General features: G+C 43.3%; 46 protein-coding genes and 1 tRNA gene (2 of these 47 cut by a window edge). 18 read left to right on the top strand and 29 right to left on the bottom strand.

What is annotated here, in order from left to right:
* On the bottom strand, positions 1-1082 hold the 5' portion of the coding sequence (gene gdhA, locus OXI21_RS08055) for an NADP-specific glutamate dehydrogenase (RefSeq protein WP_279619054.1). 274 nt of this gene lie to the left of the window's left edge; only the first 1082 of its 1356 coding nucleotides appear in the window; it begins with the start codon at positions 1080-1082; its stop codon lies off the left edge, out of view.
* A gap of 434 nt (positions 1083-1516) precedes the next feature.
* Between gdhA and OXI21_RS08050 the strand changes: the two genes are divergently transcribed.
* The 6 genes from OXI21_RS08050 (at position 1517) to OXI21_RS08025 (ending at position 7255) form a co-directional block, all read left to right on the top strand.
* The gene (locus tag OXI21_RS08050; protein ID WP_279619053.1) at positions 1517-1834 is read left to right on the top strand and encodes a hypothetical protein; all 318 of its coding nucleotides are present in this window, start codon (positions 1517-1519) and stop codon (positions 1832-1834) included.
* A 432-nt stretch (positions 1835-2266) separates the two neighbouring features.
* Complete coding sequence (locus OXI21_RS08045) at positions 2267-3367, top strand: ATP-binding cassette domain-containing protein (protein ID WP_279619052.1); 1101 nt, start codon at positions 2267-2269, stop codon at positions 3365-3367.
* Positions 3364-4029, top strand: a complete 666-nt coding sequence (locus OXI21_RS08040; RefSeq protein WP_279619051.1) for an ABC transporter permease — start codon at positions 3364-3366, stop codon at positions 4027-4029. The genes OXI21_RS08045 and OXI21_RS08040 overlap by 4 nt, the downstream gene beginning before the upstream one ends.
* 204 nt (positions 4030-4233) lie before the next feature.
* Positions 4234-5433, top strand: coding sequence for an acyl-CoA dehydrogenase (locus tag OXI21_RS08035; RefSeq protein WP_279619050.1), 1200 nt, complete (start codon positions 4234-4236; stop codon positions 5431-5433).
* Positions 5423-6391 carry a MetQ/NlpA family ABC transporter substrate-binding protein gene (locus tag OXI21_RS08030; RefSeq protein WP_279619049.1) on the top strand — a complete coding sequence of 323 codons (969 nt, stop codon included), beginning with the start codon at positions 5423-5425 and terminating at the stop codon, positions 6389-6391. Before OXI21_RS08035 ends, OXI21_RS08030 begins: the two co-directional genes overlap by 11 nt.
* Before the next feature lie 15 nt (positions 6392-6406).
* Positions 6407-7255, top strand: a complete 849-nt coding sequence (locus OXI21_RS08025) for a MetQ/NlpA family ABC transporter substrate-binding protein (RefSeq protein WP_279619048.1) — start codon at positions 6407-6409, stop codon at positions 7253-7255.
* Positions 7256-7366: 111 nt separating this feature from the next.
* On the opposite strand, the gene OXI21_RS08020 is transcribed toward OXI21_RS08025, so the two are convergent.
* Both OXI21_RS08020 and OXI21_RS08015 read right to left on the bottom strand, forming a co-directional pair.
* Positions 7367-7762, bottom strand: a complete 396-nt coding sequence (locus OXI21_RS08020; RefSeq protein ID WP_279619047.1) for a hypothetical protein — start codon at positions 7760-7762, stop codon at positions 7367-7369.
* A gap of 251 nt (positions 7763-8013) precedes the next feature.
* Complete coding sequence (locus tag OXI21_RS08015) at positions 8014-8352, bottom strand: carboxymuconolactone decarboxylase family protein (RefSeq protein ID WP_279619046.1); 339 nt, start codon at positions 8350-8352, stop codon at positions 8014-8016.
* A 335-nt stretch (positions 8353-8687) separates the two neighbouring features.
* Here OXI21_RS08015 and dnaE point away from each other — a divergent pair, with 335 nt between their 5' ends.
* The 4 genes from dnaE (at position 8688) to OXI21_RS07995 (ending at position 17176) form a co-directional block, all read left to right on the top strand.
* Positions 8688-12233, top strand: a complete 3546-nt coding sequence (dnaE, locus tag OXI21_RS08010) for a DNA polymerase III subunit alpha (RefSeq protein WP_279619045.1) — start codon at positions 8688-8690, stop codon at positions 12231-12233.
* A 56-nt stretch (positions 12234-12289) separates the two neighbouring features.
* Positions 12290-13861, top strand: coding sequence for a sulfatase-like hydrolase/transferase (locus tag OXI21_RS08005; RefSeq protein ID WP_279619044.1), 1572 nt, complete (start codon positions 12290-12292; stop codon positions 13859-13861).
* Positions 13862-14065: 204 nt separating this feature from the next.
* The gene (locus OXI21_RS08000) at positions 14066-15259 is read left to right on the top strand and encodes an MFS transporter (RefSeq protein ID WP_279619043.1); all 1194 of its coding nucleotides are present in this window, start codon (positions 14066-14068) and stop codon (positions 15257-15259) included.
* 117 nt (positions 15260-15376) lie between these two features.
* Positions 15377-17176 carry a hypothetical protein gene (locus OXI21_RS07995; RefSeq protein WP_279619042.1) on the top strand — a complete coding sequence of 600 codons (1800 nt, stop codon included), beginning with the start codon at positions 15377-15379 and terminating at the stop codon, positions 17174-17176.
* A 54-nt stretch (positions 17177-17230) separates the two neighbouring features.
* Here OXI21_RS07995 and OXI21_RS07990 read toward each other — a convergent pair whose 3' ends face one another.
* Positions 17231-17827, bottom strand: coding sequence for a YiiX/YebB-like N1pC/P60 family cysteine hydrolase (locus tag OXI21_RS07990; protein ID WP_279619041.1), 597 nt, complete (start codon positions 17825-17827; stop codon positions 17231-17233).
* A gap of 85 nt (positions 17828-17912) precedes the next feature.
* A complete protein-coding gene (locus OXI21_RS07985) occupies positions 17913-18314 on the bottom strand; it encodes a DUF4878 domain-containing protein (RefSeq protein ID WP_279619040.1) in 402 nt (133 codons plus the stop codon).
* Positions 18315-18714: 400 nt separating this feature from the next.
* Here OXI21_RS07985 and OXI21_RS07980 point away from each other — a divergent pair, with 400 nt between their 5' ends.
* Entirely contained in the window at positions 18715-20175 is a 1461-nt protein-coding gene (locus OXI21_RS07980) for a carbon starvation CstA family protein (protein ID WP_279619039.1), read from the top strand.
* 249 nt (positions 20176-20424) lie between these two features.
* On the opposite strand, the gene OXI21_RS07975 is transcribed toward OXI21_RS07980, so the two are convergent.
* The 4 genes from OXI21_RS07975 to OXI21_RS07960 all read right to left on the bottom strand — a co-directional run bounded on the left by OXI21_RS07975 (position 20425) and on the right by OXI21_RS07960 (position 25980).
* Positions 20425-21936: a succinate CoA transferase gene (locus tag OXI21_RS07975; RefSeq protein WP_279619038.1), complete on the bottom strand. Its 1512-nt coding sequence runs from the start codon at positions 21934-21936 to the stop codon at positions 20425-20427.
* A 449-nt stretch (positions 21937-22385) separates the two neighbouring features.
* Positions 22386-23894, bottom strand: coding sequence for a succinate CoA transferase (locus OXI21_RS07970; RefSeq protein WP_279619037.1), 1509 nt, complete (start codon positions 23892-23894; stop codon positions 22386-22388).
* Positions 23895-23963: 69 nt separating this feature from the next.
* Positions 23964-25193 (bottom strand): 3-deoxy-D-manno-octulosonic acid transferase, encoded by a 1230-nt coding sequence (locus OXI21_RS07965; protein ID WP_279619036.1) that lies wholly within the window; start codon positions 25191-25193, stop codon positions 23964-23966.
* A gap of 22 nt (positions 25194-25215) precedes the next feature.
* Positions 25216-25980 (bottom strand): outer membrane protein assembly factor BamD, encoded by a 765-nt coding sequence (locus OXI21_RS07960; RefSeq protein WP_279619035.1) that lies wholly within the window; start codon positions 25978-25980, stop codon positions 25216-25218.
* 53 nt (positions 25981-26033) lie between these two features.
* On the opposite strand from OXI21_RS07960, the gene OXI21_RS07955 reads away from it, so the two are divergent.
* Both OXI21_RS07955 and pgeF read left to right on the top strand, forming a co-directional pair.
* Positions 26034-27032 (top strand): RluA family pseudouridine synthase, encoded by a 999-nt coding sequence (locus tag OXI21_RS07955; RefSeq protein ID WP_279619034.1) that lies wholly within the window; start codon positions 26034-26036, stop codon positions 27030-27032.
* Positions 27013-27834 (top strand): peptidoglycan editing factor PgeF, encoded by an 822-nt coding sequence (gene pgeF / locus OXI21_RS07950; RefSeq protein WP_279619033.1) that lies wholly within the window; start codon positions 27013-27015, stop codon positions 27832-27834. Before OXI21_RS07955 ends, pgeF begins: the two co-directional genes overlap by 20 nt.
* A 35-nt stretch (positions 27835-27869) precedes the next feature.
* Here the strand turns inward: pgeF and nadA are convergent, their stop codons facing one another.
* On the bottom strand, positions 27870-28898 hold the full coding sequence (nadA, locus tag OXI21_RS07945; protein WP_279619032.1) for a quinolinate synthase NadA: 1029 nt from the start codon (positions 28896-28898) through the stop codon (positions 27870-27872).
* A 293-nt stretch (positions 28899-29191) separates the two neighbouring features.
* On the opposite strand from nadA, the gene miaB reads away from it, so the two are divergent.
* From miaB to OXI21_RS07925, 4 genes are all read left to right on the top strand, one after another.
* Positions 29192-30529, top strand: coding sequence for a tRNA (N6-isopentenyl adenosine(37)-C2)-methylthiotransferase MiaB (miaB, locus tag OXI21_RS07940; RefSeq protein ID WP_279619031.1), 1338 nt, complete (start codon positions 29192-29194; stop codon positions 30527-30529).
* A gap of 25 nt (positions 30530-30554) precedes the next feature.
* Positions 30555-32042, top strand: a complete 1488-nt coding sequence (locus OXI21_RS07935; protein WP_279619030.1) for a leucyl aminopeptidase — start codon at positions 30555-30557, stop codon at positions 32040-32042.
* Between the two features lie 50 nt (positions 32043-32092).
* Complete coding sequence (gene gap, locus OXI21_RS07930) at positions 32093-33088, top strand: type I glyceraldehyde-3-phosphate dehydrogenase (RefSeq protein ID WP_279619029.1); 996 nt, start codon at positions 32093-32095, stop codon at positions 33086-33088.
* Positions 33089-33466: 378 nt separating this feature from the next.
* Positions 33467-34483, top strand: a complete 1017-nt coding sequence (locus tag OXI21_RS07925) for a hypothetical protein (protein WP_279619028.1) — start codon at positions 33467-33469, stop codon at positions 34481-34483.
* Positions 34484-34530: 47 nt separating this feature from the next.
* Here the strand turns inward: OXI21_RS07925 and OXI21_RS07920 are convergent, their stop codons facing one another.
* The 16 genes from OXI21_RS07920 to OXI21_RS07845 form a co-directional block, all read right to left on the bottom strand.
* Positions 34531-35313 (bottom strand): SprT family zinc-dependent metalloprotease, encoded by a 783-nt coding sequence (locus OXI21_RS07920; protein ID WP_279619027.1) that lies wholly within the window; start codon positions 35311-35313, stop codon positions 34531-34533.
* The gene (locus OXI21_RS07915; protein ID WP_279619026.1) at positions 35313-38612 is read right to left on the bottom strand and encodes an HsdR family type I site-specific deoxyribonuclease; all 3300 of its coding nucleotides are present in this window, start codon (positions 38610-38612) and stop codon (positions 35313-35315) included. Before OXI21_RS07915 ends, OXI21_RS07920 begins: the two co-directional genes overlap by 1 nt.
* 33 nt (positions 38613-38645) lie before the next feature.
* On the bottom strand, positions 38646-40433 hold the full coding sequence (locus OXI21_RS07910; protein WP_279619025.1) for a hypothetical protein: 1788 nt from the start codon (positions 40431-40433) through the stop codon (positions 38646-38648).
* Between the two features lie 4 nt (positions 40434-40437).
* Complete coding sequence (locus OXI21_RS07905) at positions 40438-41034, bottom strand: hypothetical protein (protein ID WP_279619024.1); 597 nt, start codon at positions 41032-41034, stop codon at positions 40438-40440.
* A gap of 43 nt (positions 41035-41077) precedes the next feature.
* The gene (locus OXI21_RS07900) at positions 41078-41956 is read right to left on the bottom strand and encodes a nucleotidyltransferase (protein WP_279619023.1); all 879 of its coding nucleotides are present in this window, start codon (positions 41954-41956) and stop codon (positions 41078-41080) included.
* A 37-nt stretch (positions 41957-41993) separates the two neighbouring features.
* Complete coding sequence (locus OXI21_RS07895; RefSeq protein ID WP_279619022.1) at positions 41994-43133, bottom strand: restriction endonuclease subunit S; 1140 nt, start codon at positions 43131-43133, stop codon at positions 41994-41996.
* Positions 43133-44713, bottom strand: coding sequence for a type I restriction-modification system subunit M (locus OXI21_RS07890; protein WP_279619021.1), 1581 nt, complete (start codon positions 44711-44713; stop codon positions 43133-43135). The genes OXI21_RS07895 and OXI21_RS07890 overlap by 1 nt, the downstream gene beginning before the upstream one ends.
* Before the next feature lie 9 nt (positions 44714-44722).
* Entirely contained in the window at positions 44723-45301 is a 579-nt protein-coding gene (locus OXI21_RS07885) for a restriction endonuclease subunit S (RefSeq protein ID WP_279619020.1), read from the bottom strand.
* Between the two features lie 292 nt (positions 45302-45593).
* Complete coding sequence (locus OXI21_RS07880) at positions 45594-46334, bottom strand: hypothetical protein (RefSeq protein WP_279619019.1); 741 nt, start codon at positions 46332-46334, stop codon at positions 45594-45596.
* Positions 46335-46551: 217 nt separating this feature from the next.
* Complete coding sequence (locus OXI21_RS07875) at positions 46552-47061, bottom strand: hypothetical protein (protein WP_279619018.1); 510 nt, start codon at positions 47059-47061, stop codon at positions 46552-46554.
* Between the two features lie 299 nt (positions 47062-47360).
* Positions 47361-48170, bottom strand: coding sequence for a hypothetical protein (locus OXI21_RS07870; RefSeq protein ID WP_279619017.1), 810 nt, complete (start codon positions 48168-48170; stop codon positions 47361-47363).
* 175 nt (positions 48171-48345) lie between these two features.
* The gene (locus OXI21_RS07865; RefSeq protein WP_279619016.1) at positions 48346-49317 is read right to left on the bottom strand and encodes a hypothetical protein; all 972 of its coding nucleotides are present in this window, start codon (positions 49315-49317) and stop codon (positions 48346-48348) included.
* Positions 49318-49468: 151 nt separating this feature from the next.
* Positions 49469-50230, bottom strand: coding sequence for a hypothetical protein (locus OXI21_RS07860; protein ID WP_279619015.1), 762 nt, complete (start codon positions 50228-50230; stop codon positions 49469-49471).
* Between the two features lie 506 nt (positions 50231-50736).
* The gene (locus OXI21_RS07855) at positions 50737-51261 is read right to left on the bottom strand and encodes a hypothetical protein (RefSeq protein ID WP_279619014.1); all 525 of its coding nucleotides are present in this window, start codon (positions 51259-51261) and stop codon (positions 50737-50739) included.
* Between the two features lie 75 nt (positions 51262-51336).
* Positions 51337-51804 carry a hypothetical protein gene (locus OXI21_RS07850; protein WP_279619013.1) on the bottom strand — a complete coding sequence of 156 codons (468 nt, stop codon included), beginning with the start codon at positions 51802-51804 and terminating at the stop codon, positions 51337-51339.
* A 597-nt stretch (positions 51805-52401) separates the two neighbouring features.
* Positions 52402-52486: transfer RNA gene (locus tag OXI21_RS07845), tRNA-Leu, on the bottom strand.
* A gap of 140 nt (positions 52487-52626) precedes the next feature.
* Here OXI21_RS07845 and OXI21_RS07840 point away from each other — a divergent pair.
* Entirely contained in the window at positions 52627-53484 is an 858-nt protein-coding gene (locus tag OXI21_RS07840) for a DUF2145 domain-containing protein (RefSeq protein ID WP_279619012.1), read from the top strand.
* 42 nt (positions 53485-53526) lie between these two features.
* Here the strand turns inward: OXI21_RS07840 and aceK are convergent, their stop codons facing one another.
* The 3 genes from aceK to aceB all read right to left on the bottom strand — a co-directional run.
* Complete coding sequence (gene aceK / locus OXI21_RS07835; RefSeq protein ID WP_279619011.1) at positions 53527-55260, bottom strand: bifunctional isocitrate dehydrogenase kinase/phosphatase; 1734 nt, start codon at positions 55258-55260, stop codon at positions 53527-53529.
* A gap of 145 nt (positions 55261-55405) precedes the next feature.
* The gene (aceA, locus tag OXI21_RS07830) at positions 55406-56722 is read right to left on the bottom strand and encodes an isocitrate lyase (RefSeq protein ID WP_279619010.1); all 1317 of its coding nucleotides are present in this window, start codon (positions 56720-56722) and stop codon (positions 55406-55408) included.
* A gap of 121 nt (positions 56723-56843) precedes the next feature.
* On the bottom strand, positions 56844-57671 hold the 3' portion of the coding sequence (gene aceB, locus OXI21_RS07825) for a malate synthase A (protein WP_279619009.1). It continues 735 nt past the right edge of the window; 828 of the gene's 1563 nt are visible here — the last part of the coding sequence; its start codon lies beyond the right edge, outside the window; the stop codon is at positions 56844-56846.

The raw sequence follows: 57671 nt of genomic DNA, 5'->3' as shown, positions 1-57671 counted from the left end.
TCTAAAAAGGCATTGGTCGCGTCGATCGTTGTGGGCATATTTGCCCCTTCCGCCACCACTTTAACGCCATTACGAATGAGCACAAATGCATCGGCCATGCGGAGTTCATTTTGGATCGCGCACGGAAGTGCAATATCCACTGGTACGCTCCACGGTTTTTTCCCTTCATGATAGGTAAGTCCAAACTCTTCAGCATAATCTTGAAGGCGTTTCCCCTCTTTGGTCATCATCTCGATAAAACGCTCTGCTTTATGTTCATCAAAACCCGCTTCATCATAGATCATGCCGCCTGAATCGGACGCCGTCACCACTTTCGCGCCCATGTCAACGGCCTTTTTAATGGTATATTGCGCCACATTCCCCGCGCCTGAGACTGAAACTCGCATTCCCTCAAGCGTTTGGTTTCGCCGTTCGAGCATCGCTTTAACAAAATAGATCAGCCCATAGCCGGTCGATTCCGGACGAATAAGACTTCCGCCAAAGGAGGTATTTTTCCCGGTAAATACGCAAGAAAAATCGTTAGTGAGCTTTTTCATCATGCCCACCATATAACCCACTTCTCGCTCGCCAACACCAACATCGCCGGCGGGAATATCGGTGCTACTGCCTAAATGGCGATGGAGTTCTACCATTAATGATTGGCAAAACCGCATAATTTCGCCACGGCTTTTTCCTTTCGGATTAAAGTCCGATCCGCCCTTTCCACCGCCCATTGGAAGCGTTGTAAGTGCATTTTTAAAGGTCTGCTCAAAACCAAGAAATTTTAAAATAGAGATATTGACCGTCGGGTGAAAACGCATGCCCCCTTTATAGGGCCCAATCGCGGAGTTAAACTGCACCCGCCAAGCGCGGTTGACCTGCACTTTGCCATTATCATCGAGCCAGGTGACGCGAAACTGGATCATGCGCTCAGGCTCGGTGATACGCGATAATAATTCATAATCCTTATAATAGGGATTTGCCTCCAAAAAGCCCCAAATTGAGGTGAAAAACTCACGCACTGATTGCGTAAATTCAGGCTGATGGGGATCGCGGTTTTGGATTGCCTCCATAAACTCATTCACGTTTGCATAATGAACCATTGTTTTTCCTCGATGATAATTATTATGAGTATTCGTTTTTTTGACCTAACTTCAATATAACACTGCTTTTTGTTGAAATATACGCTTAATTTTGATTTTTTCTGCGAAATTCCCTACCAAATCACTACATTATTGCTTCACCGATTAAAATCGGCTTAAAAGTGAAACCGATAGGGAAAATATAGGCTATACTATTCTAACTAGTACGAAATCAGTACTAATTCATAAGCTCTCTCCGAGCGGGCAGACCTTTTAGCTCAATGGGTCTGCTTTTTTATTGCCTGATGATTCCCTAGCCATTCCATAACGTTAACATCCACTCGATTTTTATCAAAAATTCGGTCATTACCCGCTGATTTAAGAGCATAGCCCCTTCATTTCTTATATACTAAATAGGCATTCTCGCCGATTATCACAATGAAGGGGGGCACACGATGATGAACCACAAGCAGATGACACTTCTTATCTTGATAGGGATTTTCCTCTATTGTTCGCTCCTTGGCTCACCGCTTTTAGGGCTTGTGGTCGATCTAATCATTGTGATTACCCTACTTCTGCTAGGACTTTATGACACTCTTCTTCGTCAATTTTTCTTTTTAAATACTGAAGAGCGCCTCATCGCGAAACTGATGCTCCCGCCAATTATCCTGCTGATTATCGCGCTCTATGTCGACATTAGTCGAATGGATTTTAATCCCGAAACGCCCCACGAGCCGACGACGATTGAAGAGACGCGCCCATTAAATCGCTGATCAATATCCACCTTGATGGCAATGCCTTCAAGGTTTTTTTATGCCAGCAATAAACATACAAAAAAGCGTTCTCTTTTTCCTATCTCGTCGATAATTCACTGATTCAGTTCATTAAAATATATAACTATAAAATGAATCGTTAGTAGTTTGTTATTGATTCATTTACAAAAAATCGTAATTAAAAAATTATCGATTTAACGTTGCCTTTTCAAAAAAGGTGTGCTTTATTGATCAAGGTCAGTCCAATTTGAATTCCACACTTTGTGCAATTCTGGACAAAAATATTTAACCTAATTTAGGCAAAATGCTTACCGGAGATTACTATGAACCGTTCAATCATGATGATGTGTTGTTGTTCGATGTGCTGCTGCGCAATGAATTCTTATACCCAAACTATTCCTGATAATCCGCCTTATATAAGAGACATACCCGATGATTGAATTTAGAAATGTAACGAAACAATACGTCAAAAACAACACAACCACCACCGCACTTCACCCCATTAACCTCACCATCTCAAAAGGTGATATCTTCGGCGTTATCGGCTACAGTGGCGCAGGAAAAAGCACACTCATCCGCCTAGTTAACGCACTTGAAACGCCAACCTCTGGCGATGTGATCATCGATGGTCACGCACTCAATGACTACTCCCCGAAACAACTTCGTGATGCTAAAAAACGCATCGGCATGATTTTTCAGCATTTTAATCTGCTTGAATCAAAAACCGTTGCGGAAAATATCGCGATTCCTCTTCGCTTAGGCCATAAGCAATTTTCCAATCAAGAGATCGATGCGAAAGTGACCGAGTTATTAGAGTTTGTCGAGATTCCTGATAAAAAGAACGCCTACCCGCGAGAACTCTCCGGTGGGCAAAAACAGCGTGTCGGCATTGCCCGGGCGCTCGTTAACAATCCCCATATTCTGCTTTGTGATGAAGCCACCTCCGCCCTTGACCCGCAAACGACGCTGGCGATTTTGGACCTTCTCAAAAAGATCAATCGCGAACAAGGTATTACCATCATGATGGTTACCCACCAGATGGAAGTGGTCGAATATCTCTGTAATCGCATTGCCGTCATGGAGAAAGGCCATATCGTTGAAACGGGCCCGACGCTCGAGATTTTCCAAAATCCGCAAGCCCCCATTACCCGCAAATTTATCAATACGGTGATTGAAGAGGAGATTCCCCTTCGCGTGCTTGCCAATCTTGAGGACGATCTGCCCAATCATATCTATCGCTTTGAGTTCTTAGGTAATTCAGCGCATACGCCTGTTATCAATGAGCTGATGCTTCAAGGAAAAGTCATCGTTAATATCCTTTTTGCCAATATGATCGAGATCGATGGATCGGTGATCGGGGGCATGTTTGTCCAGCTTAAAGGCAATAACGACGATATTGAAGAAGGCATTCGCTTTTTAGAAGAGCGTGGCGTTCGCGTCACTTTAAGCCGATTAAACGCCGAGACCATTCATCACCATCAAAATCAGGATCAGAATCAACAACTAAATCAACACGGGGAGACCATCGCATGAACAGCTTTTTCAAAACACAAGTTACTCTGGAACAATTTATTCAAGCCGGCGAAGAGACCTTTATCATGGTTGCCGTCGCCCTCACACTTGGCGCGTTACTTGGATCACTCATCGGGATTACGCTTGTTTTAACTCGCCCCGATGGCATTAAACCCAATCGCACGCTGTATGGGCTACTCAATCCAGTGGTGAACCTCGTGCGCTCACTCCCCTTTATTATTTTACTCGTCGCGATCATTCCCTTTACCCGCTTTGTGGTAGGTACCTCGATCGGAACTAGCGCTGCCATTGTGCCATTAACCATCTATATTGCACCCTTTATCGGACGACTCGTTGAGAGCTCGCTATTAGAAGTGGACGATGGAATTATTGAAGCGGCCGATTCGATGGGAGCGACCACCTTTGAGATTGTCTGGCGCTTTATCTTACCGGAAGCGAAAGCCTCGCTAATTTTAAACTTCACCACCGCAACGATCGGCCTTATTGGCGCAACCGCGATGGCTGGAGCGGTGGGCGCTGGCGGCATTGGCGATTTGGCGCTCAACTACGGCTATCAACGCTTTGATGGTGCGGCGATGCTCTACACCGTGATTGCCCTTGTGATCTTAGTGCAAGGCATTCAATCACTCGGAAATCTCTGGGCCCGCCGAGTCAGAGCATAAATCTAAAGCCTTCAACTCACCTGATTTTCCGACCTTCCGACTTTACCTATTTATCGATTAACGGATCACTCCATTAGGGGGCATCTGTGGCTCTATTCGTCTTAAAATCCCTAGTAAGCGAAAAAAAGCGCAGATTTCCCCCTTCTTTTAATCTCTCATTGCATATTAATTACACCAAAAAACATCACAACTAAAGGATCTAGTATGAGTTTATTACACCTCTCTACCCCTCATGAACGCTTAGCGCTTCTTCGTAAAACAGCGCGCCCCTTTCGCGATCGCGCAGCAGAGCACGATGAGGAAAACAGCTTCCCTTTTAATAATATTGCCGACCTACGCGCCATCGATTATCCGGCGATTGTCCTTCCAAAAACCCATGGCGGGCTCGATATTTCGCTCGTTGAACTGCTAAAAATGCAACAAACCTTAGCGGAGATGGATGGCTCAACCGCCCTTGCGATCGGCTGGCATATGGGCATCACGCAAAATTTAGGCCAAACAGATGAGTGGTCGCCCGAGCTTTTTAAAGAATTTGCAAGCGATGTGCAAACAAATGGGGCGCTCATTAATAATGCTGCCTCAGAACCTGCAACAGGTAGCCCAACCCGCGGTGGTAAACCTGAAACCACCGCAACGAAAACCGAAACCGGCTGGATAATTAATGGGCGAAAAACCTTTACCACACTCTCACCCGTGCTGAATTATTTTGTGGTGAGTGCCTCCATTACCGGGAGCGATCGGGTAGCAAACTTCTTAGTCAAACGTGAGTACTCCGGCCTATCCATTGATGAGACGTGGAATTCCGTTGCTATGCGCGCAACCGGCAGTCACGATCTTGTGCTCGATCACGTTTCGCTTCCTGAAAATGCTTATCTCTACGATCTTGAGCCGGGTAACAAATCCCCCCGTGGCTGGCTACTGCATATTCCGGCGGTCTATCACGGCATCAGCATTGCTGCCTTTGATTATGCGCTCAATTTTGCCAATACCTACGCGCCCAACAGCATTGCAAGTGGCACCATTGCCCAATTCCCAGCGGTGCAACAAAAGCTCGGTGCGATACGCCTTAAAATATTGCAAAACGATCATTTTCTCTATGGCGTTGCCCGTAACTGGGACGAAAGTGACCAAGAAACACGAGCGTCGTTAGGCGATGAGCTTGCGGCAGTCAAAGTTGCTGTAGTAGAAAATGCCCTTGAAATTGTCGATCTTGCGATGCGTCTTGTGGGCGCCCGTTCCCTTCAAGCGAATAATCCCTTACAGCGCTACTATCGTGACGTTCGCGCAGGACTTCATAATCCGCCGATGGAAGATGCCGTTCTCATTAGTCTTGCAAAATCCGCACTCAATTCACATCGTGATAACAAACTTAACTACCCTAAAGGAGATCACTATGTTATCTAATGCTATGACCCGTCCAACCGGACCGATCGACCCCGATGCCACGCCCTCTCGAATGTGGCACTTTTTCCACCCGCTGATGATTCCCCTTCTTGGCGCCGGATTAATGCTATTAACGAGTTGCGGCAATAGTGAAGAATCTCCCCAACAGAACACAACACCGAGCACTCTTCCCCAGAGCACCATCACCGTCGGTTTTGGGCCTTCCACCTATATCAATCAATTTGAAAATGGCGTAAAACCGATCTTGGAAGCGCAAGGATATCGTGTTGAGACGAAAACCTTCTCGCAAAACTCGATGATTCCCGCCGCGCTAAAAGAGGGTGCAATCGATGCCTCGGTCCATATTAGTACCGCCAATATGATCGAGATGAATCGCCGCCTTGATGCTGATATGATCGTCTGGGCCGACACGCCAAGCGCACCGCAATCGCTCCGTTCTTTAAAGCACCAAACCCTTGATGCAATTCAAGATGGGATGAGCGTTGGCCTCCCGAATGACCCGGTGAACCTTGAGCGGGCTGTGCGCATTTTAGAAGATCTCGATTGGGTTGAAATTCCGCCAGATTTAGAGATTGCCACCTTTCACATCAATTCCGTCACCCCGAAAAAGTATGCGCTTAAACTCGTGTTAATGGATTCCGCCCAATTGCCCCGCGCGCTCGCCGACCTTGATTTTGCCATTATTAATGGAAATTATGTGGCCAATCAAGGGGATAAAATTAGTGATGGCCTTGTGATTGAAGATTCCCCGCCCGAACACCTTGTGAAAGTGGCGATTCGCGCCGTCAATCAAGATAAACCGTGGGCACATGATCTAAAAGCGGCCTATGAATCGGACGCATTTGAAGCCTATATTCGCTCCGATGAGCTCTTTGATGGGTTTATCTACCCGAAAGCATGGCAGAAAGAGTCTAACCAAACTGACAGATCCAATCAATCCAATCCAGATAATCTATAAAACAAGGAGGTTTATATGATGCCCTTAATTCATTCAATGTTAAAACGACCACTTCTTATCGCACTTACGCTCTTATCGATGTTATTTTTGAGTAGCTGTGGCGATAAAGGCGATACTGATGCGGCAAAAACCATCACCATTGGTTTTGGCCCGTCCACCTATGTGGATCAATTTGAGAAGGGGATTCGCCCGATTCTCGAAGCGAAGGGATTTAAGGTGAAAGTACGCGTGGTGTCGCAAAATAACCAGCTTAATCCGTCGATGAAGGAGGGCACCATTGATGCCACCGTCTTCCAGAGTCGCGCCTATATGGAGAGTATCAACCCCATTTTAAAAATGAATATGGTAAAGCTCGCCGATACGGCCAGCGCGCCCCAATCGCTCCGCTCAACGCGCCATTCGTCTCTTGATGTGGTGAAAGATGGAATGACGGTGACAATTCCAAATGATCCCGTTAATGGTGAACGCGCCGCTCGCCTGCTGGAATCCCTTGGCTGGATTACCATTGATGAAAATGCCGAGATTGCTACATTCAGTGCAAAATCGATTCTGCCGGGGAATTATACGCTCTCGATTTTAGAGATCGATCCGGCGCAGAGTTTACGAACGTTAGACGATGTGGACTTTGCCATTGTTAATGGGAATTATATCGCTAATGCGGGCTTAAAAATGAGCGATGGATTGGCACTTGAGGCAACGCCTGAAGAACATGTGGTGATTGTCTCAATCCGCGGTGAGGACCTTGATACCGAATGGGCGAAGGCGCTGAAAGAGGCCTACGAATCTGATGAGTTTCGTGATTATATTCATTCCGAGCCTCTTTACGATGGCTTTATAATACCGAAAGCATGGAATCAGGATTAATCGATACAATCTAATCCATAAATCACTCATGAATGAGAACAATCCCTCCAACTTGACCATCACCTTGGAGGGAGTTCTTTGATGAACGATTCCTCTCTTACGCGCTTAACACTACTTCACCACGGAAATTAAGAGCGCAATGATGGAGATCGCAACCGCCACGAGTGACGCAGAGAGAATAAAGAGCTCTTTACGAAAGCCCACCCGAAGATCGGCCACAATCGCGGAAAGATAGGGATAATTGACACAAAGCGAACCATTCATCTCTAAAAAGAGCGATACCCCCGGTCCGCGCTCCCGTTTAATGCTATATTTTTCTTCCAAATAGTAGAGAAAGCGTGCGTAGATGAGATCAGGATCGAGATGAAAATGCGTCGCCGTTTTCGTTAAATCGATCGGGACATACATTTTAGTCGGACGCGATTTAGTATCAAAGTCGCGAAATGGGGCTTCATATTCACGATAAAGGTAATTAAAAAGGGCTAAATCAGTCGGCAACTTGGTCATAGACTCCTCTCTTTTATGATCGCTCGTTTATTATTATATTAATGCACTTACGCTATCATAATCGAACTTAGGGGCCTCTGTCCAAGCCTTTTGATTTGCCCTTGTTTGATGCGATTTTTAATGCCATTATCCACCGAGGATTTACCCCGAAAAACGCAGAAAAGACCCAACCTACGAGATTGGGTCAAAGTACTAAAAGATTTAGCAATCGAAAAGATGTTACTGCATTTTCTAATGTGGATTACATTAAATTATGCACTGAGCTGTTTTGCGATCTCAATGGCTTTACCACCATAAGTAACCGCAGGGCCTCCGCCCATTAGAACCGCAACGTCGACCACTTCCGCGATCTCTTCAAGCGTTGCGCCCATCGCTAAAAGCGATTCTACGTGCGCGACAATGCATCCTTCACACTGTTTACTGATAGCAATGCCAAGCGCAATTAATTCTTTCGTTTTTTTCTCTAGTGCGCCGTCTTTCACCGCCGCCATATGAAGGCCATACATCGCTTTACCGACTTCTTGGCACTCATTCATTAAAAATCTACGTTCTTCTTTTACCTGCTTTGCTAATGCTTTATAGTCAGCCATTGCTGTTACTCCTAATTCGTTATTCAAATTATGGTCTTCGATATATCTCTTTGATTAGATCACAATCAAGGAATGTGAGAGTAGTATAGCAGGTGTTTTATATTTATCAAACGATATTATATAAATTTATATATCAATTAAAACGCACCATCTAATGCGAGCGGTCAAGGATTCACTCCATCCTTGTAATCGCCTGATTTTCCTTCTAAACGAGACTTAATCATCCACGAAGTCGATTAAAGAATGCCCGCTTTCCCTCCCTGTAAATCCCCCTTTTGTGATACAATTTCATCTTTTATTCCATCCCTTATTTACCCAATTGTAACGGCGCGTCTATGAGCTTTGTTCATCTAAATTTACATACTGAATTTTCCATTTCTGACGGGATTATCCGGATTAAACCTCTCTTTGCTCGGCTTAAAGAACAAGGGGCAACGGCGGTGGCACTCACCGATTTAGGCAATGAATTTGGCGCAATCAAGTTTTATAAAGAGGCGCTTAAAAATGGCATTAAGCCGATCTTTGGAGCCGATGCACTGCTTGTTACCGAAGAAGATGATCGGGTTGGAAAAATTACACTTCTTGCGCAAAATCACGATGGTTATCTCAATCTTGCCGAGATTTTAAGTAAAGGCTACCGCGAAGGACAAATTCGAGGCGTTCCGCACATTAAGCCTGAGTGGTTAAATGAGTATCACGAAGGACTGATTGTGATTTTATCGAAAGAGAGTCACCTTGGGCATGCCCTCTTAAATCTCTCGGAAGAAGCGGCGTTTCACACCCTTCAAGGGCTCTTTAAGCCCTTTAGCGATAATCGCCTCTATATTGGTGTCAAACGAACCAACTCAGAAGATGATGAACGTTTTATTCAAGCGGCAATTCCCTTTGCAAAAGCGCAAAATCTCCCGTTAGTGGCGCATAATGAAGTGCGTTTTATGGAGTCATCAGACTTTGAGGCTCATGAGGTGCGCTCCTGCATTCAATCGGGCCATGTATTGAGCGATCCGAATCGCCCTAAAAACTACACTAAAGAGCAATATTTACGTTCTCCCGAGGAGATGGAGGCGCTCTTTGCCGATCTTCCCGAAGCGCTTAAAAACTCCGTCGAGATCTCAAAACGCTGTAACGTAAAACTTACCCTAGGCGTGCCGCAATTGCCGAACTTCCCCATTCCTGAGGGAATGACGATGGATGAGTATTTCCGCCATAAATCGGAAGTAGGCCTTGAGGAGCGCATCGGTAAAGAGACGCGCGACAGCCATAAAAAATATTGGGAACGGCTCGATACGGAGCTCAACGTCATTATTAATATGGGCTTTCCCGGCTACTTCCTGATCGTTGCAGACTTTATTCAATGGGCCAAAGATAACGCCATCCCCGTCGGGCCCGGACGAGGTTCGGGAGCGGGCTCTCTTGTGGCGTGGGCACTAAAAATTACCGATCTTGACCCACTACCCTATGACCTTCTCTTTGAGCGCTTTTTAAACCCCGAACGGGTCTCGATGCCGGACTTTGACGTAGACTTTTGTATGGAAGGTCGTGACCGCGTTATTGAATATGTGGCCAATACCTATGGGCGCGAGGCGGTTTCGCAGATTGCAACCCACGGGACGATGGCGGCAAAAGCGGTGGTTCGGGATGTTGGGCGCGCGCTTGGCCATCCTTATGGATTTGTGGATAATATCGCAAAACTGATCCCTTTTGAGCTTGGCATTACTCTTGAAAAAGCGATGATGCAAGAGCCTGAACTCCACGATCTCTATCACCAAGATGAAGAGGTTAAAATCCTCATCGATTTTGCAAAGCAGCTCGAAGGCTTAACCAAATCGGTCGGACGGCACGCCGGCGGTGTTGTGATCGCCCCAACCAAACTCACCGACTTTTCCCCCCTCTATTGCGAGGAAGGATCCGCCGCGCTTGTAACGCAATATGATAAAGATGATATTGAATCGGCGGGCCTCGTTAAATTTGACTTCTTAGGGCTGCGAACGCTCACCATTATCGATTGGGCGCTCAAAAATATCGAATATAACCGCGATAAAACCATCGATATTCAAGCCATTCCGCTCGATGATAAACCCACCTTTGATCTTCTAAAAGCGTGCCAAACCACCGCCGTCTTCCAGCTTGAATCCCGCGGGATGAAGGACCTGCTTCGCCGCATGCAGCCCGATACGTTTGAGGACATTGTCGCACTTGTGGCACTTTTCCGTCCTGGCCCGCTTGAATCGGGCATGGTTGAGGACTTTATCAACCGAAAACACGGGCTTGCCGATGTGGATTATCCTTTTGATGAACTTGAGCCGGTGCTGAAACCAACCTACGGGGTGATTGTTTACCAAGAACAGGTTATGCAGATCTCGCAAATCATCGGGAATTATAGCCTCGGTGGCGCGGACTTGCTGCGTCGTGCTATGGGTAAAAAGCTCCCTGAAGAGATGGAGAAACAGCGCATTCTCTTTATGAAAGGGGCCGATGAGCTTGGCTTTGATAAAGAAAAAGCGGGACACCTTTTTGATCTGATGGAAAAATTCGCCGGCTACGGATTTAACAAATCTCACTCCGCCGCCTACGCCCTGCTTTCCTATCAAACGGCCTATTTAAAACATCATTATCCTGCGGAATTTATGGCCGCCGTACTCTCCTCTGACCTCGATCACACCGATAAAGTGGTGATCTTTATTGAAGAGTGTATGGCGATGGAGATTCCGATTCGTCGCCCGAATGTCAATGAGTCCTACTATCAATTTACCGTCAATCGTCAAAATGAGATTATCTATGGTTTAGGGGCGCTTAAAGGTTACGGGAAAGCGGCCGCGGAGCAATTAACCGCAGAGCGCGATAAAAATGGGCCTTACCAAGATCTATTTGATTTTTGCCGCCGCATCGATCTCTCAAGAACCAATAAACGCGCCATTGAGATCTTAATTCGCGCCGGTGCCCTTGATTGCTTTGATGAATCTCTCGAAACGGTGCTCGATCGCGCCGCCTATCGTGCGCAACTTTTTGAAACGCTGCCGGAGGCACTTAAACTTGCCGATCAACATCATAAAAACCTCGCCAGTGGCCAAGATGATCTCTTTGGACTTTTTGATGCAGGCCCTGCCGAAGCGGTGCAACATGAGTTGCAACCCGCGACGCCGCTAAGTGAATTTGAGCTCTTGCAGATGGAAAAAGCGACGCTCGGATTTTTCTTAACCGCGCACCCGATCGATCAATATCAAACGGAGATCGACCAAATCATCACCAACTCCATCAGCGCCATTATGAATATGCCGGAGCCCACCTACAAACGCTATAACAATAACGATGATTCGAGCATCACCGCGGGGCTGATTACCGATCTGCGCACCACTTATAGCAAGGCGGGCAACAAGATGACCTTTGTCACCCTGGACGATCGCTTTAATCGCATGGAGATTCGCCTGTTTGACGAGATGATTGAGCGCTTTGCCGGCAATCTTAAAGTCGATGAAATTCTCTTTTTACGCGGGGGCCTTGTGTGGGATGATTATAATAATCGCATGAGCATCCGCCCGGTTTCGCTGCATACACTCGATATGATGCGCTATGAACGAGCCCAATTTCTCTCGATTAAAAATCTAGTGCCGATCGATCTTGATCTTGTCAAACGCCTGATGGCAACTCTACCCACAGAGGTACCCGAACAGCGTCTAATCCGCCGAAGCCCCACCGGAGAAGAGGTCTGGTCGCCGGTTCCCCGTGGCGTCCCCATGATTATGCGGTACGAAACAGACTTTGGCTCCTGCATCATTCAATTGAGCGAAACACAATTTTTCTACCCAGAAGATGAAACGTTCGAGGCGCTGAAACTTGAGTTCCACAATGTTTTACAATTTAAATTGCAATATCAGATGTAACCGCTCAAGGATCATCACGAAAATGCTCAATGAAGGTATAAAACGGCTAACTGATTATGGATCAATTTTTTAATATCTACACCACGCTACTGGTTCCGCTTGGAACTGCACTCATTATTTTAACGGCGGTGCGCACTCAACACACCCCAAAATGGGTGCTTCGCCTTGCCTCCTTGGTACCGGCGATTTTACTTATTCTGTTTCTCATTAGTTACCTGCTCTTTTTCTTTGTGGGCGGTGGCATCAATGAGATGATTCTCTATCATTTAGCGATGGGTTTTGGCGAGATTAATCGCTTAAATGATTTCTATCCGCTGATGATTTTTAGTGGCGGTTTAATCGGTGGTGCCCTGTTGAGTTACTGGGTTACCCTTCGTTTTATTTTGCCGTATACACCGAAAAAAACTTATTCCCCTTGGCTTTTATTAGGACTCATTCCGACGCTGATATTTCACCCCCTTTCGATGAATCTTCGCACCGTGGGGACACTCTATTATAGCCAGCCAAGTGATGCCGAGATTGCCCAGTTTGATGCCTATGACAAACGTCCACAAAAGGCGGAATATCTCCTTCCTGAAGGCGCCAAAAAGAAAAATATTATCTATCTGTTTTTAGAAGGCGTTGAGCGCCAATTTTATGCCAACGATGAATATTTCCCTGAGCTTATGCCCAATTTAAAACGCATTGCCGATAATCATCTTGAATTTACCAATATTAAACAGCTCAATATCACCTCCAATACGATTACCGGAACCGTCGCCTCTCAGTGCGCCATTCCACTTATCAACCGTAACACCGGCCACGAGCGCAATAAACGGAATACTTTTCTCCCCAACGGGATTTGCATGGGCGATATGCTAAAAGAGAATGGTTATCACAACCTCTTTTTAACAGGATATCTGCAAACATTTACCAATAAAGGGATTTTCTATACGCAACATGGTTTCTCCCCCGAGGAGATTTATGATTATCCCCGCATGAATGCGCTTCACAATCATCAATATGTGCTCGATAGTTGGAATGGTGGAATGCACGATTATGATCTGTTTGCCTTTATGAAGGAAAAAGTCGATGAATTGAGCCAACAAGAGGCGCCCTATTTTATGGTCATCAATACCCTTGATACACACTTTGAAGATGGACATGTCGATGCGCTTCGCTGTCAAGACGTTCATTATGATCGCTATAAATATGTGATGCCACGCGTTTTACACTGTTTAGATGGCATTATTGAGGATTTTTATCAATATCTTAAACACCATGAAAGCGCAGATGATACCCTACTGGTCATCGCCTCCGACCACCTCTTTCCAGCCGGAAAAATCACCTCAGTGCTGCTCAACATTCCCAATCGTACTAATACCTTTATTGTGGTTGATTTTGAAAAAATGGATAATCGCACCATCGATAAGCCCGGCCTTGCGTTTGATGAAGGCGTTACTATATTAAACTACGCTGGATTTCCGCTTGAAGCGCAACATTTTGGGCGTAATCTATTAAATGAAGATAATGAGAGTATCTATACCGACTTTAATTCAGTAACCGAACTTGATCATACATTAAGCCGATGGGGACGCCTCTTCTCTCGCTTTTGGCTCCCCAAGCAAGACGATGCATCTCATAAATAGATACATTTTCACTCTATTGACACACAAACCACGTTTCGGCGTGGTTTTTAAATTCCATATCGAAAAGAATCGCTTACCCTCGATAAGGTGCTAAAATCCCAATTTAACCTGCTAAAAATCAAGCTAAGATACTTGATTTTTTGTAAAGTTGTAATATGGTGATAGATAGAAATATCTCATTATATAAGAATAAAAATCACCACCATGCCAACGCCCTATACTCTCAAAGACCCCGAGTTCTGGAAGATCTCGATCAGTCTTGGTCTCGCCTCCATTTTTATCTTTGCATTTCTTTACCCGCTTCAACCAATTTTACCGGTGCTTGCGCGCGAATTTGAGGTCTCAATCACCGTTGTAAGCCTCACGATGTCGTTTAGTATTATCGGACTCATTATTGGGCTAAATGTCCTTGGCATGTTGACCGATCGCTATGGTAGGCGTTCATTTGTGCTCGGTTCCCTGTTCCTATCGGTCATCACTTTTTTACTCATCCCGATGACCCACTCCTTTACTTTAATTATCATTTTGCGCTTTATCCAAGGCTTTGCGGTGGCAGCGCTTCCTGCATCCGCCCTTGCCTATATGGGTGAAGAGATCGCCAAACGCGACCTAAAAATTGCGGTATCGATCTATATCGCAGCAAACGCCTTTGGTGGCATGCTTGGGCGGATTGCAACGGGAATAATTACCGATCATTATTCTTGGCAAACGGCCTTTTTTATTTTGGGAACGGCAGGCGCCGTGGTGTCACTGCTCATTACGTTTATTCTGCCAAAATCTCGCTTTTTCCGCGCAACGCAGGGCTCATTTAAAGAGAATCTAAAAGGCTTTGCCTTCCATCTAAAAAATAACACCTTACTGCGCTATTTTGGCATCGGATTTATGATTCAGATGACCTACTCTGCCGTCTGGACCTATCTGCCCTTTTATCTTGAAGGGTCTCCCTTTTATCTCTCGGTTGCAGCGATTGGATCGCTCTATTTAGCGCTTATTTGCGGTGTTCCAAGCGCGCCGATTGCAGGCTTTCTTGCCAATCGCATTCAGTTAAAAATCATTCTCTTTTTCGCCCTTGGGATATTAGCCTTTGGTACGCTACTCACCGGCATTCCCAGCATTTGGATTGTGATGATCGGCCTTTGTTTTGTCAGTTTTGGAATGATCGCCGCTCACTCACTTGCGGCTGCGCTTGTAAACGAACACGCCACCGAATTTCGCGGAACGGCATCGAGCCTCTATTTTGTCGCCTACTACATTGGCGCTGCTGTCGGAAGTACGCTCTTCGCGCCCATTTGGGAAAGTCTGTCATGGGGAGGCATTGTCCTTATTTCAGGTGCTCTCCCACTTCTTTATATTGGTTTTTTAGCGCTTTTCCCGAGCAAATCGGACCGCGCACCGTAATAATTTACGCTTCTTTAATCTTTTTAACCGCTCAATTTGATAGCATGGACTCTTTTTAACCCCACCAATTGATCTTATATCGATTGGTATTATCGCTGTGTTAAGGAGTCCTCATCTATGGTGATCTCTCTCGCTCGTCTTAAGGCGCGTTTACAAAGTCCCATTTTATGCCTCTTGTTTTTATCACTTATCGCATCTTTTTCATCGGTTTACGCCAATGATGGGGTAACTCAAGCCGATGCAAATCTGGCTGAGACTACGCAAAAACCCACTGAAAAGGTGGCAGAGCCCAATTGTTGCGATGCGTTTGAAGAGACTGAAGCGACAATTTTAGAGTTAAATTCGCGCATTAAAGAGCTCCAAAAAGAGCTAAAATCCGCCACAACTGAAGAGAGTGAAAGTGCTATTTCACAGCGAATTGAGCATCTAGAACTCCAACTAACCGAGGCTCGCCGCGCCTTTGAACGGCTCTCTCTTGGCGGCATCGATCCCGCTCACTTTGCGCTCAGCACCGTCTCTGATGACGATAGTTATGATTGGCAAAATGAGTTACTTCAAATCGTGCAGCCGGTATTTGCCGAAGTGCAGCGCATGACGAAAACGACGCGTGAACGGGATAAATTAACGCGCAATCTCACAACGCTTAATGAAAAAATTGCTGAGCTCGAAAAAGGGCTGCAATATCTTGAGACCGTTCCCGCCGATAAATTGAGTAAAACGGCGCAAAATCGCATCACGGAACTCGGGAAAAATTGGGCCAGCTACCACCGCGATCTAAAACGCCAACAAGAGACCTATACAACGAGTCTCAATGCGCTCGAAGATGACTACACCTTTTGGGAAAAATTAAAAATTGGCGCGTGGGAGTTTTTAACTGGTCGTGGCCTCATTCTATTTACCGCGTTTTCCACCTTTTTTGGGATTTTATATCTTTTAACGAAATCAATGGATCTGCTCATTGCGCGTCGTGAACGGAATGGGTATACCCGTAAAGTCAATCTCAAATGGCGTTTACTGCTTCTTGCCTATCGTCTATTTGCCGTTATTTTATCGCTATTTGCTTTTTTAGTGGTACTCCATTCGATGGGCGATATGGTGCTATTTGGCCTTGCGATCTTAATTTTGATGGCGATTCTATTTGGCTTTCGTAACTATGTGCCCCGCTATTTCTCAGAGCTTCGCCTCTTTTTAAACTTAGGGGCAGCCCGCCAAGGAGAGCGCGTTATTTATCGTGGTATTCCGTGGAAAGTGGAAAAAATTAATCTCTATAGCGCCTATTTAGTCAACCCACTTTTAGATAATGGCCGCATTCGTTTGATGCTACCAGAGCTTGCAACCCTTACCTCACGCCCCGTTGAAATGGATGAGATCTGGTTCCCCTCTCGCGTTGGTGAGAGCTTTATGATGTCCGATGGCACCTTTGTGGAAGTGCTACGCCAAACACCAGAAGCAGTCTATTTGGAATCCTTTAATAGCCATATTATCTACCCAACCGCGGATTTTATTGCCGCCAAACCGAAAAATCTCTCGCTTGGTTACTATACCGTCGTTGATTTTGGGCTCGCGTATCAGCACTTTTCAATCCCTGTCGATGTGGTCTTTGAAAAAATCCATACCGCTGTGGAGACTTTTTTACAGGGTACCGATATTCATGATCAATACAATTCAATTAGTGTGGAATTTCGTAAAATTAATGAAGGGGTTTCGCTGGTTTATACCATCATTATTTCGATGAAAGGCTCGGCAGCGGGTTATTATTATCAGGTGGGACGTTTAGTGCAAGAGGCATGTTTACGCTGCGCGCAGCAAGAAGGATGGTCAATGCCCTTTAGTCATGTGTCGCTCAAATCGCCGGAAGAAAATCTCTTCAAACCCCATGACAATGTCACGATTATGCCCAAAAACAATCCGGCGTAAAGTGTTGGTAATGAATGATCTGGTGACTTAGTTGATTTGGTCATTTAGCGATCACTAATGATCCTCTAAATCGGTGTAGCGCCCTTGGTAAATGAGTTCAATTTTTTTAGAGCCGCGCAATTGGCTTGGAAAAAGATAATCACCGCTTACCATCGGCGCTCGAATGGAGGAAAATTCCACCTCTAAATCAAGATCTGCCGCCTGGTAGGCATCATAAATGAGGCGCGTGCAATAGGTTCCTTGAGCCACATTATAATGAAATGGTACGCCTTGCTGAAGCCGTGCAAATTGTGTGGCACTTTGGGCGATCACACCTTCATTTTTAACACGATAAATCGCAAAATGATCACTCCGCTCTTTTGCTAAAAAGAACTCAATGGAATCGATCACAACGCCGGAAAACCCATCACCAATCTCATCGGGCGTTGCATGAATCACCTTCCAAGCCCCATCCTCATAAGTCACCATGCCCACGTGGCTATAAAGATCATTATCAAGGGAGCGCACCACATCGCTCACAAACTCCGTCCCTTCTCTGAAAATAAAATCGCCCTCTTCTAAAAGATCATAAAAAGGCGCACTGACCGCTTTTCCTAACGGCGTTAATAATATTATTAAAGAGATAAAAATAGAGGCGAGAAGACGTTTCATAGATTTTTTCTGGTGTTTGAGAATTTTAGGACAAAAGAAAAGGGAGCATTCTCCCTCTCTTTAAATATCGGTTACTCAGCGATGATTATTGCGAAATTTTCCATTTACCATTCACTTTTTTAAGGCTGATCATATCAACGATATCGTCACCACCGCTCGCATCTTTTGCCGTTACGCGCACTTTTGCCATGGTTTTATCGTCGTTATATTCCGCTTCGCCAAAAGTCATCGCTTTTACGCCGCCTTGTTTTTTGAATTCATTCGCCATCTCTGTTGCCATCATCTCAAATTTTGGCTTGATCATGTTAAGCTCTTCTTGCGATACATCGGACATATCCATTAGATCAAACATGCCATCGATATTGCCTTTTTCAATTTGAGTGAAGTAATCTTTCGCCACTTTAACCGGCTTATCATCAGCGCCACACGCCATTACTGTAAATGCCACCGTGAAAATCATCATAAAACGTGCAAACATACGAACCATAATCTATCCTTTGTTTAATAATCATTAATTTAATGCGTCATCATAGCGTATGAAATATAAAATTAATACCGTAGAACATAAAATCATATGACGTATGTTATTTATCCGCCAAATAAAACAACTAATTAGAAAATCAGTGAGATATTAATGACCAAACTTTACTCAAAACGGTTGATAATCTTCTTAAAATACCCTTAAGTCTTTACCCTTCTTTGCATTTTATCTGCATAATCATCCATGATTATCTCAGCGATGACCTATAACAAAAATGCATAATAGATATACTATTTATCTGCCGTTAAATCATCATACACCTTTGCTATAGTGAAATTAACGCGCCAATTATCGGGCGCAATGTGTGATTCTAACAATAAAAATTCTCATGCAATTGGAGGCCTTAATGATTACCTTTCTTGGCGGTATCGTTTTATTAATTGTTGGCTATTTTACTTATGGTAAATATGTCGAACGAGTGTTTGGGGTAAAGGAAAAGCGCCCAACGCCCGCATTTGTCAATAGTGATGGCGTGGACTATGTCCCGATGAATACGCGTAAAAATGCGTTAATTCAGCTACTAAATATCGCCGGTGTCGGCCCTATTTTTGGCCCAATTATGGGGGCGCTCTATGGTCCTGTTGCCTTTTTATGGATTGTCTTTGGAGCCATTTTCGCGGGCGCAGTGCATGATTATTTAACCGGTATGATCTCCATCCGGAATCGTGGTGCCCATATTCCCGAGCTTGCCGAGCGCTTCTTTGGCTCCTTTATGAAACATATCGTCAATGCGTTTTCGCTTCTGCTTTTAGTCCTTGTGGGGACGGTATTTGTGTCAGCCCCGGCAGATCTTCTTTACAATTTAATGAGCGGTAAAGTGGCGCTCGTAATTTTAGTCTCGGTGATTTTCGCGTACTACGTTTTAGCGACACTGCTCCCGATTGATAAAATTATCGGCCGATTCTATCCGTTCTTTGGGATTTTATTGGTATTAAGCGCCCTTGGCGTAGGCATTGGTCTTATTGTAAAAGGCGCGCCAATTCCTGAATTAACCTTAGAAAATATGCATCCTGGTGGCGTTGCCATCTTCCCACTTCTCTTTTTAACCATTTCATGCGGGGCGCTTTCAGGTTTCCACGCCACTCAATCGCCGATTATTTCACGCACTACCGAATCTGAAGGCGAGGGGCGAAAAATTTTCTACGGCATGATGATTGCTGAAGGGGTTATCGCGATGATTTGGGCGGCGGCGGGCATGAGTCTTTTCCACGGCCAAGAGTTAAATGATATTTTAGCCAACGGCGGGCCTGCGGTGGTTGTGAGTAAAGTGGCGACCACGATGCTTGGCGCTGTCGGCGGCACGATTGCGATTTTAGGTGTGATCATTCTCCCCATCACCTCCGGCGATACCGCCTTTAGAAGTGCGCGCATGATTGTGGCAGATTATTTTAAAATCCCCCAGAAAAAAATGACAAGTCGCCTCTGGATTGCGCTTCCAATGTTTGCGATTTCAGCGGTGTTATTGCAGATCGACTTCACTCTTTTATGGCGCTATTTCTCATGGGCAAACCAATCAACCGCGGTAATTGCCCTCTTTATTGGCGCGATGTACCTCTATATTGATCGCCGTAATTACTGGATTGCGCTCCTTCCGGGGACATTTATGTTGATGGCGGTGACTACCTATATTCTCAATATGCCGATCGGCTTTGGATTGCCGGCGGATATTTCTCAAATCCTAGCAGCGGTGATTACTGCAGTTTTAGTGGTGCTATTTTTCTATGCAGCACGTCGTGCGCGCAATCAAAATACGCCACTGGAAGAAGATATCTCTAATTTCCAACTTGCACAGCCCGTTATCCGCTAATGGGCCTCATAAACACCTGCAATGAAACCGTTGCAACCAAGGAGGCGTGCAGATAAGAACAATAACAATGCACACGAACAATTAGAGCGTAATCTCCGGAGTTACGCTCTTTTTTTGCCTTCGTTTTTTGTCTTATTATCTCTTTATGTAAAACGCAAACATAAAAAAGCTGAAGCGAGGATTTCTCTGCTTCAGCTTAATCTAATACGTCTAACTCTATTTAATCTGGATCGATTAATCGACCATCCATTAATCGAGTAACATCGTGCCTTTTTGGGCAAGATTCACGTGCCATGAGAAGGCTTTCTCTAACACGTGAGGCGTATTACCACTACGGGTCGCTTTCGCTTCCTCATAGTAATCACGGGCTTGTTGCTTAAAGGTTGGATGCATACAGTTTTCGATAATTTTCTCAGCCGCTTCTCGTGGGCAGAGACCGCGAATGTCCGCATACCCTTGCTCGGTGACGATTACATCAACATCGTGATTAGTATGGTCAACGTGGGTCACGAAAGGAACAATCGTTGAGATCGCGCCATTTTTTGCCGTCGATTGCGTAACAAAAATGGTGATGCGCGCGTTACGAGCAAAGTCACCCGAGCCACCAATTCCGTTCATCATATGGGTACCGCTGACATGCGTTGAGTTGACGTTTCCGTAGATATCCACTTCAAGCGCTGTATTAAAGGCAATTACCCCAAGACGGCGGATAATTTCTGGATTGTTGGTGATCTCTTGCGGTCTAAACATAATGCTGTTTTGATATTTCGCAAGATCATTAGCAAGCGTTGCAACGCGGCGCTCAGAAAGAGATAGCGCAGTAGCCACCGCAAATTTCACAACACCTGCGTCAATCAGGTCAAAAATCCCATCTTGCAATACTTCAGAGGCGACAACCAAATCTTTAAATTTCGATTTCGTCATGCCACTTAATACTGCATTGGCCACCGACCCAACGCCTGATTGTAATGGCGCTAAGCTCTCCGTTAAGCGGCCATCTTCTACCTCTTTTTCTAAAAATGAGAGGAGATTATCGGCAATCGCTTGGGTCTCTTCATTGGGCTCGAAAAGTGGTGATGGAATATCGGGTTCTTCTGAGAGAATAATCCCTTTAATCTTATCGGGGCTCACGCGAATACCCTTCTCACCGATATGTTTATTGCTGATATCGTAAATTGGAATCGCCTGGCGCTCCGAGCCTTGATCTGGCATCACCATAATATCGTGAACACCTTCATACTCTTTTGGTGCACTCGTGTTTAATTCCACAATCACATAGTCCGCTTTTTCTACATAAATCGGCGAGTTCCCCACCGATCCTGTGGGAATAATCAGCCCATCTTCAGTGATCGCCGCCGCTTCAATAATCGCGTAATCGATCTTACCGAGCGTCCCTTGACGAACAGTTTCTGCGGTATATGAAAGATGTTGGTCAATGTATTTAATTTCGCCTGAATTGATTTTTTTACGCAGGCTCGGGTTTGCTTGATATGGAAGACGCAGATTAATAATGCCCGCTTCCGCCATCACCCCATCGGCCGTTGGTCCAAGCGATGCACCAGTAAAAATATTGACTTTAAATTTATCGCCGTCTGCACGTTTTGCAAGTGCTTGTGGGAATACTTTGGGCTCACCATAGAGCGTAAATCCACTCATCCCGAGCGTCATGCCATTTTCAATCCAAGAAGCGGCCTCTTCTGCGGATACAATTTTTTTAGCCAGCTCTGGATGACGAATTCGGTTATTAAGATCAGTACTCATTATTATCTCCTCTAATGATACAACTATTTTTAATAGTCTTTGTTTATGATTATTGTTATTAATCGCGCGCTCTCAATTTTGCCGAGAGGAGCGCTTATTAAAGCCGATCATACTGAAAATAGATTCAATGTAAATCGCCGATTCAAAGGATTGCGAGTGCGTTTATCGATCACTAATCGATGCGCTTAGCCTTCATTTTATTTCTTTTTCTTAATTTAAATCAAGGCTTAATCGCTCTCAAATGAACCGTTGAATTATCCCACTATATAATTAAATACGCTTAAAAAGCAATCTTTTTTCTGCTTCCTGTTTCTCTCTTGTTTGCCTCCAAAGGGCGCTTTTTTAAAATTCTCTATTTTAATGGCGCATAAAAAAAGGAGACCGATCGGCCTCCTCTCTGATTTCTACAATTGTCTACAATCTAGTGTGATTTCCTAGCATCAAGACGCTTAGTCTAATAGCATCGTACCTTTTTCTTTAAGGTTTAAGTGCCATGAGAACGCTTTTTCTAATACGTGAGGTGTGTTGCCCCCGCGTGCTTTCGCTTCTTCAAAGTAGTCGCGAGCTTGCTTTTTAAACTTCGGATGCATACAGTTTTCGATGATCACTTCCGCCGCTTCCACAGGGCAAAGACCGCGAATATCTGCATAGCCTTGCTCAGTAACAATCACATCCACGTCATGATTGGTATGGTCAACGTGCGTTACAAAGGGAACGATCGCTGAAATCGCGCCATCTTTTGCCGTGGATTGCGTGACGAAAATGGTGATACGAGCGTTACGAGCAAAGTCGCCCGAACCGCCGATACCGTTCATCATATGCGTGCCGCTTACATGCGTTGAGTTGACGTTTCCGTAGATGTCCACTTCAAGCGCGGTATTGAATGAGATCACCCCTAAACGGCGGATTACCTCTGGGTGGTTACTCACTTCTTGTGGGCGGAAAATGATCTTATCTTGATAGCGTTTTAAGTCTTCTGCTAAGCTCTCAACACGGCGTTTTGAGAGAGATAATGCCGTTGCTGCTGCAAATTTAACTACGCCTGCGTCAATAAGGTCGAAAATACCATCTTGAAGCACTTCAGAAGCCACCACGATATCTTTAAATTTCGATTTCGCCATGCCACTTAATACCGCATTAGCAACCGATCCAACGCCCGATTGAAGCGGTGCCAAGCTCTCAGTTAAGCGTCCTTCTTCCACTTCACGCTCAAAGAACGAGAGAAGATTATCCGCAATCGCTTGGGTCTCTTCATTCGGTTCAAAAAGCGGTGATGGAATGTCGGGCTCTTCTGAAATTACGATACCGCGCACTTTAGCCGGATCTACTTTGATCCCTTTCGTGCCGATGCGTTTACCGATCTCATAGACCGGAATTTCTTGACGCGTATTTTCACCTTGCGGGCCCGGTACGTAGATATCGTGAATGCCTTCGTACTCTTTTGGCGCCGTTAAGTTCAATTCAATAATTACGTGTTCGGCCATATCAACATAGATAGGCGAGTTACCGACCGATCCTGTTGGGATAATTTCACCCTCTTCAGTGATCGCTGTCGCTTCAATTACGGCATAATCGATCTTGCCAAGGCTGCCTTGGCGAAGCGCTTCTGCGGTATATGAAAGATGTTGGTCGATATATTTGATTTCACCATCGTTAATTTTTTTACGTAAAACGCGGTTACTTTGATAGGGGAGTCTAAGATTTAAGATATCCGCTTCGGCCATAGACTGGTCCGCCGCTGGGCCAAGCGATGCGCCGGTAAAGAGGTTTACTTTAAATGTCTCTTTCTTGCCTCTTTCTGAGAGCGCTTGTGGGAATACTTTTGGCTCACCAAACAGTGTGAAACCACTCATCCCTAAGGTCATGCCATCTTCAATCCATGATGCAGCTTCTTCCGCTGAGACCACTTTTTCCACAAAGTCTTTGTGGCGAATTCTACTACTTAAATCAGTACTCATATTTCCTCCTCCAAGGATTTAGACTAATGCCGATTAAGTGTGGACAATTCGCGTCGAATCGCCCTTTACCTAATCTATAAAAGGTTCGATTACATGTAAAATGGTGTCGCTCGCGCCTTGATTTTCCATCATAGTGCGATGCGCATTTTGCCCCAATATTTCTCTCTTTTTGGGGTGTTCAATCAGCTCTTTAATGACGTTTGCGAGCTCCGGATAGTCGCAGGATACAATGGCATTATTCGCCTTAAAAAGCTCAAAGATTTCACTATTTTCATGCATGAAAGGACCGACAATTATGGGCTTGCCAAAATAGGCCGGTTCTAAGATATTATGCCCACCAATGGGCACAAAACTACCTGCCACAGTAGTAATATCCGATATCGCATAAAAGGTCAATAGCTCACCGATGGTGTCAATCAGCCAAAGATCGGTATCGGTATGAAATTCATTTAATGCCGTTTCAGAGCGTTTTAGATAACGTAAATCGGCATTTTTAATTAGGTTTTCAACCTCTTTAAAGCGCTCGGGATGACGAGGCGCAAGGAGCAATTTTAGCTCCGGAAATTGCGCTTTTAATTGACAAAACGCCGTTAAAATTCCCGCCTCTTCCCCCTCGTGAGTACTCGCCACAATCCAAAAAAGCGCAGAGCCCTTAATCGAGGTTAAAGTTTTCACCGCCTCCATCGCTTTACCCGGCACGCGCATCTCATACTTAATATTGCCCATTTTTTGGGCAGACTTTACCCCAAGTGCTTTAAAACGCGCCACATCGTCATCGGTTTGCGCTAGAACATATGTCTGACTTAAGAGCGAGCCAATGGTTTTAGGAATTTTTTGATAACGATAAAAGGAGCGATCCGAGAGGCACGCGCTAATAATAAAAAGTGGGATATTGAGGACTTTTGCTTGATGGAACAGATTGGGCCAAATCTCCGTCTCCATGATTAAGATCACCCTAGGGGCGACTTTTTTCAAAAATCGGCGCGTCATCGCACCGCCATCAAGCGGTAAAAAGGTATGGAGAACCCGGTCCCCAAAACTCTCTTTAATTTGGCGACTACCCGTTAAGGTTGTGGCGGTAAAGAGGATTTTTTTATCAGGATAGGTTTCAAGTAGGCGGTGAACAAAAGGCGTTACCGCTCGCACTTCCCCAAGGGAGACGGCGTGGATCAAAATATCGGCCTTGGGAATCTCACCAAGGGCAAAACGTGCCTTAAAAGAGTGACGCCCAAGCGGTGAGCGCCAATCTTTATAGAAGCGGTAGAGTGCAATGGGCGGCAGTAATAGCCACCACAGCACGCGATAGATCCAAAAAATCACATTAATTAAACTCAGCTAAACGAGAATCTTGCGGGAAGTTATGGCGCAATAATGCAAGGCGATTTTCCGCTAAATCCGTCAATCCAAGCTCACGATAAGATTTAACTTGAAGATAGAGTGCATCGGAAAGTGACGGCGTTTGGTCATAATGATCGAGCACATATTGCGCACGATTAGCCGCGCCGACATAGGCTTTACGCTTGAAATAGAACTCAGCGATGTGCATTTCGGATTCGGCGAGGGTGTTACGCAGATAGACCACACGTTTTGCTGAATCAGCTGCATAGACGCTATCGGGATAATGCTCTAGAATATGTAAAAATGAATTAAGAGAATCGGTCATCTGCTGCTGATCAATTTTAGAGCGATCTGGCGGCATCAATTTATCTAAGATAGAACGTGCACGGTCAAAGTTGATTAAACCTTGCATGTACCACGCATAAGCGATATCCGGATGATTGGGATAAAGCTTCATAAAATCATCAATTTCGCGCAGTGCCTCATCAAAGTTACGATCGTGATAGAGCGCATAAATTTTATTAAACTTCGCTTGCTCGGCTAAAGAACTATGAGGAAAACGAGCTTCAACTGCGTTAAAATGATCCACCGACGATTTATAGTTACCGCTTTTTACTTCACGATCCCCTTCTTCGAGCAGTTGAACCGCTGACATTCGTTTAATACGATCTTCTCGCGGTGTAGAACAGCTTGATAGGCCGACAATAACCAGCGTGGAGACAAAAAGTCTTAGAAATTTCTTATTCATTTTATTAATATGGTTCCTAAATTTAATCAGCAACGAAATTATACCCAAAAGTTATGAAACGTTCAGAAACATTTACCACAGTTTTAACCGAGGCCCATGCGGGCTCGCGAATTGATCTCGTATTATCGCAAGTTTTCCCTGAGATTTCACGCAATCAAATTCAAAATCTTATCAAAGCGAAGAAAGTTTTGATGAATGGCAAAGTTCCCAAGCCCCGCGACATTGTCGAAGGCGGTGAAGAGGTAAGCCTTGAGATCGAGATCGATGAAGGTGTTTCGGCGCCAGAACCGCAAGCGATTGCCCTTGATATCTTATATGAAGATGACGATCTTTTAATCGTTAATAAGTCTGCGGGCATGGTGGTTCATCCTGGTGCCGGAAACCCCAATAACACCCTGATGAATGCCCTGCTCTATCACTATCCGCCACTGAAAGATCTTGAGCGCGCGGGCATTGTCCACCGCCTTGATAAAGAGACCTCCGGCGCATTAGTGATTGCCAAAAATGAAGAGACCGCGGAAGCGTTACAAAAGCAATTTGCCGAACGTACCGTCACCCGCGTCTATCAAGCATTACTTGTGGGCGAACTTATCTCGGGCCGTACCGTCGATGCGTTTATCGGGCGCAATCCCTATAATCGCAAAAAAATGATGATTACCGAATACGATGAAGAGCTTGAAGAGAATCCTGGTAAAGAGGCGATTACGCACATTCGCGTGCTTGAACGTTTCCGTGAGCACACCTTAGTGGAATGCCACTTAGAGACCGGTCGCACCCATCAGATTCGCGTGCATATGCAACATATCAATCTTCCCATTGTGGGCGATCCAGATTACGGTAGCCGTCTTAAAATCCCAAGAAAATTTACCCATCATGCGGAAAATGTTTTACGCGGATTTAGACGCCAAGCGCTCCACGCCTATCAGGTTGGATTTAGCCACCCAAAAACCGGTGAAGACGTGCTTGCAACCGCACCACTGCCCAAAGATATGACGACGCTAATCGACGCCATTCGTGAGGATCATGAACTCTATGTCAAAGATCATTTCTAAACAAGGCCTGATTGATGTCTCAGGGATGACGCTATTAACGCCGACTTGGCCCGAGATTCCAAACGTTCGCGCTTATACGACAACCCGCATTGGGGGCGTAAGTGAAGCGCCGTTTGATCGGCTTAATTTAGGCCTCTCAAGCGGGGACAATCGCGCTCATGTGCTGGAAAATAGATCCCGGCTCTTTGATGCGCTCGAGGTGCCGGACACGGTTTTTTATCTCAATCAGATTCATTCCAACATTGCCGTGCGCATTGATGAAAGACTGATTGGTGTCGGTGCTGATGCCTCGATTACCGCAAAGCCTCGTGAGGTTTCCTACATCCTTACCGCCGATTGCTTGCCCATTTTAGTGGCGCATCGTGAAGGAAAAGAGGTGGCGGGAATTCACGCCGGCTGGAAGAGTTTGCTTACCAATATGATCGAAGAGACGCTCGCTCTCGCTCAATTTCCGCTCGATGAGTATTACATCTGGCTTGGGCCGGCAATTTCGCAAAAAGCATTTGAGATTGGCCAAGAGGTGCGCATGAGTCTTGAGCTTCGCGAACGTCAACTGGGGATTTCATCTCAACACTCAGATCATCAGGCGATATTTAGCCCCTCTCCTTCTGAGGTGGAAGGCCGTGTCTTTGCCGATATCTATCAGCTTGCTAAAAATCGTCTCACCCATCTTGGGATTCCAAACGAGCATATTTTTGGCGGTGATTTTTGTACCTACAGCGACCGAGAACTCTTCCATTCTTATCGCCGTGATGGCAATCAATCAGGGCGCATGGCAAGCCTGATCTGGATTGAACCGTAACCTGCCATCACCTAAAACGCGGGGATTTATCCCCCTTAAGAGCGAAAACTGAGCATCCGATCAATGCCGATTTTCGCTTTTTTACGAATGGCTTCCGGCACCTCAATCTGATTCTCGCCAGTTTTAAGGACATGCAGAATCTTCTCAAGATGATTCATCGCCATCCATGGACACGCCCCACAGCTCCGGCAACTGACATCATGGCTTGCCGTTGGCGCGATATGGAAGGTTTTCCCCGGTACCGCTTCTTGCATTTTATGGAAAATCCCCCGATCGGTTGCTACAATAAACTCTGTTGCGGACGAGGCTTTTGCTGCGCGAATCAATTGTGACGTTGAACCCACCACATCCGCTTCAGCAATGACATCCATCGGCGATTCTGGGTGAACGAGCACCGACGCCTTCGGATAACGCGCCTTATATTTAATGAGCTCACCGGCTTTAAATTCATCATGCACAATGCAGCTCCCCTCCCAAATCACCATATCCGCACCCGTCTCTTTCTCGATATAGCGCCCGAGATGCTGATCCGGTCCCCAGAGGATTTTTTCACCTTGCTGATGAAGCGCCCGCACAATCTCAAGCCCAACGGCCGATGTCACCACCCAATCCGCCCGCGCTTTCACCTCGGCACTGGTATTGGCGTAAACCACAACCGTACGATCGGGATGCTGATCGCAAAACGCACTAAACTCATCAATCGGGCAACTTAAATCAAGGGAACACGCCGCCGCTAAATCCGGCAATAACACCCGTTTGTCAGGGCTTAAAATCTTCGCCGTCTCTCCCATAAATTTAACTCCCGCTACGACTAACGTATCAGCCTCCGTATCTCGTCCAAAGCGTGCCATCTCAAGCGAGTCCGCCACGCATCCGCCCGTTGTTTCTGCCAATGTTTGGATTAACGGATCGGTATAATAATGCGCCACAATCGTCGCATTGTTAGCGGTGAGCTCTTCGGCAATTGCCTCCGTTAAGCGTTCGATGTCGGCACCCGTTAAATCGCCATGCACGGCGTGTCCTTCGGGCAGTGAAATTCGCTCTTTATTTATTCCCGGATTCATTCCTCACTCCTTTCATTTATGGTTGTTTTATTATTTTTTTTATTAATACTCAATTTGAGCATATCCTGTTTACAGAAAGATTCAACTTAAAAACCCTCAATAATTTTACTAATCGGTCATTCTTTCATGGCATATCGTTGAGATAATTTAATAAACGAACGCTTTTTGTGATTTTTTGTAAGGATTCTGCCCTTTTCTAATCGATGGAAAATTAACCTGAATTCACTCTTGAAATAAGCTAAAATAGCCCCATAATTACGATTCACCGATAACGACTTATTAATAAAAAATATATGACCCACTCGGCACAAAAGAAATTTTATATCCAAACCCAAGGTTGCCAAATGAATGAGTATGACTCAAAGAAAATGGCCGACAGCTTGAATGTCTTTTGCAACCTTGAGCGAACCGAAAATATTAACGAAGCAGACGTTTTAATCTTAAATACCTGCTCGATCCGCGAAAAAGCGCAAGAAAAAGTCTTCTCTGAACTTGGGCGCTGGCGCAAACTGAAAGAAGAAAATCCTGAACTGATTATCGGCGTTGGCGGCTGTGTTGCGAGCCAAGAAGGCGAAGCAGTTAAAAAACGCGCGCCTTACGTTGATGTGATTTTTGGACCACAAACCCTGCATCGCCTGCCTAAAATGGTGATGGATGTCTGGAAAGGCAACGGGACTCAAGTGGACGTATCATTCCCCGAAATTGAGAAATTTGACCATCTTCCCAAACCTCGCGCAGAAGGCGTTACCGCATTTGTATCGATCATGGAGGGCTGTAATAAATATTGCTCATTCTGTATCGTGCCGTATACGCGCGGTGAAGAGATTTCACGCCCCTTTATCGATGTGATCGGTGAAATTGCCATTTTAGCAGAACAAGGCGTGCGTGAAGTCACGATGCTTGGCCAAAACGTCAACGATTATCGCGGTGAAATGCCCGATGGAAAAATTGGCGACCTTGCGCTTTTAATCGAATATGTGGCGCAAATTGAGGGGATCGAACGAATCCGTTATACCACCTCTCACCCGCTAGCGTTTTCGGACCGTTTAATTGAAGCCTATGCGCGTGTTCCAAAATTGGTCTCGCATCTTCATCTTCCGGTGCAATCGGGTTCTGATCGCATCTTAATGATGATGAAACGCAATCACACAGCGGCTGAATATATCGAAAAAATTCGTAAACTGCGTGAAATCCGCCCTGAAATCTCCATCTCAACGGATCTTATCGTCGGTTTTCCAGGCGAAACAGCAGAGGAATTTGAAGAGACAATGAAACTTGTGGAAGAGATCGGCTATGATCACTCCTTTAGTTTTATCTACTCGCCCCGCCCAGGCACGCCTGCGTCAAACCTTCCCGATGATGTTCCCATGGAAGAGAAAAAAGAGCGCCTAGCACGTCTACAAAAACGTCTATCTGAACAGGCGAGCGCCATTTCACAAAATATGGTGGGCACAACCCAACGTATTTTAGTGGATCGCCCATCTAAAAACGATCCGCGCGAACTTGCGGGACGTACTGAAAATAACCGAGTTGTGAACTTCCAAGGCCCACAAGAATTGATCGGACAATTTTGTGATGTTGTCATCACCGAAGCGTTCCCCAATTCACTGCGTGGCCGTCTCGTTCTTTAATATATAACGAAAAATAGAGGAAATTATGAGTAACAATCAAATCAATTTTGCCCTCTCAACGGATGCCCTAGCGACACACGAAACTGATGTGTTAGTGGTGGGAATTTGTGAAGAGGCGCTCTCAAATGAAGCAAAAATTCTCGATAAAGCCATGAATGGCCAGATCGAGGCGCTAAAGGATGCGGGCGATATTACAGGTAAGGTCGGATCTCTGCTTCCTCTATTTAATGTCGAGGGCATTAAGGCTAAACGCCTGCTCCTTGTTGGATTTGGGAAAGAGGAAAAACTCAATCTTAAAAACCTTAAAAAAGGCGTCACGGCGGCGACTAATTGGGTAAAAGGCACGAAAGCGGAAAGCGTTACCTTCGCGCTTCTTGATCGCTGTGTTGAAAAAGAGACCTCGCTCCCTGCATTAATGCAAGCGGTGGGCTCTGCACTCTATATCTATGATGAATGCAAAAGTGAAAAAGCGCCAGAGCGTGCTCTTAAAACCGTTCATATCTTAGAAAAAGAGAACAATGATCGTTTAGAAAACGCGTTTAACTACGGTAAAGCGCTCGTTAGCGGTATGAACTTCACCAAGGATTTAGGCAATGCCCCCGGGAATGTGATTTATCCGACGACGCTTGCAGAACGCGCGCAAAAATTGGCTGAAGAATTCCCCTTAATCACGGTCAAAGTGCTTGATCAGGCGGAGATGGAAAAACTTGGCATGGGATCGCTGTTAGGTGTTGCTCAAGGCAGTGACGAACCCCCCAGATTGATCGTTTTAGAATATAACAACGAAGGGAAAGAAAAACCCGTTGCGCTTGTGGGTAAAGGGGTCACCTTCGACTCAGGCGGTATCTCGCTTAAACCGGGCGCTGCCATGGATGAGATGAAGTTTGATATGTGTGGCGCAGCCTCAGTACTCGGAACATTCCGCGCTGTGGCTGAACTTGGCATGAAACTCAATGTGGTAGGCGTAATCCCCGCGGTTGAAAATATGCCATCGGGCAAAGCGTGTAAACCGGGCGATGTGTTAACGAGCATGTCAGGGATCACCATTGAAAACTTAAATACCGATGCGGAAGGTCGCCTCATTTTATGTGACGCACTTACCTACGCAACACAATATGAGCCCGAAGCGATCGTCGATATCGCCACCTTAACCGGCGCAATTATTGTAGCGCTTGGCTATGACGTATCCGGCCTATTTTCAAACAACGACGCGCTTGCGGAAAGCCTCAAAGAGAGCGCTTTTAAAGCGGACGATCAAGTATGGCAATTCCCTATTTGGGAAGATACTTTCCAAGATATGCTTGAATCCAACTTTGCCGATATTGCAAACATTAGCCCAGGTCGTGGTGCGGGATCAATCACCGCTGCATGCTTCCTTGAGCGCTTTGTAAAAGAGATTCCATGGGCACATTTAGACGTAGCAGGAACCGCGTGGACTACCGGTAAAGAGAAAGGGGCTTCTGCGCGCCCTGTTCCGCTACTCCTCAATTTCTTAAAGAAATATGAAGCGTAATCAGCGTTTCATTTCTATTTTTATCGAAACTCTCAAAAAGGAGATATCAGATGACAATTCGTGTGGGTATTAATGGTTTTGGTCGTATCGGTCGCTTCGTATTCCGTGCGGCATGTGAGCGTAACGACATCGAAGTTGTGGGCATTAACGACTTAATCGACGTTGAATATATGGCGTATATGCTTAAATATGACTCAACACACGGCCGTTTCAACGGTACTGTTGAGATCAAAGATGGCCAGCTCGTGGTAAACGGTAAAACAATCCGCGTTACCTCAGAAAGAGATCCTGCTGATCTTAAATGGGGCGACATCAACGTAGACGTAGTTGTTGAAGGAACAGGCCTCTTTTTAACCGACGAAAAAGCGCGTAAACACATCGAAGCGGGTGCGAAAAAAGTGGTCATGACTGGCCCTTCAAAAGACGCAACTCCAATGTTTGTAATGGGCGTAAACGAAAAAACCTATAAAGGCGAAGATATCGTTTCAAACGCATCATGTACCACAAACTGCTTAGCGCCTATCGCAAAAGTATTAAATGATACGTGGGGCATTGAATCAGGTCTTATGACCACGGTTCACGCAACCACAGCAACACAAAAAACCGTTGACGGTCCTTCAATGAAAGACTGGCGCGGTGGCCGTGGTGCATCACAAAACATCATCCCATCATCAACGGGTGCGGCGAAAGCAGTGGGCGTTGTTATCCCTGAGTTAAACGGTAAATTAACCGGTATGTCATTCCGCGTTCCAACCCCGAACGTATCCGTCGTTGACTTAACCGTAAACCTTAAAAACCCCGCAACCTACGCTGAAATCTGTGCAAAAATGAAAGAGATGTCTGAAGGCGAACTCAAAGGTATCCTTGGATACACTGAAGATGCCGTTGTTTCAACTGACTTCTTAGGCGAAACATGCACCTCAGTATTTGACGCAGACGCAGGGATCGCATTAACCGATAACTTCGTAAAAGTGGTTTCTTGGTACGATAACGAAATCGGCTACTCAAATAAAGTACTTGATTTAGTTGAGCATATCTCTAAATAAGCCCGAATAATCGATTAATCCGTTTATAAATCAAAACCCGTAAGTGATTAACCTCATTTACGGGTTTTTTATCGCCCGGATCCGCCCCGCTTGGTTTAAAAGTGAGCGAATCGGCGTTATCACTCATTACACTCATCAAAAGAGGGCGAGATGATTGGCGCCGACATCGCCTAGTTTGAGAGCCTTGAGGGCATTGCGCGAAAAACCGATACCTACTCTCAGAAAAAATATTATGTAGCCGATGGTTGCGAGGTCACGATGAGCTGTGAAGGATTTTAGCGATCTTGATCAAACAATGCTCAGTTGCTCCACTCGAGTCTGACGAAATCTGAAATCGCCTACTATAATATTCCAACCAAAGGACTTGGAGTTTAGATTATGTTGCGCGTTTCAGATCTTTTAAAACAGCTTGAAACTATCCCCGATGACCAGTACACGGAACGGATTCCTCTGCTCATCACATTGATCAATTTAAGCGATATTCATGATTATCGTGAAATCAGCATTTACGCCCGCGAATTGCTACTCGACGCCTATTCTCAAACGCAACAATACAAAAAGATGATCCGCATTTTTTCGTGGCTCATCAACGAGTGGGAAGTTCATCCAAAGCTTGTCGATGAGGCGTATCTTTTAGCGCAAACCCAATGGATTCACTCGCTACTACCGGATTATTTAGAGCCGTCTATTCATGATTTAAATGCGCTTTCGCAAAAATTACGTCAAGTGGTTCGCCGATACCATGCCCCGCTCCTTGAGTATTATCAGACCCAAATTTATCACGCGTTAAGCCTCTATCGTTACGATGTAGCGCTTAAATATTTAAAGCGGTGGCGTGCTTATAATAAAAAAGTGACGATCCCCTGCCCAATCTGTTACTGCCGGCACGAAATCGCCTTTTGCATGGCACTGAATCGCTTAAAGGAGGCTAAACAGGCCGAACATCTACTTCATCAATACGATCCTAGCATCTGCATGCACTCATCGATCTATAGTTCAGCCGATCTCATGCTATTAAATCAAAAACTCGGGCTCTTTGATCTTGCAGAGACCTATTATCAGGAGCTCAAACAGCAAGCCGAATTTCTTCATCAATACCCCACAGCGCTCGGGCAAATGCTTGAATATCTCGTCAAAATCAAACGCGAGGAGGAAGCTCGCGCGCTTTTTGATGCCAATCGTCGCCCCTTTACCGACGAGGTGCCCGACCGTGTGAAATTCCTCTACTACGCCCGCGCCTCCGGCATTAATATGGCGTTAAAGGATAAGGTCTACCACGTCGCCCAAACCCTCGCCGATCGGTTTGATCAGCGCAACCGCAACCACGGCGCAACGCTCTATCTCGAAACTCTCTATCTGCCTAATGAGCTTAAATCGATGGAGGGGACGGAGTAGGCTAACACCACGTGCTAAGAGTGTAGCAAGGCTGTGACAAGAGCTCATCACTCTTGAAACTTCACCCCATTGAGATATTTATAGGCATTATTGTCGAGGCGCTGTTTAACCTCGCGCCAATGGGTCATGACGCTATCCATCAGCTGATAGAAACGTTCGCTATGATTATATTCCGCGATGTGGCATAGCTCGTGCAAAATCACATAATCGATCGCCTCTTGCGGGGCTTTTACAAGATAGGGGTTAAAAGTGAGTCGCCCCTGTTTCGAGCAGCTTCCCCATTGCGTTTTCATGGTTTGTAATCGGATCGGGGGCGTTTCATTCACCCAATTCGCTTTCGGCAATAATACCGCTAAACGCCGTTTAAAATAATCTCGGGCTTTTTCTAAATACCACGTATGCAGCAATGATCGAATGGCATCGCGCCCCTCTTTTTCGGTATAGACCTCAAGATAACCACGCATCAAACGGACACGTTCATTTCGATCTTGATAGATTTTAAGCTGATATTGCCGGCCTAAATAATAATGGGTTTCCCCACTTCTATATTGCAGCGGCGTCACATAATATTGATTTTCATAAAAGGCTTTAAGCTGATTAAAGATCCAACGCCCGCGACGTTTAGCCGCCTCAAGTACCGCCTCATCACTCATCGACTCTGGCGCTAATACCTCCACTTCCAACGTCGGATGCACTTTAATCTGCACAATATCGCGCTTAGACCGGCTCGCTACGCGTGAAAATCCTATGGGATGCCGGTCGTAATAGAAATAATAACTCCCCGTTTCATAGGGCTGTACAAAGGGTTGAATTAATAATGATTGATCCATTATTGAATGCCTGTCCGTACGCTCTTTTTAACCAACTCCACTAACGCTTTCGCCTGCTCTAACCCCAATCCCTCTTCTTGATAATAGCTAAAGGCCTTCGGCAATAAAGCTTTTTGAATGCTCTTTTCAATATTATCGGGATCGAGCGAATTATATTGAATCGACTCATCAACAATCTCTGAAATATGCTTCGCAAAGGCGAGCAATTTAGCCTCGGACGCGCTCCCATCTTCTAGCCCATCGGCCAAGAGACTTGGCACAACTTTAAAAAAGAGCCCATAATAGCGCCCGGCACTCGTCCCTTGAATCGCTTTGGGAATGGAGTCTAAGCGGCGCTCGTCCACATCCTCTTTTAAAGCCTCAAAGAGTAATAATTGTTTATAGGGATGATCAAATAACCCTTCCGCCTCTGCAATTGTTTTACGTAATAGACGCGAAAACGCCTCTTGTGCAAAGGGATCATCTCCCATATGATCCTCAATTTCGCGGGTAATCTGTGTTTTAATCACATCCGTTTTGTTACGAATCTCCGTTTCGTGCGCTTTGAGCTCATCTTCGCTCATCTCGCCGTAGGCCTTCTCTTCAGCTTTAATGCGGTTAAGCGAGTAGAGATCGCCACTGCTCTCAATGTGAACGCCGGCAACATAACGATCGAGTAGCTTTTTCACCTTATCGGCATAGAGATCATAATCGATCGCCTCCCCACTATCTTGCTGGATAATTTGGCGCAATGCGGTGAAGTTATTTAAGGCTCTTTTATACTCAGTAATTAACGTTTCGGTCACCCGCGGATCACGATAAAAGCCCGCCGATTGCAGAGCAATTTTCAAACAGCTTGCAAACTCACTGAGTGCTTCATAAAAATCATCTCGAATCTCTTGATTATGATCGATGGAGTAACCATTTTTCTGCTCGAGGTTCGGGATTAATCGACGGCGCAACTGCTCAAGATCGTTTTTATTGGCAACGCCATCAAAGATCGCCCAAAGTTTTTTATAGAGCATCGGCAGACGGCGATATTCAGTACTCATCTCATGGTAAAGCCCCTGAATATCCTCAATGGCATAGCCCGCCTGCGTCCGCGTTGCCAGATCCTGATAATCACTAATCGCCGTATCGAGCTCCGCTAAAATGCCCCGATAATCAATCAACAGCCCAAATTCTTTCTTTTCATGCAGGCGATTTACCCGCGCAATTGCCTGCATCAGATTGTGGTTGCGTAGTGATTTATCGATATAGAGCACCGCATTTTGCGGCTCATCAAATCCCGTTAAGAGCTTATCGACCACGATTAACATTTTTAAGTTGGGATCTTTCTCAAAACGATCGATCACCCCTTTGGTATAATCGCGCTCATCTTGCCCGCCAACATTCTTTTCCCACCATTCATGAACGAGCGGCTTAGATGATTCATCAAGATCTCGATTCCCCTCACGCGTATCGGGCGGACTAATCACCACCGCCGATTCAAAATAGCCCACTTCATCGAGATATTTTTTATAGAGAATCGCCTCCTCTTTACTATCACAAGCAAGCTGTGCTTTAAGGCCATGATCGATATTGCTATTAAAATGGGTGGCGACATCATAGGCAATCAGCCGAATGCGATCCTCAGCGCGATAGATCTCCCCCTTACGGGAAAATTTACGCTTTAAATCCGCTGCTTCGCTCTCCGTTAATCCTTCGGTAATCCGCTCAAACCAATGGTCAATCGCCGCTTCATTAACATCGAGTTTCGGTTTCCGCTCTTCATAAAGCAGTGGCGTAACGGTCTTATCTCGTACCGCCATCTCCATGGTATAGGCATGGATAATGGAGCCAAATTGATTCTGCGTCTTATCCTCTTTTAGAAGGGGCGTTCCTGTAAAGGCAACAAACGCCGCATTCGGTAATGCGCTCCGCATACGTTGATGATTTTCACCCCCTTGCGAGCGATGCCCCTCATCAATTAAGACAATAATATCGGCGCTATCGTTATAACATTCCGGCAGTTGCGCCGCGGTATTAAATTTTTGAATCAGCGAGAAGATAATCCGCTCATTGCCTCGCCCAATCTGCTCTGCAAGACGTCTACCGGAGGTAGCCATCGCCGAATGATAATCCTGCTTACCCACGAGCGCTCCGCCACTTTGGAAGGTTTGGCTCAATTGTCCCTCAAGATCAACCCGATCGGTAATCACCACAATACGGCACTGTTTTAACGCCTTAACTTGCAACAGCGCTTGGCTTAAAAAGAGCATGGTATACGATTTCCCCGATCCCGTCGTATGCCAAATCACGCCCCCTTGTCGCCGCCCTTCATGATCTGTCTGCGTAATTCGATTGAGTAACGCTTTAACGCCAAAATATTGCTGATAACGCGCCACAATTTTGCCTGATTTAATATCATGGAGAATGAAACTTCGCACTATTTCAAGCAAACGCTCCTTTTTTAGGAGGCTGATCATCAGCGTATCTTGCCCCGTTACCGCAAGCGGTGCCTGCGTTAAGGTTTGATACCACTCACGAATCTTTGTCGGCCGATCGTTAAAGATCCTATTTTGCAGCTCAAGCGGTACCGGACGATTTTTAATCTCAGAAAGCGCCGCCTCATCCATCGCCTCTTCGTTCCATTTCGCCCAAAATTTCGCCGGCGTTCCCGTTGTTCCATAGCGCCCATCAAGGCCATTAATGGAGAGAAGTAGTTGAGTATAGATAAAGAGTTGCGGAATCTCCTCATTGCGTTGATTGCGGAGCATCTGCGAGATGCCCTCCCCAATCGTCGGCTTACGCAAACCGTGTTGATCCGGACGCTTCGCCTCAATGACAGCCAAAGGAATCCCATTGACAAAAAGGACAATATCGGGAATGCGATCGCGCTCACTATTGGCGCGTTTAATCACCATCTCTTCAGTATAATGAAAGCGATTATTCTCCGGCGTTTCCCAATCGATCATTGAGATCGTCTGATTGGTCGCCCGCCCCTCGATAAATTGGGTAATGGAGATCCCATAGAGAAGATCGTGATAGATTCCCTCATTGGCTTTTAGCAAACCTTCCGCAAGATTGGCCCGCTTTAAATGCCCAACTAAATTATCAATTCCACTCTTATCGAGCGAATGGGGCTTCCCCTGCACCACAAATTGACGCGCCGTTAGTACCTCACGCAAAATGGGCGTTAAAATCACCTGATCCCGCCCACCCCGAAGCGCCATCGCCTCTTTAGGGGAGAGATATTCCCACCCCAAATTTGCCAGCAACATCAACGCCGGAATCTTCGCGCTATACTCCTCTTGGAGCATTAAAGCCTCACCATTCATACTCGTTCTCTTTCCTCATTATCTTTTTGCTTTTTATTTAAAATATTCATCATCCATTTCAGGATTAGAAATGAAATTAGCTTCTATAAATCTTATAGAAAAATCCTCAATGAGAAGTTGATCAATTCTTGTTAATGCTTTGTTAATCCTATTACACCGACTTTCATTTATGTAGAATCGATGTTTTTTAAGCCAATTAAGAGGCTCGAAATAATTATCAGAATCTGCACATTCTAACTGTATAATATTTTTCTCTAATTCCTTTTCTGATATTCTAGGATGCAATAGAGGCTCAACTTCAACTGATTTATCATCAGATATAATTATTGTTAATCTGCCTGGATGCCTTTTTGTATCGCCATATACATAACGCATTGCGGAATTATACCTTGAGCCTCTTGATGGAGAGCATTTTGAGTTTATATCACCATCCAGTATTACACCTATTGCGTAACACATGCCTGTGTAATCTAATAAAATACTTCCATCTATTTGTCTGACTCTTGATAATAACTCTTTGGTTAGTTGCACTGGTTTAATGGGTGTACTTTGTTTAGCTAATCGTTTTGCCTCATTTTCAGCATTATTTACAATCACTAACATACATCCTGATAAATCACATAGTGCCGAGTTAACTAAATCCCAAATATATTGTTGATTCTCTTTTGTTGAGTTTGGAAAAATTCTGGCAAAGTTTTCTATAAATAGTTCTTTTTCAATTATTGCTAGCGGTATAGAAGGCTTTTCATAAGTACTACGCATAACAGCTTTGTTTTGATGATATAAGCACCAATCATAATGGCCTAAAAACTCAACAGAAAATGTATTATTTATAGAATCAAAATAATTAGTATTAAGACAACCTAACCCATAAATTTTAATGCCATCTGAAATTAAAGAGATATCATTTGTCGTCATTTGTAATAATTTTCTAACCCAACGATAATCTTGAATAGATGCCTGTTCTTTAAAATACAAATAAAAATTGACTGAATCATCATCTTCGGGATTAAAAATAATAATTCTTCCCTCAATAGGTTCAGTTTCATATGAAAGAGAGGAAATCTTATTAAGATCATCAAACAATCTCTGACCATTAGTGGATTGATATTGCCCCTTCTGTATAAGATCAGAATGTACAGCTTGATAGAGAGTATTTAAAAAATACTTTGCTGACAATGGAATCACATGATCTGATTTACTAAAAGCATCTAACGGATCTTTTCCAGGATACGGTTTGGATAACTCAATTGTTGCTTGCTTTAAGATTTCTGTAATGCACGATTTAACTAATGAAGACTGATAGTTATATTTATTTCCATCACGTATATCGTATAATTCTAACTCAACGAATGGTAATTCATTTAGTAATTCCCGTGTTGTTTGTATTACTGGAACAACATAATAATCACCTACAGGATAAGCGGCGCCACAAAATGATTGCATATTGTTCTGCACATCATATTTTTTTAATGATTCAGAGATTGCAGAGGTGATACAAGCACGCATGATATTTTCGGGCTTTTCCTGCATTGCTATTGGATCATTACCATAGATAAGCTGATGATTAGGATCATTTTCATAATCTTCATCGATTTTTGGAATTATCCCTTCAAATATATCTAACCCCCATTTTTGAAACTCGGGTTCGATGCACACAGGATGATAAGCTTGACTGTTTTTTCTTTTAATTCCAACCAAAAGTACTTCTGGTTCATATTCAATGCCTATTTGAGAAAATGTCTCTTTAGCAAACCTCTGAAACCTTAGACGAAAATGAGGTTGAAAGCCCCACATAAATAGTTGAATAACTTTTCCCATAATATTATTTATTTTTCTTTAAATCTAAAACTCCAAAAGTATAACGACCAAAATTATTGAAATAGCTACCACTTGCTGTCTCATTATTCTCATTAAAAGTAATTTCACAATATCCTTTGTGCATAGATAAACTACCTTGCTCATTAATATCTGGCTCATTTTTATAGCTATAATAAAGAATCCAACCTCCTTTACTTCCTGATTCTTTTCTTAATGTAGCTGTATAACTTTTGCTTTCACTTTGATCAGTCTTCAATACAATAGCGATTTTATCCCATGCTTGCTCGATATCGAGTTCGCCTGACCATTCATATAAAGTTTGACCATTTTGATCTATGGTCTTTCCGTTAATAGACCAAACACCTTGAATATTTGGCAACTTAAATAATGGAATTTTCCATAAAAACTTATTAAAGAAAGTGTAAACTAACCAATAGAGGATGCCTGTAGAAACAGTAAAATTAAAAGAGTTTTCAAAAAAAGAAATTTTAGCGAGTTTTAATAATCCTAAAGATATTAAATAAGAAAGCAAAAGAGAGGCTACCCCTAACCATCTTCCGACACTTGCTCTATTATGGTTAATAATTGCATAGTCATGCATATCGTTTTATTCTCCTTTTCTGCTTGCTTTATCCAATGAAGTATCAGTTAAATCCTAAGTAATTCCAAGCAGCTTTTGCAAACTCTCTCCCATCTTTTCGACTCCACTCCTGATTAGAATGGAACAAATATAAGCATTCGTTTACCTCTAACCAGCGATTAGCATTGGGCTCAACATCCTCCTGTAATTCAATCCAAATATGATAAAGCATTGCTCTAAGACGTTCAGTCCATGTTTCATACATAAATATCCCATCAGGACAGTTATAAGCCAAACACTCCACAAAATATGATGGTAATGCACGAAACCAGCCTTTTTCTGCCATCTCATTTTCAAGGCGTTTTAATAATCGAACACCTTTTTTATAAGTATAATTCGTTCGAATATTTTTAGCCTTTCCATTTTCTAATTGTTGTTTAGGAAAATTATCCACATAACTTCCATCCTTTTTAAAGATTCTCACTCCTTCTCTAAAACATTCTCCAAAGTAGTAACGATAAGTAAAACATGGAACCACATCAGCATCGACTCTTGCTGAACTAGAATTTATTTGTATTGCTGTACTTCCTGTTGAATCAACCTGATTAGGAAACTTGGCTTGCATTGCTAAAACGAGCTCTTTACGCAATTTACTCGGCGTCCAAATTCCTGTATACGGTCCGTTTGATTGATAGGTAGAATTTGGAGATTTATCAAAATAAATAACATCTTTACATTCAACAGCGATATCAACATCACTATCTGCTCGAACGTTAGTATTATTGGCATATGATCCTTTCGCATAAACTTCTAAATCACAATCGTCAAAAGCACGATGAGCAGATATTGCCTCGCGAATCATTCGTTCTGTACGCTCTTGTTTTTCTTGTTCAGTATTGCTTGAAGGTTTTGTCCAATCAATTAATTTTCTTTCTAAAGCCATACAATCCTCCTTCGGAATTTATTTAATTATCAGTATATTACCCATCCACCTTAACCCGTCGCTTTCCTGTCAATAATTGTTGCATTAGGGCGCGTTTTTCGGTTTTGAGGTGATCGAGCTTTTGGGCGAGCAGTTCAATCTCTCGATCCGCCGTGTTTAAGACAGCGGCGATTTTTTGTTGTTCTGACATTAATACTGGATATTCAATCTTAAAACTTTCTACATCTCGCTTCTGGATATTAGGTAGACCAGATCCTACTCTAAGTTGCATTAATGCTTTCTCACGAAATTTCAAAGCGTGAAATAAGAAATGATTATCTATGCTTGGTTCTAACATTGAATAACAATGTCCTCCGCACCAAAACTTCGTTTTAATGAAATTGACGTATCCACAAGAATTACCACCTTCACTAATCGTAATTATGTTTTCCATTCGGTTATACTCATCTGTATATCCCGAAGGTTCAATTCCACCATTAATTACTGGATACTTACCATTAGCAGTTAAGTTAATACGATTCTTTTGTTGCCCCTTAGAAATTTTCACCAATAATTTTAAACTTTTTTTCTCCCACTCCCCCTCAAATTCCGGAAAGCGTTTTTTGCCCGTTAATAACTGTTGCATCAACGCCTGTTTATGGGTTTCGGCGTTGGCTTTTAGGCGTTCGGTCTGCTCGATAGCGTGATCCCACGTAGAGAGGATTTCAGCGATTTTTTCTTGCTCGGCGAGGGGAGGAAGTATTATTTCAGTCCTACCTACCAAATCAAATGTAATAGCAGGCATAGTAGACGACGATGATCCGCAAATTAAATAGTGTTTGATTTTTTTTTGACCCAAATACAGATAAAGATAGCTTTTATAAATCTTTTGCTCATTGGGAATTAATCGGAATAAATTGTTTGCTATTGCACCTGACAATCCTCGGACAACATCTCCCGCACTAGCACTACCATATCTAATCATGCTTAAGTCACTATCTGACACTATAAAGTTTTCATTTGGCTTCTTTATAAATCTTGGCGGTTCAGTTTTGCTAACAAAATCAGCTATTCGTAAAAAACGAATATATCCTTCATGATGAACTGTAGATTGCTGAGTAGTATCTACCTGAATACCTTGTGAAAACTTCACTATTTCTCTTAAGTACTTTATCTCCCACCCTTCTGGCACCTGCATTATTTTACCCCCTTGTCCGAGTTAAACCCGAGCTCTTCCAGATACTCCGCCATTTTTACTTCTAGCTCTTCAAGCTCTGTTTTAAGCGCTAAACGCTCACGGCGAACGGCAACGAGATCGATCGGCGCTTCTTCCTCAAAGGTATCGACATAGCGCGGAATATTGAGGTTATAGTCGTTCTCTTTAATCTCATCGAGCGTGGCGAGATAGGCGTATTTATCGACAAACTCCCGCTTTTGATAAGTTTCGACAATCTTCGCGATATTTTCATCGGAGAGCGCATTTTGATTTTTGCCCGCTTTAAATTCGCGGCTCGCATCAATAAAGAGCACCGAATCATCTTTTTTATTCATTCTAAAGAGTAAAATCGCCGCGGGAATCCCCGTGCCGTAGAAGAGTTTTTCAGGCAATCCAATCACGGCATCTAAAATATTCTCACCTAATAACGCTTTACGAATTTTGCCCTCCGTTCCGGCACGAAAGAGCACGCCGTGCGGCGCAACAACGGCCATGCGTCCTGTTTCGGGCTTGAGCGTCTCGATCATATGCAAAATAAAAGCATAATCTCCATAGGATTTCGGCGGAACACCTCGCGCAAAGCGATTAAATGGGTCATTTTCCGCCACCTCTTCGCCCCACTGTTTTAACGAAAACGGCGGGTTTGCGGTCACAATGTCAAACTGTAACAGCGCGCCATTACCATCGAGCAATTTCGGGTTGCGGATCGTATCACCCCACTCAACGCGATGATTATCTTCCCCATGAAGGAACATATTCATTTTCGCGAGCGACCACGTCGAACCGATCGCCTCTTGCCCATAAAGTTCGTAGGCTTTCGAGCCGTGATTACTCACCACTTTACGCCCACACTTCATCAAGAGCGAGCCTGAACCGCACGCAGGATCGCAGATGGTTTCATTGGGTTTTGGATCAAGGAGCGTCGCCATCAATTCTGAGACTTCCGGCGGCGTATAGAATTCACCGGCTTTTTGCCCACCGCCGGCGGCAAACCGTTTAATCAGATATTCATAGGCATTACCAATCACATCGGCCTTACCGACGCGGCTTGGGCGGAAATCGAGCGCTTTTTCAGCAAATTCTTCTAACAGAAAACGTAAGAGATCATTTTTTTGCTTCTCTTCCCCTAAACGGTCGCTATTAAAGGAGATATCTTGGAACACACTTTTGCCCGAATCTTTGAGCTTGGTGCCATTTGCCTCTTCAATCTCATGGAGCACACGATCAATGCGCGCACCATTTCCCGGCTCGTGGCGACGCTCATAAAGACTATTAAAATTCGCGCGGAACGTATCAGTAATCTTGCCATTATTATTTTTGATCTCAACCGTCGGCAACATAAAACGCTCGGTCGCCATCATCGCTTCGATCAATTCAGGCTCATCACCATACTCATTTTGGTAATTATCATAGTGGTCTTGCCATACATCGGAGATATACTTTAAAAAGAGCATCGTTAAGATGTAATCTTTATAGGTATCGGCGCTCACGGTGCCACGGAAAATATTACAAGCGCCCCAAAGCGTGCTGTTTATGTCATTTTGATTAATTTTATCTGTCATACGAATCCCCTACTGTTTATATAAAGATGTGGCAATAAAGCGCTCAACCGTCCGATCATTTTCGATCAACTCAGCAAAGAGCTTATGTTTTTTCCCCATCGTTTCTGCAAATTGCACAATGGTTTTCTGTCGCTCTAATGATGGCAATGGAACTGGTACTAACTCCAAAATTCCCCGCCGAATATTACGAATGGTGCTCCCTTCCGATTGACGATCAAAATAGGTTTGCGCTGGCTGTTGATTGATCCACCACGTTAAAAACTCCGGTAAAAGCGCCTCATCATTGACCCTAATCACCATAAAATGATTGGTGGCGACCACATCAATCTGATTGGCCTCTTCCCCCATCTGTATGGCAATGTTATTATTGCCTTTCGGTGTGAAAAGAATGTCGTTAGGCGCTAACCAATCGGGTTTATCGATCGCCGTTGTAATCAATGCGGGAAAATCGATGCCGCGCTCAAGCGACACATCTCGCATCTGAATCACATGCGCATTTCCCCCCGCAATCTCTTTAATCGCCGCCCGAAAGGTTTGCCCACTCTTAATCGTGGCGACCTCACGTAACGATTTTATAGCTACACTCATTAGCCCTCACTTTTTTGCATCATTCAGCTTACTGCATTTATCATGTTGCTAATGCTAACGGATCCTGATCACCTCGTCAAACTTTTTTTGCAGCAACTTCATTACTACAATTAGGCGTCTTGGAGGAAATTACTTATAATCAGGTCGTTATGGTAGGAAAGATATATAAAACATATAAAAAAGGCTATAGATGATTTTCTATAGCCTGAGAGTCGGTGAGCTCATTACCCTCATCAATAAAAATTAATAATTTCTTCCGTTGTTAACATGCTCATTTTTGACGACTTTAATATTAATTGGATAAAATCTTGCCACAGCTAGTTAAGGGAAAATAAGTGTCCCGTTCCCCTGAAATATTTTTAAGATCTTCAAAATCAAATTTTCCTGTCAAACCATCTCTATCGAAAACACCACTATCATGAATTCCAGATTCAAATTTTTTATAACGTAGATAACGACGCTCTGCTGGTTGTTCTTCTGGTTTTACAAACGTTAAATTAGTTTTATGGACAAGTGCTTGCTCATCATTTTGATATTGTATTTTTAACTGTGCCACCTTAGCCACAGGCACCACCTCACAACAGTCGTAAGAAGCAAATGTAGCCCAACCACCAATATTATTGTACAGAGTAAACCCATTATTATTTTGTTGTAGATGCTTTAAAACAAAATCTCTATCAACTGCCTGCATCTCAAATATTTCTATAATTTCCGCCATACGCTTATTCCAAGACAGTTCCATTTTTTGTTTAATTTGCGGAATACTTAAAGGCTCTTTAATCATCCATATTTTACAATTTTCAGCACGCTCGCAAGAACCAAATTGTCTTCTCTGCTTCTTTTGTTCTTCTTGAAAATAATCAATCATATACAGCATGGTTGCTTGGTACAGTTCATCATCATTTAAACGCTTCATTCGTGCCCAACAAAACCCTGCATCATCTTGTTTTTTATAAAACCAATAACCCAAAGGCGTTATTAGACCTAATAACAGAACAGTAATCATGGCTATTACAAATTTTTTCTTATTCATCAGAAACTCCTTTCAGATTATGATTCTTGGATGGCCACATGAAGTGTAACCCTCCTCTTTTTGATCCCATTTAAATTTTATAGCGATCCGGATTACTATTTTCTAAAGCTTAAAATTCGGCATAATCCATATCATTGGAGCGACAATCATCAATACGACCGCTCTAGAGCGCTGTTACACTACCTGTAGTTAAATACTTACTCATATCCATTCTCCATCAACAGGTAAATCTATTGGTATCAACCAATTCATAATTAGAAGCATCAAACGTAACATCCTTCTTTTTATATGGATGGTATTCTCCTGATGAGTTTATATACTGACCATAAATTCCTGATGAGCCATAAGTTGCAAAAGATTCTGCCATATCTATCAAAACCGTCTCTATATCTATATTTTTATTTTCTACTGGAATATAGAGCTCTAATAATTGATAGGTCATAGCAACTTCACTTCTTTCTTTATTTAGATGAATAAAGTTCGAGCGTTGCGTCTTAATCGACATTAATATGCCTTTCCAATAGAAATCCCATACCGTTCTGCCATCCCAGGCACCATTATCATCACGATCAATTATACGATTAAACTCTCGTAGCCAAATCTCTCGCTCTCTATCGATTGCCCAATCTCTTTGAGGACTCCCAGCTCCATTCCAGCGCATATTAATCTGATCAATATTATATTTTTCCCGATCTTCTTTAGATATTTTCTCATTCACAAAAGCCATTACGTTCTCCTTTGATGTAACACTAGGTTTTAAGTTAATTACTTACTGGAAAAAACTTATTAAAACAGTTACCTATCTGAATATAGATTCAACTACGAAATACGACTCTTATTAACCCCCCAAAAGACACAAGCTGAAACTAGAGATTTCTCTCATCATTATCTTGATGGAAGGCTTACGGAATATCGAGGTCGAGAATACAGAGCTTAAAAAAATCGATACAGGGTTAATCTTAGAAAAGGCAACAAGCTTCTATAATAACGGCCTGTCTTTGTTGTAGACATTACATTCCTCTTGTATTAATTTGCCTTGTCTACAATAAGTTTGCTTATATAGGAATTTAAGCTCTTTAACCATTTTTCACGGTTGCCAAAATATAATTCAACTGCTTGAATATGCGAAGAATCCATATTTTCTAACGCTTGATAAAAATTTTCGTCAATTGTTTTTATGTGTTCTCTTAGTATTGTCTTAGGGTATGGAAATCCCTTCTCGATTGTTAACATATTCGAATCATATAAAATTAAATAAATTTTTTCGTATATTTCTTCTATAAGTGATACATATAGATCGTTTTTAGCCGAAAACTCAAAATCTGAATAATATAATTCGTCATTAGCGGAATGATCTATCCCCCCTTTAAAAACTTGAATGCATTTACGAATGTTCATACTTACTTCTGAGTTTAAAGATCGTTCTTTTTCTTTTTTATAAAAAAGAACAATTTCTAATAGAAATCCTCTAGGAAGGTGAGAGACATATACACCTGATATCTTAGAGGCTTTATCCTGTTTAGGGCATAAACTAGCCAATAAAGTAAGATCACTATGAATTTTTTTGTAGTCATACTCCTTATCCATATCAATCTTCGGGTCTATATAAACTGCATTTGGGTATTTTCTACGAAAATATTCTGTGCGAATATCTTCTTGTATAGAATTAGGCAACTCGTCAAAACACTGCAGGTTTTTAAGGTACTTCTCATCATCAAAGAAATCGCTTACTTCTCGAATTTCATTTTCAATAAACCATTGTTTACATGATTCACTTTTACTTAGAGCTACATTAAAACTAACTAATAGCATTGATAAAACAACTATTTTCTTCAACTTTCGTCTCCTTAATTATTTATAAAATCTTTTACCATCTTTACAATAACCTTCTGCTTCAAACTCTTTTCGAATTTCAATATTGCTACAATTACAAACTTTAAGATTATATTGATCCAATAGAGGATCACTGATATGTTCTCCACTATTTGCCAATTCTAAATAAACAGCATTCCTACTCGTTAATGGGTGCTCGATTATTCAATTTATAATCACTTCTATAGCGTTCAGGAATCAGTGTGTAATAAACGAGTTCATCCATAAACCCTCTAGATTCGCCAGCCATCCCCCGATAATCAATGACGGGACTGCCATCACTCATCACTACTTCAGAATTTGAATCGCTTTCCGCAGTATTCCCGATTAGTCCAATGGTTCTTCGTTTTAATGCCGTGGCCACCGTCGTAAATCCATAACTACGACTCAAAATCTCGCCCGTTTGACGATCATAAATGTAGACTTCACTTCTAAAAAGATAGAGCCCTACTTGTTTCCCACTATTGTAAATTCGCACATATCGAGAATAGGGTTTCACTAAAATTCCTTGCATGCATTTACCATCGTGATAGCCTAAAATTTGGCTGATCCAGCGCACCTCTTTAGGCGTCCCATCGGGCATCGTTTCTGTACTATTACTGATCCCTACACCGCTCTTAGAAACTTCATTAATCTGCTCTCTGTAATCCGCGTCCCGATATTCCGACTCCGGGGAGTTACCCCCTAATGCAAATATACATCGCTCTTCATCAATCTCCTCCCAGAAATCTTCACCCTCAATGGCAAGCTCCGATAACATTGCAAAATCCTCCGGTTCTAAACGATACGTATTTATTTCTGCAAAATTATTCGCAATCACTTGTCGCTTAATTGTCGTACTAGGGATTTGTAAAGCTCGTTTAAATTCATAGTTGCGATAATAACGATCTAGGGTTGGGATATTAATGGCCATAATGCCCGCCATAATCAGCAAAACTCGCCCACGAAGTTTGTCATGCTTCTTTCGATACTCATTCCCCACGATAAAGACAATAAGCGTTAAGATCGCAAATCCCCACCAGATCCAAGGAAACATCTGATTCGGCGTGATGCTTGTACGCCCAAAGATCCAGCGAAAAATAGGAGGGGCATACTCATAATATTGATTCATAATGTTCCTTTGGTTTTTACAAGGTGCTATTTATGCCCCACTGGGGCGTGGAATAATCAAAGAGCTAGTTAAATAAATTGAGCCCCTTGTGGCTTAGCTAAAACTTGTTGAAATTCCTCTCTTGACTTCTTATAAGAATCTGATAAAAAACTCATAATATCTTCAAAATTATTAATAAATATGGTGCAAATGCAAAAAAATAAAATACTCTAATCAAATCATTAATGTTTATACTTCTTTTAGCGTTTCCTATCACAATAGTGCCAGTATCATTTGCTAATTGAATCCCTAACATTCCTGACACTATTGATTCAATCCATGTGCCATTTAACTTATTTGTTATATTTCGATATTTCCAATTTAGAGCACATGTTGTATCCGCTCCCTGACTGTAAATTAAATAAAAAAATACCATTAAAAGCCACAATACTCGCGTTGGTAGATACAATAAATACTCATTAATTTTTTTATTTTGACTATAAATGCTATAAAAATATAAAATTGCAATAGGAATACCTGCTATTACAAAATAAAAAAATATAGCAAAATAGAACTTCATATTTATCTCTATCAAAACTAGCATCATTCTATTTAATTTGATTGAACTCACATCTTTATGTCTAATTCTCCTAAGAAATTTAATATATTGACTAAATGAATATAGGTTTATTAAAAAAATCAAGAAAAATATATTTAATAAGTAGTTAATAAAAAAATTGCCATGTAAGTAATAGATAACGCCAATAAAAGTAAAAATAAATTTCATATAAAAATTTTCAGTTAATATATTGAACATTTTATTAAAACTATATTGAACATATATATATACTCTTTTACTTACAGGAAATTCATATTTAATCAAATAAATACTAATAAAGAACATTGTTATTAATGCTAGTTCGATGCTATCCATTCTTATCCCCCCCTTTCATTTATCATAAAATATTATGAATATTATAATTCACGCATACCCTCATCCATCTTCTACAATATCAATTTGTTCTTTTGGTATGCCTTCCATTTTCTTGGTTGGTCTAAAAAAATACACATTTTCACTTTTTTCTAAATTGCTATACTCATTGGTTTCTGCAATATTGAGGAGGTAAAAAGAGCATTCACTTTCGATATTATCGCCAGACACAGCATCGTAGGGTTCTAATTTAACAACTTTTCCTTACTGTTTTTTCCCATTATCAATCATGTACTCAGTTAAATCATGAATGTTTAATACATGTTCTTTTGATGTTCCTATCGGCACTGGCACATTATCCTTATCTGTTGCCAACCCATGTAACTCTCTTATTGCAGTTCCTTTTGAATCCCGCATTACCCAGTGTAATTTATTCCCAAAAAGGATATAAAATACGTTGAACGCGCTTCAATATAATATTGTGGGCTACCCATTTAAATACTCCTTACCTATTTAAAACATCTATCAATCTGCTCATTAAACTCTTCATGCCTAATTCTTCCATTAAGGCCAAAAAATTGGTCACCTATAGTAGAAGCTGTATAGTTTTTTGTTACCACGAACTTATCAAACTGTTTCAAAACAGATAGTTTGGTAATACTGAAATATTGCGACCTCAATTCATCTTTGCTTCGTTTAGCGATTCCGATATCTATCCGTGCCGCATCATCAAGCTCTTCACCTATCTCTAATACCCCTTGATCAATATCATAAACAACCACCTTATTTTGATTCGTAATAAATTGATCTATTAACTTTAAGCCTTCTTTATCTTGCGTCGGATATAAAATTGGAATGGCTTCTATAACACAATTAAAGATATCAACTGTTTTATATCCTTTTACATTTTCATATATGGTTCTTTCTTCGACTTCTGGATATGCAATTGGCAATCCAATAAACATGCAACTACTTAAACAAATCGTTACTACAACAAAAAATACACATCTATAACCTTGTTTATATTGATACATGACTCATTACCTCGAGATGATTCTAATCGCATTGTTTTAATAAAAAATGGCTCCCGCTTTTCTATAACCACCTTGTCACTGAAAACACGCACTAATCTTGTTATTAAATTCTGTATGGCGTTCAATATCTGACGCTTTAATCTGATGTCGATGTGTTCGTAATGTATATTTCTTTGTAACCAAATAGTGATCCGGTTTTTTAACTACAAATATTTTTGTTACAGCAAATGTTAAGTCAATCTCATTTCCAATTAAGTACCCATATTGCTCTCTCTCTTCTTGCCCTCCTCCTATGACTAATATTCCTCGTTCAACATCATGCACAATTTTCTTATTTTGTAGTTTAAAAAAAACTTTGATTTTTATAGAATCGACAGTTTCATCAAATTTATACAGAGTAGGAGTAGCATCACTAACACACTCAAAAATCTTAACTACTTCATGATCTTTCATAACTGGAAACTCTAAATTTTCTTCAATATTTAGATATTCTATTCGCTGATGAGTACAACCACTTAATAAGGTCATCATAAAAATAAACATAATGACTCTTTTATGTATAGCCATAAAAACTACCCTTTATATTTAATACATTTTTATCAATTTAAACTTACTAATATCGGTGCTTGTACGGCCACGCCCAAAGAACCAACGAAAAATAGTAGGGGCATACTCATAATATTGATTCATAATGTTCCTTTGGTTTTACAGGGTGCAATCTCTGCCCCACTGGGGCATTGCCTTCTATTCTTTTAAAATCAGCGCACTTGTTGTTTAATAATCCCTAACACAAAGTAATAATACCTTACAATAAAATGTATTGGTTAAAATATATAATGACTTATATCTAATTTCCGACATCTAGGAAAATCCCTAAATTAAAAAAATAGGATATTGGGTATCAGTAACGGAATAATAACGCAAAAGTAACGCCCTATTAGGAGGTATAGGCTTATAGAAATATTGGCGGAGATGTGCCCGATCTAAAACGCTCTAACGCTTGAAAAGCTGCCTCTAGTGATGCGTCATAATCAAATTTATTTTAAAAATTTACATTTGATTACGACAAATATTACGACAAATCGATTTATTGATAATTATTCTTATTTAATCGATCGCTGAAAAGCTCGTAAAATCAACTGGTACCGATGGAGAGACTCGAACTCTCACGCTGTTAAGGCAGGGGATTTTGAATCCCCCGTGTCTACCATTCCACCACATCGGCATTTAAGAAAGGGTAGGATAATTTTAAGCGTTTCACGCTTTTTGTCAATGAAAAATTCTGTGGAATTGGGGATGATAAAGTGTTTTATTGATTTTAAAGCATTAAATATTCATTTAAATAGCGTCAAATAAGGATTGGGGATGAGAAAACGATTAAAACGAACGATTGCGATAGTGGCGACGGTATTAATCCTAAGTAGCACTGGCCTCCTCTACTCGTTCTATAAGACGCTGTTAATCCCGAGCTGTGGGAAAAAAGTCACGGATGAAGCGCTTCTTTATTATGAAAAGGTGGGCAATCAGCTGGAGGCCTGGCTCGATCAAACCGGTGAAACGCTCGCGATTATCGGCCGTAAAGGGCAAGATCTTGAGAAGCACGGCATGATCTATTCCCATCTTGCGTTTGTAAAAAAAGAGGCGCACGGCTGGTTTGTCTATCATCTATTAAACGCGTGCCCAACGGATGTTGGCGGACTTCATCGGGAAAATTTAGTCCATTTTTTTAAAGTTACCAACGCGCCCCACAGCGTATCCATTGTGATTCCAGAGCGGGATATTCAAGCAAAATTGAGCACGCTTTTAGATAATCCTGACGCGATTGCCCCCTTATTTGAGGCAGATTATAGCGCGGTTGCCTCCCCTTTTAATGCCATCACCCAAAATAGTAATGGCTGGATTTTAGAGGTGTATGCCAAAGCGCTCGACCCGAGTATCACCACACGACGCGACGCGGCTAATTTTTTACGCACAGCCGATTATCAGCCGATGGCGCTCTATAAAGGCACGATTTATCAATGGGTTTCAAAGACCTTTATTCCCAACATTACCCTTAAAGATCATGATGCCGAGAATCTCAAAGCAGGCCGTATTGAATTTAATAGCGCGGAATCGGTGATGCAGTTTATCGCCCGAAAAAGCCTCCCGATCCCCCACTGCACAGCGCCATTTGAAGCGGTTCATGCCAATGCGTGCGAGGTGAAAAATGCCCCTGCTCCGTAATGTATGTAAGCGAGAGGCATCATCTAGCATTGTTAATTCCCATTAATTTGCGTGAGAACTAAAGCGATGTTTACAGGCGTAGGGTAGAATGTCGGGGAGCACGTTGGAGTTGACCTTTTCTTGCACGCCATTCCAATAATCGCACTCACACAGATCCGCATGCTCTTCCAAAAAGATCGCCTTTAATTCCGGATCGCTAATCAAATAGGTGGCAAATTCCTCGGGGAAAATATCATCATCATAGACGGTATACCACGGCTGAGAGGAGTATTGATCCTCATTATTTTGCGCCTTGGGAATGATGCGAAAACGGCATTTACTGAGCGAGACAATCTCATCATAATCGTAGAAAACGACGCGCCCATGCCGGGTAACGCCAAAGTTTTTCGTTAAAAGATCCCCCGGAAAAAGCCCTGCGGTGGCGATATCTTTAATGGAGCGCCCATAATCTTTTACAATCCGGCGTTTCTCCTCGGGATCCCCGGTTTTAATCTGATCGAGGTAGCTATTTAACGGAATCATACGGCGTTCGATAAAAAGATGTTTAATGATGAGCAGCTCCCCTTCGATCGAGATATTACTCTGGCAATATTTTTTAAGCGCCGCTAAACAATCCTCTGAAAAACGCGCAAGCGGAAACGCGACATGGGAAAATTCCCACACGTCCGCCATTCGCCCGACGCGGTCTGTCCGTTTTACCTTATGATATTTCTCTTGTACCTGTTTCGGCGTGACATCTTTATAGATATATTCCGGATCTTTGATCAATTTATAGACATAGGGATAGGAATCGAGGGTAAAGACAAACATCACAAGCCCCGCAATGCCCGGCGCGACCTCAAATTGGTCCGTCGAGTGGCGCAGATGATAGAGAAAATAGCGATAAAATTCATTTTTCCCCTGCTTATGAAAGCCCAAAATCGTGTACCAATCGGCAATGTGTTTGCTTGGAATAATCGTCTTTAAAAAGCGGACAATCGCCGAGGGCACGTTAAATTCCGCTTTAAAATAGGCCCGTGAAAAACTGAAAATATTAACAATATCCGCCTCTTCATTTAAAAATGCATCCACATAGAGTTTTCCCTCGCGATTAAAGAGCGCAATCACAAAGGGGTAACTATGATTGTTGTGCATGATGCGCCCAACGGCGTACGCGGATTTATTACGGTAGAGAATCGGCGTTAAAATATGGATCTGAATATAGTTGGAAAGCCCGGAAAAATTCTGCCGATAACGCTCAATGGCGCCGATAATATTATCGCGATCACGCGCAAGATCCTCAAAGGGGAGATTGATGGGAAGCTCGAGAAGAAGCCGTTCGATCTCATCTTCAAGGTGATGGTCATCGGGATAATAACTGCGATAATCGGGAATATCTGATTGGATTAACGCCGTATCAATCGCCGGGTTAAAAAAGATGTAGCTGTTATTATAATAACGCCGATTAAAGAGCTTACAAAAGACTGAATTATAAAAACTCTCGGCAAGCTCTGGCTGAGGATGCTCGTAGAGTTTATGCATATAACAGATCTTCACCGCCTGCCATAAAGGCTCGTTGAGCGTCTCCATATCGCACTCTTCTTGCAAGCGAGAAGTCGCCTCAGAGACCCGCTGATCATAGAGATCAACCTGCTCTTTTGCGGCGTCATAAGCCGTTAGAAAATCTGCGGTTTCAAAGTAATGTGCTGCCCGCCTGTTATAATCGGTAAAAATTGCAAAGTGGCGATTAAACCCTTCTAAAATGAGCGTCGCCAACGCTTCTGCCGTCTCTTCCATATCATCTCTTCCTACATTATTATCATTATTTTTAAAAGAGGAAAAAGATAAGGCTCGGAGGAAGAAAACCCTATCTTTTAAAGGGCTCTGCTTGCGGATTACGGTGCAAACGGAGCTTTTTAGTGATTCTAGCTAACAATCAATACTAGAATTGTTCTTCTTCTGTTGATCCTGTGAGAGCGGTTACAGAGGATTCGCCCCCTTGGATCACCGTGGTCACATCGTCAAAGTATCCCGCGCCCACCTCCTGCTGATGCGCAACGAAGGTATAGCCTTTTTCGCTTGCGGCAAACTCAGGTTCCTGAACTTTTTCAACATAGTGCTTCATGCCTTCCCCACGCGCATAATTGTACGCAAGATCAAACATGTTGTACCACATATTGTGGATTCCCGCCAAGGTTACAAACTGGTAGACATAGCCCATATTGGCAAGCTCTTGTTGGAAGGTCGCGATGGTTTTATCATCTAAATTACGCTTCCAGTTAAAGGAGGGTGAACAATTATAAGCAAGGAGTTTTCCGGGGAATTTCGCGTGGATCGCTTCCGCAAATTTACGCGCTTCATCAAGATCAGGCGTCGCTGTTTCACACCATAAAAGATCCGCATAAGGCGCATAAGCAAGGCCGCGAGCAATCGCTTGATCAATCCCGGCGCGAGTGCGATAAAACCCTTCTGCCGTGCGCTCACCTTCAATAAAGGCATGATCGTATGGGTCAGCATCCGAGGTGATTAAATCTGCCGCATTGGCATCCGTTCGCGCCAGTAAAATAGTGGGAACGCCCATCACATCCGCCGCTAATCGTGCTGATACCAATTTTTGAATCGCTTCTTGGGTCGGAACTAATACCTTTCCGCCCATGTGCCCACATTTTTTAACCGCTGCGAGCTGATCTTCAAAGTGAACGCCCGCAGCGCCACTTGCAATCATATTTTTCATCAATTCATGAGCATTTAATACCCCGCCAAAACCTGCTTCCGCATCGGCAATAATGGGGAGGAAAAAGTCGATCGCTTCCTCTTCTTTCACTTTACCTGCGCAAATGCCCTGCCACTGAATCTCATCGGCACGCTTAAAAGTATTATTGATGCGATTGACCACTTGGGGAACCGAATCATAGGAATAGAGTGATTGGTCGGGATACATGGTTTCGGAGCTATTGGCATCTGCCGCCACTTGCCAGCCGGAGAGATAGATCGCCTCGATGCCCGCTTTCGCTTGTTGGAGCGCTTGCCCACCGGTTAATGCCCCAAGTGAGTTAACATAGCCTTTTTTAGATGCGCCATTGACTAACGCCCATAAACGCTCGGCTCCGCGGGTTGCCAAGGTATATTCGATCTTTACACTGCCTCGTAGACGCACCACATCTTCTGCGCTATAAGGACGGGTAATATTGGCCCAACGGGGATTATCGCGCCACTCTTGTTCTAATGCTTGAATCTGCTCTTTACGTGTCGTAGTCATAATTGCCATCTCCTCTTATTATTGTGTTATCTGGCTTGGTTTAAGGTGTTACTTATATAGATTTCTTATACGAACTTTTTATACGGATTTTTTATACAAACTATTTACGGATACATCGTGATTAAATGTACTGATAGGCCGGAATGGTTAAAAACTCTTCAAATCGATCGGATTCAACAAGCTCTACGAAAATCTCGGCGGCTCTGCGTAGGCTGGTCTCATTATTTGCCTCAGGAAGGAGCTCATTGACGGTACTTTCTACAAGGCCTTTCACTCGCTCAAGCGTGATCGGCTCGCCATCGCTACTGGTTAACCCCGGAACGCGAATCCATTGCCACAGTTGCGCTCTTGAAATTTCGGCTGTTGCCGCATCTTCCATCAGATTAAAGATCGGAACGGCGCCATTTCCATCGAGCCATGCCACGATATAGCGAATCGCGACACTGACGTTACCCTCAACCCCTTCGGGCGTAATCGTCCCCTCGGGAATCGTCAATAGATCCGCCTGGGTGACGCTTAAATCGGTGAGCTGTTTGCCAATCTGATTGGGCTCTGGCATATATTCATCAAACACCTCTTCCGCAATTGATACGAGCGCCGGATGCGCAACCCACGTGCCATCATGCCCATCTTGCACCTCACGGAGCTTATCAAGGCGAACTTTTTCACTTGCCGCGGCATTGGCTGCCGGGTCATTTTTAACCGGAATTTGCGCCGCCATTCCCCCCATCGCATGGGCCCCACGTTTGTGACAGGTCTTAATTAACAGTTGCGAATAACTGCGTAAGAAATGGGTGGTCATCGTCACTTGCGAGCGTTCTGGCAATACCTTATCGGGATGATTGCGGAAGCGTTTAATAAAGCTAAAGATATAATCCCAGCGCCCCGCATTCAGCCCGACGATATAGTTGCGCAGCTCATATAAAATCTCTTCCATCTGGAAGGCCGC

The organism is Ignatzschineria sp. RMDPL8A, from assembly GCF_029815055.1.
GTDB lineage: Bacteria > Pseudomonadota > Gammaproteobacteria > Cardiobacteriales > Wohlfahrtiimonadaceae > CALZBJ01.
This window is presented reverse-complemented; position numbering and strand designations above follow the sequence as displayed.

Coding starts and splice junctions, on each gene's coding strand:
- OXI21_RS08050 (WP_279619053.1), top strand. CDS start 1,517: ATGATGAACCACAAGCAGATGACACTTCTTATCTTGATAGGGATTTTC.
- OXI21_RS08045 (WP_279619052.1), top strand. CDS start 2,267: ATGATTGAATTTAGAAATGTAACGAAACAATACGTCAAAAACAACACA.
- OXI21_RS08040 (WP_279619051.1), top strand. CDS start 3,364: ATGAACAGCTTTTTCAAAACACAAGTTACTCTGGAACAATTTATTCAA.
- OXI21_RS08035 (WP_279619050.1), top strand. CDS start 4,234: ATGAGTTTATTACACCTCTCTACCCCTCATGAACGCTTAGCGCTTCTT.
- OXI21_RS08030 (WP_279619049.1), top strand. CDS start 5,423: ATGTTATCTAATGCTATGACCCGTCCAACCGGACCGATCGACCCCGAT.
- OXI21_RS08025 (WP_279619048.1), top strand. CDS start 6,407: ATGATGCCCTTAATTCATTCAATGTTAAAACGACCACTTCTTATCGCA.
- OXI21_RS08020 (WP_279619047.1), bottom strand. CDS start 7,762: ATGACCAAGTTGCCGACTGATTTAGCCCTTTTTAATTACCTTTATCGT.
- OXI21_RS08015 (WP_279619046.1), bottom strand. CDS start 8,352: ATGGCTGACTATAAAGCATTAGCAAAGCAGGTAAAAGAAGAACGTAGA.
- dnaE (WP_279619045.1), top strand. CDS start 8,688: ATGAGCTTTGTTCATCTAAATTTACATACTGAATTTTCCATTTCTGAC.
- OXI21_RS08005 (WP_279619044.1), top strand. CDS start 12,290: ATGGATCAATTTTTTAATATCTACACCACGCTACTGGTTCCGCTTGGA.
- OXI21_RS08000 (WP_279619043.1), top strand. CDS start 14,066: ATGCCAACGCCCTATACTCTCAAAGACCCCGAGTTCTGGAAGATCTCG.
- OXI21_RS07995 (WP_279619042.1), top strand. CDS start 15,377: ATGGTGATCTCTCTCGCTCGTCTTAAGGCGCGTTTACAAAGTCCCATT.
- OXI21_RS07990 (WP_279619041.1), bottom strand. CDS start 17,827: ATGAAACGTCTTCTCGCCTCTATTTTTATCTCTTTAATAATATTATTA.
- OXI21_RS07985 (WP_279619040.1), bottom strand. CDS start 18,314: ATGGTTCGTATGTTTGCACGTTTTATGATGATTTTCACGGTGGCATTT.
- OXI21_RS07980 (WP_279619039.1), top strand. CDS start 18,715: ATGATTACCTTTCTTGGCGGTATCGTTTTATTAATTGTTGGCTATTTT.
- OXI21_RS07975 (WP_279619038.1), bottom strand. CDS start 21,936: ATGAGTACTGATCTTAATAACCGAATTCGTCATCCAGAGCTGGCTAAA.
- OXI21_RS07970 (WP_279619037.1), bottom strand. CDS start 23,894: ATGAGTACTGATTTAAGTAGTAGAATTCGCCACAAAGACTTTGTGGAA.
- OXI21_RS07960 (WP_279619035.1), bottom strand. CDS start 25,980: ATGAATAAGAAATTTCTAAGACTTTTTGTCTCCACGCTGGTTATTGTC.
- OXI21_RS07955 (WP_279619034.1), top strand. CDS start 26,034: ATGAAACGTTCAGAAACATTTACCACAGTTTTAACCGAGGCCCATGCG.
- pgeF (WP_279619033.1), top strand. CDS start 27,013: ATGTCAAAGATCATTTCTAAACAAGGCCTGATTGATGTCTCAGGGATG.
- nadA (WP_279619032.1), bottom strand. CDS start 28,898: ATGAATCCGGGAATAAATAAAGAGCGAATTTCACTGCCCGAAGGACAC.
- miaB (WP_279619031.1), top strand. CDS start 29,192: ATGACCCACTCGGCACAAAAGAAATTTTATATCCAAACCCAAGGTTGC.
- OXI21_RS07935 (WP_279619030.1), top strand. CDS start 30,555: ATGAGTAACAATCAAATCAATTTTGCCCTCTCAACGGATGCCCTAGCG.
- gap (WP_279619029.1), top strand. CDS start 32,093: ATGACAATTCGTGTGGGTATTAATGGTTTTGGTCGTATCGGTCGCTTC.
- OXI21_RS07925 (WP_279619028.1), top strand. CDS start 33,467: ATGTTGCGCGTTTCAGATCTTTTAAAACAGCTTGAAACTATCCCCGAT.
- OXI21_RS07920 (WP_279619027.1), bottom strand. CDS start 35,313: ATGGATCAATCATTATTAATTCAACCCTTTGTACAGCCCTATGAAACG.
- OXI21_RS07915 (WP_279619026.1), bottom strand. CDS start 38,612: ATGAATGGTGAGGCTTTAATGCTCCAAGAGGAGTATAGCGCGAAGATT.
- OXI21_RS07910 (WP_279619025.1), bottom strand. CDS start 40,433: ATGGGAAAAGTTATTCAACTATTTATGTGGGGCTTTCAACCTCATTTT.
- OXI21_RS07905 (WP_279619024.1), bottom strand. CDS start 41,034: ATGCATGACTATGCAATTATTAACCATAATAGAGCAAGTGTCGGAAGA.
- OXI21_RS07900 (WP_279619023.1), bottom strand. CDS start 41,956: ATGGCTTTAGAAAGAAAATTAATTGATTGGACAAAACCTTCAAGCAAT.
- OXI21_RS07895 (WP_279619022.1), bottom strand. CDS start 43,133: ATGCAGGTGCCAGAAGGGTGGGAGATAAAGTACTTAAGAGAAATAGTG.
- OXI21_RS07890 (WP_279619021.1), bottom strand. CDS start 44,713: ATGACAGATAAAATTAATCAAAATGACATAAACAGCACGCTTTGGGGC.
- OXI21_RS07885 (WP_279619020.1), bottom strand. CDS start 45,301: ATGAGTGTAGCTATAAAATCGTTACGTGAGGTCGCCACGATTAAGAGT.
- OXI21_RS07880 (WP_279619019.1), bottom strand. CDS start 46,334: ATGAATAAGAAAAAATTTGTAATAGCCATGATTACTGTTCTGTTATTA.
- OXI21_RS07875 (WP_279619018.1), bottom strand. CDS start 47,061: ATGGCTTTTGTGAATGAGAAAATATCTAAAGAAGATCGGGAAAAATAT.
- OXI21_RS07865 (WP_279619016.1), bottom strand. CDS start 49,317: ATGAATCAATATTATGAGTATGCCCCTCCTATTTTTCGCTGGATCTTT.
- OXI21_RS07860 (WP_279619015.1), bottom strand. CDS start 50,230: ATGGATAGCATCGAACTAGCATTAATAACAATGTTCTTTATTAGTATT.
- OXI21_RS07855 (WP_279619014.1), bottom strand. CDS start 51,261: ATGTATCAATATAAACAAGGTTATAGATGTGTATTTTTTGTTGTAGTA.
- OXI21_RS07850 (WP_279619013.1), bottom strand. CDS start 51,804: ATGTTTATTTTTATGATGACCTTATTAAGTGGTTGTACTCATCAGCGA.
- OXI21_RS07840 (WP_279619012.1), top strand. CDS start 52,627: ATGAGAAAACGATTAAAACGAACGATTGCGATAGTGGCGACGGTATTA.
- aceK (WP_279619011.1), bottom strand. CDS start 55,260: ATGGAAGAGACGGCAGAAGCGTTGGCGACGCTCATTTTAGAAGGGTTT.
- aceA (WP_279619010.1), bottom strand. CDS start 56,722: ATGACTACGACACGTAAAGAGCAGATTCAAGCATTAGAACAAGAGTGG.